Origin of the sequence: Bacillus massilinigeriensis (genome assembly GCF_900117315.1) — a bacterium.
Classification (GTDB): Bacteria; Bacillota; Bacilli; order Bacillales; family Cytobacillaceae; genus Bacillus_BE; species Bacillus_BE massilionigeriensis.
The window spans coordinates 57,672-115,342 of the sequence record NZ_LT630337.1 but is presented as its reverse complement, the minus strand read 5'-3'; the positions used below and the strand labels follow the sequence as shown (position 1 = coordinate 115,342).

Below are 57,671 nucleotides of genomic sequence, written 5' to 3'. Positions count from 1 at the left end.
CTATTCCTTGCTTCATTAACCAACCTTTTAATTGCACTGGACTATTTGGATTCTCTAGCCCTGTTAAAAGGATGGCCTCATCGAAAAGCTTATCCTGAAATGCCTTATCTGCCTGAATAGCATTTATGACTAGGCTTTTATCAATAAGAACCCCTTCATCATTGATTTTTTGATCTAACTCCCAAAGCTTTTGTTCAATTTTCGGGATTGGAAATGCATCTAGTTTCTTTCGGATTTGCCTTTCAACTTCAACGTCCTGTTTACAGTACAGCTTAAAGGTGTTCCACCTATCAGGATCATGTTCTGGTAGATTTCGAGTTCTCCCCTCATTCACTTTGGTAGGTTTACATGGAACCGAAAAATAGCGAATTAAGGACTTCCCTTCCTTCAGTTTCTGTTCTTTCAACTTGAGGCATTTGGCCACTCCATCGAGATATCCAGGCAAACCAAGCATTAAAGCATGAACAGATGAACATCGCCATTGATCAGGTGGCATTGGTTTATTAAAGTGCTTGGCTAAACACGTTCGTTCAAAATTTGCATTGTAAGCTGTTTTTAACACTTTTGGATCCGTCATCGCTCTTTCAATGTCATCCGGTATCTTCTCACCAGATGCTAAGTCAACAATTTGCACCTCTTCTTCATCAACCGCATAGGCAAAGAGGAGAATTTCAAAATCTGCTGATTCACTGTAGGCGTAGACCCCGCATTTCACGAGGTCCGCCTCACTGTAAGTTTCAATATCGATTGCTAATAGTTTCATAGATATCAACCTAAAATATCGTCATCATCGTCACTATCATCTGCAAAGTCGGCTTCTGCACTGCTTCGGCCACCAAGTGGATCTCCATCAGTAGTCTTCATAATGTTTTGAAGCCCTGCCGCAATTCCCTTATTTCCATTTACGTTGTAAGCGTAGAAAGTCAAACTAACACGTCCATAGCAGCCCGAGTAAAACTCACTTTGGTCCATGATTGGATTTAAGTCTGCATCTACAATGCCCGGCTTAATCTTGCTATTTGCATTAATGAAGAAGGAATCTGCATAAGCTTCATCATCCTCACGGTCTACATCACCGTCACGCAATGGGCTCTTCAAGTTCGAAGGTGCCTTACCACCGAATTTGTCCTTATTTTCTTGAGTCGCTTTTTGTATCGCATCTGTTACCTTTTTGATGGTCTTTTTATCTGATTTCGGGATAATGATACTGACTGAATACTTCAAGTCACTTCCATTGACACTCACTGCTTGATGTACATTCGCATAGCTGAATCGTACCGGTTCTTCTTTTGTTCCAATCGTAATTTTTACCACGTTTTAGTTCCTCCTCATTATTGAAAATCTGCTTCAGGTGAAGCTTTTATTTCTGGTCGCTTGTCCTCTTCAGGGACGAGCTTCATCTTGCCCGGTGCCTTTGTAACTAAAGGACCAAGCAACTCTTCAAACTCTTTTTTACCGAGTTCTTTCTCAAGGCTGGTGATTGTATTTAGTGATTTCTTGTAAATGACATCTTTGTCATATCCCGCAGCAGTGAGTGTGTCGATTACCGCTTCTTCATTGCTATATTTGCGACTCCCTCTGCCCTCTACGAGTTTCATTCCTGGCCACTGCTTGTTTTCATTCACTGACATTGATAAGGCGAATTCTTGAATGGTTTTCGCCCAACTGATTAATTCATCAAGAGAAGTTAGAACTTCGACCACCTCTTCATCCGTCAGTAGTGGCGGCTTTTGAAAATCCAAACGTGCTAGTTTCATATTTTCTTCTGCCCTAGCCCCGCAGGCTGCTTTCGCCTTACACCACCTGCAATGCGGTCCAACCACAAATGTCCCCTCGCCAGCAAATGCTAGTTCCGCCTGTGGCTTGACTTCACATTCCGCCCATTCCAACAAATCATCTATCTGTATTTCATCAGTGGAAATGTTATCTAATCTAGGTTGTACAATAGTCATCATTACAGTCTGGATGTCATACAACATTCCAAACCCATGAATGGCACCTAATGCATAGAGCCGCATTTGTGGATTATTTTCAGCAGAAACTTTTACGCCTTTACCACCTTTAAGGTCAACTACTTCCAAAATGCCGTCGGAAATAATCACTACATCCCCAGTTCCAAATCCTTCTGGAACCCAAGGACTGAAATCCAACCTTTCCTCAATGAGGATGAGTGGATCTTTGCTTCTTGCCCTAGCTTCAATTATTTTTTCGAAGACAATATCCACATAGCATTGGACAGCTTGTTCAATTTCTGGGTTATAAAATTCATTTTGTTTCATCAGCTTCAGCTTTTTGTTCAACTGAGCTTTTGTCATCTGTTTTAACTCATAAGACAAATAAAGCTCTGACAGTTCATGCATGAATGTACCCTCTTTGGCATAGATACTTGTTTCTTCTTTGAATCGTTCACCCAACCGAATACTTGGTGTGCATTTTAAATACATGCTTGACTTAGAGGCACTTAATACCGCATGAGCCCTTTCTGAATGGTTCATATAATAGTAGAAACCTCCCTTTCTTCTTTATCAAAGCTTGTCCGCCCTTTCTAACAGTTCTGGATACTTTTCAGCTGGGATATCGCTTAACTTTTTTGCATCAAAACCTGTAATAAGTTCTTTCACTTTAACCTGTTTACCATCTTGGGCTAATGCTGCAAGTTTAGCTCTGACATCTTCAAAAACTGGTAGTTTAGCTTTTGGAGACTGTGCTGGTTTCTTTGGTTCCTTGTTTTTCTTAGGTTGTTCTTTTTCAACGGGAACTCCAGAGTCCGTCTCATTGCTTTCTAATGCAAACACCAAGGTTTCAATACTTCCTGCTAGATTCCGCAAGTTCGTCACTACATCAAGAGCGAGTTTTGTTTTACTCATCTACCTTTTCTCCTTCCTTCTCATTTCGTTCATCAAGCTGGCTCAGTCGATTAGCTAGTCTTTTAGAAACAATGCTGATAGCCGTAAGGACCCCAATCATTTCTTCCTGAATGACTTTGTTGCCTTCTTTTGCTTTAACTTGTGTTGTCAATTAAAGTTCACCTCCTCGTGGTTAATAATGTCCTTCACTTATTAGCCAACGGGAAGGCTACTTTGGTAACCAAAAATCATAAAAATTTTTCAATAAAAATTCTTAGTGATGTTCCTTCTATGATTTCCGCTTTGTTTTTAGGGGTTGGCCAACCTCTTGACTTAATAGTAATCTCTCACTCAATGTTTAACCCGGACACGAAATGTCCTATTTTTACGCAAAAAGGCACCCCCAAAGTGATATTTGCTTATCACTTTTGAGAATGCTCTTGATTTTAAACAAAAAAAGAACCGGACATAGAATGTCCAGCACCAATAAATATTTTTATGGCTCTTCGCCATTTAGTGTTGGTAAAGAAGAAAACATCCCTAGAGTCAGAGGATAAGCTCCTTCTCAACTCTAATAGTTTTCCATTTTACCGGATGGCAGTCAAGGAAAGCACTTGACAGCCCTCCGGTAAAATGGAGCTTGGTCTGTAAGTTGAGAAGGACCTACCCTTGCTTATGTGGTTCTACCCGAATCATTAGCTTATTAGCTGTTGCGTAGATCATCGCAATAAAGTTTTTGGTTGTCCTATATCCTCTTGCTTTGCGCTTTGCAGCTTGAACCAGACTGTTAATACCTTCAAGTAGGCCATTAGTCATTTTAGAAACGAACCATCTCAAAATACCCGGCTCATGTCTTTTTAGTGTCTGTGCTACTTTTACCATAGGTTCTAATTGAGATCGAATTGCCCAGTTATACCATTCCTGAAAATAAAATGGCGCAAATAGCTTGGACTTGGTCCATAGGTCTTGAAGGGAAAGTTTCATCCGGTAAGCTCTAGCTGTTTTTAAGTTAGTGTCTTTTAGTTTTAAAACTTTTTCTTGTTGCTCCTGATTTAGGTTTTGCTGATTCTTTAGCCATAAATATCGAGTCGTTTTCAGGCCTGGTTCTCCACTTTGTTCCGTTCGTCTTACTTGGTCCAGAGCCTCATTGACTAGTTTCATCACATGAAATTTATCGAAGGTTATATGGGCCTTAGGAAACTCTGTTTCAACGCCTTTTTTAAAGGCTGGAGACATGTCACTACAGACTTCTTCAATGTTTTCCGGGTCAATCCCATTATCTTTCAAAAAGGTCGAGAACACCTTTAGAACATTGGCATCTTTTCCTTCCGTGGCAAATAAAACACGTTTGGTATCAACATCCACAAACAAGGTAACGTATTCATGACCGCGCCGGCTGGATGTTTCGTCAATGGCAATACGTTTTACGTTAGTTATATCCAATTCTTTCATAGCTTTATCAACATAATAATGAAAGACACGCCATAACCGGGTGTCATGCTCGCCTACTTTTCGAGCTACAGCTGCCACTGGCATTTCTTTCATAAGTTGCATAACTTCAGATTCAAAGAACCATGTAAAACCAGCACCAGGACGAGACCACTCTACATGTACGGTACGGATTTTTTTACAAAGGTCACACTTCGTTCTAGGAAGTCTTGCGTGAAGGATAGTCTGATATTGCCAGAAATCCAAGTGCCTCCATGTACGGTCATCATCTAAAATATCGTGGACTTTGGCATGTGGATGGCCACAGTGAGAACAGACAAATTCTGCACCACGTTTAAAATCTAAATAAATATCGAGAATAAGTTCCTTTGAATTCAATTCATAATCAACAACATACCAAGGATCTTCAATATTTAAAGCCTTTTGAAACACACTATATTCTTGATTAAAATCTTCCATTTGGACCACCCCAGATAATAATATTTCAAACTATTATCCATTATGGTCAGGTCTAGGAATCTTTAAACCAATACTGTTTAGCGAGGAAGCATTTTTATTTTATTAAGCTTCTTTTGCGAGAGTTTTATATTCACATGCAACAAGAATTTCATTACATTCATATATAGAGCTTTGAAACTTTGTCATTAATAACATTTGAAAAATGACATGTTTTTGATCACCTGGTCTGAAAGAATGTCCTGCTTTAGCTACCATATCCAAACTCAGTGGAGGAGGTAACTGAAGTCCAATACAGATCGCAATAACTGTCCCGAGTTTTGAATTATAATCAAAATCATTTCTCATTCTTTGAATCGTCTTTGGACTAACCAATGATTTTTGGGCCAATTCTTCTTCTGTGATATTAAGACGCTTCATATGGGATACAAGAGTGTCTCCAAATGTAGTGGGAAGAGTGCGCTGGATATTGGCTATTTGACTAGCCATACCTCCAAATAACATTAATTCTTTCGCATTCTTTTCTATCGATTTATTATTATCTGAATCTGAAAACTTAACTTCTACTAGCTTATCAGACGCAACATCTCTATATAGAACTGCCTCTTTGTAGTAGTTGACACCATTTTTATTTGGACTTGCTTTCACATCGAAAATCAAACAGCATTCATCAATATGTCGTCTTGCGTAATCTGTTAGATTTGCATATCCGTAATCATCTCGGTATATGTATTTAGGATCGTTTATACAAAAATGAGAATCAACATATAGATATTTCCCCGAATCTAATAGACTTCTAAGGTTCGCATTCGTCGCATATTCAAACAATGCATCCTGAATACTAATAGTGAACGTTTGATTGTTTTTAAGAGCCTTTTTATCAAAAGCATGGCTTGCCACATAGCGGTCATCTACATAGGTGTAAACGCCAACCGCCTCTCTATAACCGAGATCAATCATTCTAATCTTTGCTGCCACTTTAGACACTTCGAAAAACTCAGATAATTCTAGGACTACTGATTCGAAAATCTCATAAGAGTTCTCTCTTGAATATAATCGTTTGTTTTTGGCAATTAACTCTTCTATCTTTACCCTTGTTTGCTTTTCGGGCATTAGTATTCTTGGAGCTAGAGCGTTAGCCTGCCATTCCATCCAATCCAACGGAGTCCTATTCTTTTCCGGCTTAGCACTTTCTATTACTCTACAACTGATTGCTTTTGCTTCACGATTATAAAGTTTCTCAAGTTCAAAGAATTTTTTGTGTAATTCCCAGTGTACACACTCGTGGATTATCGTATTATTCATAGATCCAATGTTGCGCATAAAAAACACATCTGGGTCAATAAACATTGTTCCTCTTTTTACCTTTACTGACTTGTAGGCCCCTGAATTGATGTCATAATATCGAGTTTTAGCATTAGAAAAGTATATCTGTCCAAAAACAGAACCTGTTTTTGTGATGTGTATTTCTCTAATGCCAAGACCCATTCTTTCAGCAATTTTACGAGCTGGTACCTTCATTGGCTTTTCGAGAGCTTCCGGATAATACTTTTCAAGAAATCCTTCTGCAACTTGATCTAGCTGGTCCTTACTAATGACAGGAACCAAGTATTCTGAAAGGCGATTCTCCTTATTCTCTCTTTGTTTCATATAGATAGACACATCTATTACACCAAAATCCTGAAGACCGTCCTCTAATATTGCTGTACAAGAAATTCTGAACCATTGAATTAACCCATCAGTTTCCCTATTGCGTTTTACTGTTTCAGCAATTTGAATTTCAGCAGAAACAATGACATCAAAATTAATTGAGTTATCCTGTGAGCTAGTTATATTAATCCACTTCACTTCGAAGTCTTCTAAGCTCGCCTCATCTGGTTCTTCAACAAAGTATGATTTTGATTCAAGGTGAGAAGGATTTTCTTCTATAAACTCTGATAACTCATCAAAAATTTCGTTATAATACAGTTCCTGAATAACATCTCTAAATGAATGTAATTTACCCATAGGCAAGTCTCCTTGCTTCTGATTTAAAATAGAATCCCACACTACATCTTATTTCTAATAAAATTAATAGCTTGCGAAGCCAACAAGCAAACACAGCGAGTAATTCCTAGTCGCCGTATGCAACTTTTCTACACATTAGTTTTATTCCATATTCTTTTTCAATTGAAAAACCTTCATACATCCTGTCTAGCCTTCGTCTACGTTGTCTACTAAGATGAAAAGGATGGATACCCCCAAAAGTAATCCTTTTATCTCCAAGTATAGTTGATTCACAAAGTAATTTTTTACATCTGTTTTTGTCAGTAAAATAATTACTTTTATTAAATGCGTAATCAAAGGCATCTTCAGTAAAAATATTAGACTGCTGGATATCTTCAATAATATCCATAAAATCTAAAAGCCCTTCATGAGGATAAATTAATCTTCCTTGGTCCATTCGTTCATATATCTCTTTTGATAATTTTTCCGAATGTCGGAATCTTAATTTTTCAAAAGTATAGTCTTCCTGTAGAGGATACTCATCCACCATTCTAATGCCATAACCATGCTGCATATGACATCTCATAAAGGGTTGAAAACCAATAGGCAATACATCATTATTTAGAATTTTTTCTTCATCATTGTTACTTGAGAATTGCCCTGTAATATTAAACGTACTCTTAGCACTAACCTGCCATTGTGGTATATGAAAAATCATCCCATACTTTGTACTATTGGACTTTTCCGTCATTTCTTTCGTTAACGGTTTCCATCGTTTTTCCTTACCATCGTAATAACAGGTCGCAAAAAACAATGCTACATTAAAATCGTTTGTAATATCCAACCAATTTGTCTCCAAGCCGTAATGCTGTGCTAATGCTTCAAATAAGACATCACTATATGAAGTAGCCCAATTCTTCACATAATCAAATTCGAACAGAAACATTCCAAATTCTGCAATCCTCATGTCTGCTACTAGCTTATATAGTTCTTTATCTACCTCATTATCAAACTGATTAAGCTTTCTTGTTATGGAAGGTACACTCCTAGAAAATATTTGATTTTCTCCACGATAATAATTGTTTCTCTCTGCTTGGCGTATCACAACTCCGTGTGGATATTGCATGATAAAACCTGACGTTTTCGGATCTCTATAAAGGACTTCTTTATAAAATTCCAAGCGTGAATTACTTGGGTTATCAGAGTAATAATTTTTTCCTACATAACTATCTTTCGTTACTGCTTCGCACTCTTTTGCATCTCTTTCATTCTCTTGGATCATAGATCTGATATCATCATACGTGATTTCAATTATTCTATTATCGAGTTTATCGGTATATCTCTTTGAAATGTATTCACTCATATACTCACTCCAAAACCAAAGTCCGCATATCAAATCGAACATATATTATTAATATCCCAAAATCCCTTTACTTACTTTATTAGCTCAACTAGTTATGGAAAAGACATTGTTAGATCAACTTTGTTGTTAACGTTCAACACAATCTACTAAGACCATTACAAGAAATTATTTACTCCTCTTTACTACTAAAGATCTCCGAAAACTGATCCTCAACAGAATCTCTACCATACTCAATTTTATATAGTAACTGAGCAATCATTTTTTCCAACTGCTTTACATTAGTAGCAAGATAGCCATCCATTTGCGCTTTTGATAATTCATACACTCTACCATTCTCAAGTTGACTAAGTTTGTTTTTAATTTCTAGTAATTCGTGGCCGTACTTATCGGTTACATTTACAATTTTTTCAGCCATATTAATCCCCCAACTTACAAAATAAGAAATTTATTATAATTTACTTAATGCAACTATCAGATTATCCAATTCTTCTTTTGATAAAGTGACACCTTTCCCCATCTTCTCATGGTTAGGGGCCCAATCACGGACATCATACTTAGGTTCTCGGCCATTCCAACTAATTAAGTTCAATTCTTTTGTCCATCCTTTTGCAGATTCTGAAAGGACAGCTATTTGTGCTGTTATTTCGAATTTGATGTCTGCCACAGTACACTACTCCCCTCGTGAGTTTAATTAAATCTGAATCAAATGTTGTATTCTTCTCCTGCTTCTGCAGCTCGGAATGACTGTAAATCTTCAACCTTCACATTTCCACACATTAATTCCGCCTGTCTCATTACAACTTCTAAAGCATGCTTCACTTGTTTTGGTGGATAGTCATATTTTTTAAGAAGTCGTTTGATGATTCGCCTCATACCAGCTTGAGCGCTTGTTCTTACATGCCAATCGATAGAAATATTACGTTTAATTGCAGCCGTTAATTCATTTGCAATTTTCTTAAGTACATCATCGTCCATTAATTCTTTTACAATTTCATCAGATGTGAGCGCATCATAAAAGGCAATTTCATCTTCATTCAATCCAAGATCTTCTTCTTCCTCACGTGCCTTCTTCATTTCCCTCGCCATTCGGATTAACTCTTCCATTACTTCTGCATTTGTAATCGCTTGATTTCTATACTTATTCAATGCCTTTTTGAGCTTATCAGAGTACCTTTCAGATTTGACAAGGTTTCTCTTTTCCATCATTTTGATGTTGCCTTCTAAGAGTTTCTTCAACATTTCAACCGCTAAGTTTTTATGATTCATCTCTTTTACTTCTTGTAGGAACTCTTCTGATAAAATAGAAACTTCAGGGCGCTTCATACCCATCGCATCAAATACATCAATAACTTCTTCTGAGATAATCGAACGTTCCAGTAATTGGTTAACTCTTGCCTCTACTTCTTTCTTAGACTTCTTTTGTGGATTCTTTACTTCTAACTTTGTTAAGCTAGCTTTTACCGCTTTAAAATAACTCACCTCAAACGCCACATTCTTTCCTTCATCAGTCGCTGCACATAAAGAATGGGCTTTTGCTAATTCTGTAGCAATTTGCTTGAAGTCTTTCTGTTCTTTTTCAGGCTTACCAAGGATAAAGTTCATACCACCGACAATTGCTCGCATTCTGCCAGCTTGTGATGTTCCCATAAATGCTGTGTAATCAAAGCCATGCATCATATCACGGAGAATTTCTAATTTCTCGATCATCACCGCAACAGCTGCAGAAGTGTCAATTCCTATACTCTTTTTATCACTTTCCGTATATTGATTTAGTGCTTTTTTTAAAGCTTCAAGTATTCCTAGATAATCAACCACAACTCCGCCGGCCTTATCTTTAAAGACTCGATTTACTCGTGCGATAGCTTGCATTAAGTTATGACCTTTCATTGGCTTATCAATATACATGGTGTGCATGGATGGAACATCAAAGCCTGTAAGCCACATATCCCTTACGATGACAATCTTTAGTTCATCACTATTATCTTTCATTCGTTTAGCTAAAGTGTCTCTTCGTTGTTTTCCACCAATGTGAGGTTGTAGCTTTTCATCGTCACCAGCGCCTCCGGTCATCACTACTTTAACTTTTCCTTTATTGACATCATCACTATGCCACTCAGGTCTTAATGCAACAATTGCGTTATATAATTCCACACAAATGCGACGGCTCATGCAAACGACCATTGCTTTCCCATCAATTGTTTTGGTCTTTTCTTCATAATGCTCCACGATATCTTTTGCTAATTGCTTAATCCGGTTAGGGGAGCCAACAATTGCTTCTAACCTAGACCATTTTGTTTTATACTTCTCTCGATCATTATCTTCTTGGCCTTCTGTAATTTCTTCAAACTCATCATCAATTTTCTTTAATTCTTCTTCGTCTGTCTCCAGCTTAATAATCCGGTTCTCATAATAAATCTTAACTGTCGCTTCATCTTCTACTGCTCTTGTCATATCATAGATATCGATATAATTTCCAAAGACAGCTGGCGTCGATTTATCTTCTAATTCAATAGGGGTTCCAGTAAACCCGATGAAAGAAGCATTAGGGAGTGCATCTCTTAAATACTTTGCATAGCCAAACTTCACTTCACCAGTCTTTGTGTTTGTTTTAGCTTCTAGCCCATATTGGCTACGATGAGCCTCATCCGCAATAATGATCACATTTCGGCGATCAGTTAATACCGGCATTTCTCCCTCTTCCGGTTTAAACTTTTGGATGGTTGTAAAAATAATCCCACCAGACTCACGATCATTTAATAGGTCATATAGTCCATTCTGTTCTTTTGAATTATCCTTTGCTTGTTGCTTTTTCTGTTCATCTGTTAGCTTTCTTACATGGGCTTGTTTTGGTGTTTGTCTTAATACATCACGAGATTTCCAAAATGTTTGATATAGCTGGTCATCTAAATCATTACGGTCTGTAATGACAACAATAGTTGGATTGTTGAGTTTTTGAACAAGCTGAGCCGTATAAAATACCATAGAAAAACTTTTACCTGAACCTTGTGTATGCCAAATAACACCGATTTTTCTATCACCAGATTCACTAGAGGCTTCTTTCGTATGATCAACTGCCTTTTTTACAGCAAAGTATTGATGATAAGCGGCTAGAATTTTCGCAATGGTTTTCTTGTCTCCAATTTTTTCGCCGTCCTCATCTTTTTCTTCTTCCTTTGTTTCTTGAAATAGAATGAAATTTCGAATGATGTCTAGCACTCGTTCTTTTCCAAGCATTCCTCGTAGCATGACTTCATATTGAGGGACATCTAAAGATTCGATGCTTTCACCGTCAATTGTTCTCCAATTCATAAAACGTTCTTGATTAGCAGTGATTGTTCCGGCTTTTGCATTAATGCCATCTGATAAAATACAAAACGCATTATAGTTAAATAAAGAGGGGATATCTCTCTTATACGTCTGAATTTGCTCATAGGCATTATCTATACCCACATTTTCATCTGTGGCTGACTTCAATTCAATCACAACTAATGGAATACCATTTATAAAAAGGATTAAATCTGGCCGGCGTTCCTCATGTTCGACGATGGTGAACTGATTGACAGCTAAGAAGTCATTCCGTTCTGGATGTTCAAAGTCCACCAAAAAAGCTCTCTTCGTCCGGTTATTCCCATCCTCACGAAAAGACACTTCAATCCCTTCTACTAAAAGCTGATGGAAATATCGATTATTCTCCTCTAAAATCGGACTGTTAAAAGCAATGATCTTACGAAAAGCCTCGTCCAACGCTTCTTGAGGTAGATTTCTATTTATCTGAAACAGCGCATCTTTTATACGCTGTTCCAGTATAACTTCTCGATAATCTTTTCTTTCAGGACGTTCTCCATCGCAACTTATTTCAGGTGCAAAAATATAGTCATATTCTAGTTCTTGCAGAATTTCTATTGCTGCTTCTTCTAATTTATCTTCGGTGAAATTTTCTAAGAGGCTCATTTGTCTCCCCCTCTCAACAACCATTATTTGAATAGCTTTTTTAATAGCTTAAAAATATCAAATGACGTTTTCTGATACACTTTGTTGTAAGCATACTTCTTAGGATTCCGTAACCATCCATACCCTCTTGGCATTTTCATACCAGCCCGATGTACTATCTGCCGTTTGATGCTAGTTCTTGCTGAGATTCTCTTCTTCAAGCTTGGCTTTCGCATTCCAAACTTCATTAGAACATCTCCTTAATTTTCAAATGGCACTCGGATTTCACCGGACATTATTTTCGGAATTAAAGTGTCACGAGTTCTGGATAGATTTAAATTTTCATTTCCATTCATTTGGATTAAATCTATTATAGGGCTTATGAGTGCATCGAACTTTCGAACTTTTTCTAGTCCAGGTGAGATTATTTTAAATCTATCTAAAAATGAGTTTATATCCAAATTCTTTATTCCAGTTGTCCCATTTTCAAATTGGAAGAACACATCCAATTCATATAACATCTTCCAATAAAAATAAAAATAATACATATACAAAGGATCTTCTAATGTGACCGCCCTACAAAAATTCGTACACACAAAATCTTCATCATATTTACTTAGCATCAAATCATTAATATAGGTAATCCGGCCAGTAGATTGTGTGGGCTTCCACCGGAAATCTCAATAACTAAATCACCTGAAGTAAGCTTTTTATTTTTATGGTTTTTTTCAATGATATACCTTTTAGGTAATGAGCCTTTCCTCCCTTCACTTACTTCTGGAATATCAGCTCCTCTAAGACAATATATAGCTTTTTTATAATTACCTTGTTCATTTTCCTTACCCCAGTCTCCACCGAGAACATTACTGGTAAAACTCCTAAATGTAGTTACTTCCCAACCCTTAGGAATCAATCCAAGCTCACTTTCAATCATTTGTCCTCCACTCGATTTATACGGTTTTCCTTCTTCATTAGGAAATTCAAAATCTACAAACCACTGCCTAAAAATCGTTTGTGCTATTTCTTCTAGCTTGCTGTTAATTTGTTTGTTTGTTTCAATTTTTTCATCTAGGGTTGATAGTACATTTACTATAGACTTTTGCTCTTCTATACTCGGCAAGGGAATTTCAAAAGTTTCTATCATTCCTTTTGTTAAAGCAGCACGTGTACCACCTGACTGGGCCCAGGATAACATTAACTCTTGCATATCCGAACTAACCAAGTAATATTTAAGGAAACTAGGAATCAATTGTTCATTATCAGCTCTTATTATTGAGACATGTTGATTTACACGTCCACCAATAAATTGATTAGGAACATTTGTACATCTAGCTACAGAATCACCTGTAATATTTAAGAGAATATCATCTTTTTTCAGTTCAACATTTGATAACTTTTTTGCTTGTTCTTCATCGATGTACACTAGTCCTGATGGATTAAATTCACAATTATATATATTTTGACTTCTAATAAAAGGGAGTCCAAACTCCTTATAGGATTTACTCCCACCCCTAGGAGTAGAACCACTCCCAATTTTCGTAGTAACTTCTATCAACTTTTTTTCTCCCATGTATCAGAACTCATACCCTATTCCCCCTAGATTTTTTCGAACCTTCTCTTGGAGATTTTGGGACTCAATGAATAACTCGCCTAACTCATTTGTCAATTGCTCCAACTTTTCATTATAGGAAACTCCTTCTTCTTTTACTCTTCCGATGCCTACAAATCGCCCAGGTGTTAAAACATAACCATTCTCCCGCACTTCATCAACTTTAACCGATTTACAGAAGCTTTGAACATCTTCATAACTTCCCTCTACATTTCGCCAATTATGATAAGTGTGAGCAATTCTATTAATTTCTTCTTCGCTTAACTCACGATGACGACGATCTACCATTGTCCCTAGATCACGAGCATCAATGAATAAAATTTCATTTTCTCGACCGCAAAATTGCCCGTGCTCTTTTTTATTTCGGCTCAAAATCCATAAAGAAACTGGTATCGGTGTCGAATAAAATAAATTACCTGGTAAAGATACTATTGCGTCAACTAGATCCGCTTCTATGAGATTCTTTCTAATTTCACCTTCATTTGAAGTATTAGAACTTAATGAGCCGTTCGCTAGTACAATACCAGCAGTACCATTGGGGGCAAGATGATAAACCATGTGTTGGAGCCATGCATAGTTTGCATTACTTGCAGGTGGCGTTCCATATTTCCAACGAACATCATCTGAAAGTTGATCGCCACCCCAATCACTAATATTAAAAGGTGGATTTGCTAGAATATAATCAGCTTTTAATGTTTTATGCTGGTCATCATGGAATGTATCTGCATGATGTTCCCCTATATTTCCTTCAAGTCCACGGATCGCTAGATTCATTTTGCATAGCTTCCATGTTGTTGAATTTAGTTCTTGTCCATATATTGAAAGATCACTAATTTCACCTTGGCGCTCTTCTACAAACTTTTCACTTTGTACGAACATTCCTCCACTACCACAACACGGGTCATAGATTCTTCCTTTATATGGCTCGATCATTTCAACTAATGTCTTAACTACGCTTGTAGGTGTGTAGAATTCTCCACCACCTTTGCCCTCAGCGCTTGCAAATTTCCCAAGAAAATATTCATATACACGACCAAGCAAATCCTTTTCACTTTTATCATGTAATCTAATTGTTGAAATCAAATCAATTAACTCTCCAAGGCGACGTTTATCTAATTCAGGTCTTGCGTATCGTTTATCTAAAACCCCTTTTAAACTCGGGTTCTCTTTTTCAATTTCAATCATTGCATCATCGATGTATTGTCCAATTTTTGAATCCTTAGCGTTATCTTTGATAAAACCCCATCTTGCATTTTTAGGAACCCAGAATATATTCTCGTATGTATATTCATCACGATCCTCCTCGAAGCCGTCCCCTTCTTCAAGAAGTTCATTATATTTTGTTTCAAATTTATCAGAAATGTACTTTAAGAATAGAAGCCCAAGAACAACGTGTTTATATTCCCCAGAGTCCATACTCCCTCTTAATTTATCTGCTGCTTTCCATAGTGTTTCTTCAAAGCCAATGTTCGCTGTTGCCATATACTTCGTCTCCTTCTCTAAAAGTTATTGTCATCAAGAACTTCAAAAAGCTCACTTTCAAACTCATCTTGTTCTGGTCCAGTTGAAACCCAGTCAGGTAAAACTTCAAAATAATGGGCCAAAGCCTCAATAGTTTTATGCAGGATGGCTTCGTGCTGCGATTTTTCAAGTAATTCAATAATCAATTTAAATGTATCTAAATTGGGGTGGTCATCTACTATCTCCATTGCCTGTTTAAATCTTGACACCAATTTTGCTTTTTCAATGTTTCTCTCGATGGTATTCATTTCTTCTTTGTCATAAACAGGTACTTCAACAATATCATTCACATCGCCAATTAAAAATTGCTGTTCATGATTTTTGATGACTGGTTTTAAATCTTGCTTTAATTTTTCTTTTTGAATCTCAAGCTTCTCTACATCTGATAATTCCTTTATGAAATATTCTTCCTCAACTCCAAAAATTTCTTTTAATGTTGGAAGATATTTTTTAGGAACGTTTTGTTTCCCTTTAATCCATAAGTTGATGTTTTGTTTTCGTATTCCTAGCCTTTCTGCCAGTTCCATGTGTTGCATATTGTGTAAGTTTAGAATATATTCCAGTCCAATCAATGAACCACATCCCTATACTGATAAATCTTTTACTATTTTAGTGTATTTCATTTTATTGTCTGAGTCAATAAAAATTCCCTTTCTTTTGGAAATAACTTTTTCGCAAAACTAGCTAACCAACTTAATCTTCATTTTATTCCGCGTAAAAGTAAGACCCCGGGGGTCAAAAAATCCCCCGAACGATTAGTCCGAGGGAACATAAAACACACTTCTATATTTACCTAAAATCCACTAAACCTATTAATACCAAGCTATTTCAACTCTATCAACACCACGCACTCCACATGTGTCGTACAAGGAAACATATCCACCGGCTGCACTTCCACCGTTTTATATCCGCCGTCCTCCAATATCCTTAAATCACGCGCTAATGTGGCTGGATTACATGACACATATACAACCTTCTTCGGCTTCATTTCAATGATTGTATTTAATAAGGCTTCATCGCAGCCTTTTCGTGGCGGATCCACCACTAATACTTCTGCTTGATTTCCTTCTTCATACCATTTAGGGATGACGACCTCCGCTTCACCTACCGCAAAATCAGCATTGGTAATCCCATTCAATTCAGCATTTCGCTTGGCATCCTCAATCGCTTCTGGAACGACCTCAACTCCAAATACCTTCTTCGCCTTTTGGGCCAAAAATAAAGAAATGGTTCCAATTCCACAATAAGCATCAATAACAGACTCTTCACCACTCAATTTGGCATATTCCAAGGCCTTATCATAAAGGACTTTCGTTTGAACCGGATTGACCTGGTAAAAGGATAACGCTGAAATCGCAAATCTCACGTCTCCTATAAAGTCATATATGACCTCATTCCCCCAAAGAACCTTTGTTTTATCACCTAAAATAACATTTGTTCGTTTTGAATTAATGTTATGGATAATGGATTTGATGTGTGGCAGACGTGCTGTTATTTTTTCAATGATTTGATTTTTATGAGGAAGATCTGTTGTTCTTGTAATGATGACAACCATGAGCTCCCCTGTGTTATTGCCGTAACGAGCCATGATATGGCGCAATACACCTGTATGTGATTCCTCATTATATGCAGGAACACCTAAGTCATCACAGATTTCCTTTACCGCTTGAATCGCCTCATTGATTTCTGGCAGATGAATGAGGCTTTCATCCGTATCAACAATCTCATGACTCCTTGGTTTAAAAAATCCTGAGATTAACTTCCCATCCCTTTCACCTACCGGAACCTGTGCCTTATTGCGATAATGCCATGGATTTTCCATCCCGATAATTGGATGAACCTTTACATCCCCAAGCTTTCCGATCCGCTTCAGCACCTGTTCCACTTGATTTTGTTTATAGGCCAACTGTCCCTCGTAGCTTATATGCTGAAGCTGGCAGCCTCCGTATTTATGTGCCTCTGAGGGATTCACTTCCACTCTATATGGACTCTTTTCATAGATTTCAATTAATTTGCCAAATCCATAGCCCTTATTCACCTTAATGACCTTAATATTTGCCTTTTCTCCTGGCAGTCCCCCAGGTACAAAAAGCGGATATCCTTCTATTTTCGTCACACCGGCTCCATCATGGGTCAAATCTTCAAAATTCACATCTATGTATTGATTTTTTTGAACGGGTAATGTTCTACTCATCATTAACTTCCTTTTCTTCATAATTCCAATCCCTTAACTAGCAAGATTGTATCATACTATCACCGGGAAAAGAAAATGCCTATTTATAGATATCCGCGATAGATTTCATATATCCGCGATTTTTGGAATATATCCGCGATTTTTACGATTTATCCGCGATTTTTACGATTTATCCGCGATGGGCTACTACTCTGAAGGGGAAACCAGGATAAGCTCAAAGCAAAAAAACCACCAAAGTATCAACACGAAAATAATAGGTGTCAATCAGGCAGGAATAATAATCCGTCCCAATGCTCCTACAAAGAAACTAGGGGAAACTTGGAAGCAGAGAACCGTCCCCTTGCTTCGACAAAATAAAAAGGCCCACCCTCCAACCAGTTGCCTAATGCTTGGAAAGGTAGGCTTTTCTTATTGTTCAGCTGCTGCATTCTGAACCCATTCTTCCGGTAAATCTTCCTTACGAATTTTATCTAAGGGAACAAACACCTCTAAATGACGATATAAATTCACAAATTCTGCTGGTAATAATCCCCCGAATTCTCCGTCCAGATTTAACTGAACTTTTTCTTCTGAGGTAACCTTAATTCGATTCGCCTGAGTGTATATGACATTTGAATCATTGACATGTTCCCCACGAAGAGCTAGTGTTGCTACACGAATAAATTCAGCTAGATTCACCTTTTTTAAAATTAATAAGGAAAATAAACCATCATTAACTGATGAATCTGGGGCAAGCTTCTCGAAACCTCCAACTGAGTTGGTTAATCCCACTAGAAACATCATAGCTTCGCCTTCAAAAAGCTTCCCATCATACTCGATTTTCAGGTCGGATGCACGAATTGACGGAAGCATTTCAATTCCTTTTAAATAATAAGCTAGTTGACCAATCATTGTTTTTAACTTGCTTGGTACTTCATATGTAAGCTCTGTTAGGCGTCCTCCACCAGCTATATTAATGAAATATTTATCGTTGATTCTACCAATATCGACAGGAATTGTTTCCCCATTGGCAATCACATCTGCAGCCTTTAATATATCCCGTGGTATGTGTAATGCCCTTGCAAAATCATTTGTTGTACCGACTGGAATAACCCCTAGCTTCGGGCGAAATTCCTGTTCCGCTAATCCATTGACCACTTCATTGATTGTTCCGTCTCCACCAGCAGCTACTACAAGATCATATCTTCGTTCTACAGCTATTCTTGCAGCTTCGGTTGCATCTCCTGCGCCTGTCGTTGCATGGCAAGATGTTTCATACCCGGCAATCTCCAGCTTTTCCAACACATCAGGAAGATTCTTTTTAAAGATTTCCCGACCAGAAGTTGGATTATAAATTATTCTTGCTCTTTTCATTCCCATCCATCCTATTAAAAAGATAAATTTTTCCCATTACGCAAACAAGCTTCATCTGTATATCACCTTTTCCATAATAACTCAAAAGATGAAGACAAAGCAATTTTTGACATATTTCTTTCTTATTAGTATATGATTCTTTGAACCTCTTCCACTAATTCCTTCATTAGGTTTTTCACTGACGATTCCTTGGCCAAACGCAATCCTTGACCAGCCCACAATGACATAAATTCATTATTATTTAGATTCGCTGCCTGCCTCCTTAGCCTGTTTGTTAATTGATTCTGAATAGGGTAAGGCAGAATATGCTTATGCTCCTGGTCCATATCTGATATAAACTGATTATTAATCCCCCTTGCAAGTTTTCCAGAAAAAGCTTTTGTTAATCTTGTTTGATCCTCCGTTGCTTGCAAAATAGTTTCTTTATAAACAGGATGCGCCCCACTTTCATTACAGCATAAAAATGCAGTCCCTAGCTGAACGGCTTCTGCTCCGAGCACAAGAGAGGCAGCAATCCCTCTTGCGTCCATGATTCCTCCGGCAGCTATGATTGGTACTCTGATATGATCTGCTATTTGTGGAAGCAAAGCCATTAATCCAACAAATCCACTCTCTTCAGAATGAAATGTCCCCCTGTGCCCACCAGCCTCTACCCCTTGGACTACTATAAGATCCATACCAACAGCCTCTAATTCGACTGCCTCCTCAACATTTGTGGCAGTCCCTATTACGGTGCAGCCATTGTTCTTCAATTCCTTAATAATGCCTGGATCTGGGATTCCAAAGGTAAAGCTACAGATAGGAACCCTCCCCCGTAACACTTCCTCAATTTGTTGATAAAATAACTCCTCCGTTTCTTGGTCGCTGTATATGAAATCACTTTTCTGATCTTCTAGCTGGAGTACATTATGAAATCGAGAAAGAATCTCTTCCATCTTTTCTACTTGTCCTGGATGTATTGAAAGCTCTCTTTCAGGAACAAAGAGATTTATTCCAAAGGGCTTATTTGTCATCCCTTTTATCTTTTCAATTTCTTTTCTAATTTCCTTTGGGTTTAAATATCCTGCCCCTAAATTACCTAGTCCCCCACAATTGGAGGTTTCACTGACCAATTCTGCAGTAGTAATTCCACCTGCCATTGGCGCCTGAAAGATAGGAAATTCTATACCAAGTTTCGTTGTCACCTTATTTTGATTCCAGCTCACTAGCCAACACCTACTCCTTCAATCATTTCATGACCTTTTCCCCTATATCTTTCTTTTTTCATTAGGAAAACCCCTCTATTTTTTTCATTTTTTATATGATAAACAGAACCAAACTTTACCTCCCTATATAAACCATAAATCCTAAAATATACCAATAAAATAAATTATTATTCTAAAAATTCTAAATTTAACTCTGATTAGCTATCGTCAATTGATTATATAAATGTTAGAATATTCAATATATATAATTAAAGCTATATTTGATAGTTTTTTAAAATAACAAAGGAGGAAAGAAGATGTCGAATGAGTTTTACCAGCTCCTTGCAATAGGCATTTATATTGCTGGTATGCTCCTCATTGGTTGGTATGCCTATAAAAAAACAAGTAATCTATCCGACTTCATGCTAGGTGGCCGTGCATTAGGTCCTGCTGTAACTGCATTAAGTGCCGGAGCTGCAGACATGAGCGGCTGGCTCTTAATGGGACTACCGGGTGGGGTTTATGTAAGTGGTTTAGCCGATGCCTGGATCGCCATTGGTTTAACCCTTGGCGCATATGCAAACTGGTTATTTGTTGCACCGCGTTTACGTTCCTATACACAGGTAGCCAATGACTCAATTACCATCCCAGCATACCTAGAAAACCGGTTTAAGGATCATACAAAACTATTAAGAATGGTTTCAGGAATGGTCATTTTAGTATTTTTCACTTTTTATGTTTCTTCAGGAATGGTTTCAGGGGCAGTGTTCTTTGAAAGTTCCTTCGATTTAAACTATCACACAGGATTATTGATTGTGGCTAGTGTTGTCGTTCTGTATACACTCTTCGGAGGATTTTTAGCCGTAAGCTATACGGATTTCATCCAGGGGTTGATGATGGTCATCGCCCTCCTTTTAGTTCCAATCATCGGTATTTTTCACACTGGTGGCCCAAAGGAAACTTTTGATACCGTTAGATTAGTGAATCCTGACTTCCTCGACTTCTTTAAAGGGACAACGGCTATTGGGATTATCTCTGCATTGGCTTGGGGACTTGGATATTTTGGTCAACCTCATATTATTGTTCGCTTCATGGCCATTACTTCTGTAAAAGAGACTAAAAATGCCCGCCGTATTGGGATGAGCTGGATGATTTTCTCACTTCTCGGTACTGTTTTTACTGCATTAATTGGGATTGCCTTTTTCAAAAAGAATACAGAGTTTACTCTCTCCAATCCGGAGGCTGTATTTATTGAACTTGGGCAAATATTATTCCATCCGTTATTTGCTGGTTTTCTACTTGCGGCCGTTCTTGCAGCAATCATGAGCACCATTTCTTCACAGCTAATCGTTACCTCAAGTGCATTAACGGAGGATATTTACAAAATGTTGTTCCGTAAAAATGCTACAGACAAGGAATACGTCCTCTTTGGGCGAATGGCTGTTTTAGTCGTCTCTATCATCGCCGCTGTCCTTGCTTGGGAACAAAATAGCACCATTCTTGATTTAGTGGCGTATGCGTGGGCAGGTTTCGGTGCCTCATTCGGTCCAATCATTCTACTCAGCCTTTATTGGAGAAAAATGACAAACTGGGGTGCTGTTTCAGGTATGATTGCCGGTGCAGTAACTGTTATTGTTTGGAGTAATCTAACGAAGGCTGGTACAATTCCTTTCGAATTGTATGAAATTGTTCCTGGTTTCATCGTGAATTTTATCATCTCAGTCATCATTAGTTTATTAACCTTCAGACATAATGATGATGTTGAAAATGAGTTCAATGAAAGTATCCGATTAATAAAGGAAGGGAATTAGTTTTCAAACATTGGTTTTTCACATCATCTTTCAAAGTTTTATTCCACTCGACAAACAACAAGTTTATCATTGAAAAATATTGTCTTTTCCTGAAAAGATATTTATCCTTTCCTGGGAAATATTGAATATTTCTGTCGAAAAAAAGGGCAATATCAGATTAATCCCTTTTGGATTTTCTGATATTGCCCTTCATTTTTTTATTATCTTTTTGCAATTTCCTGTTGAAGCAATTTATTTACTAATGGTGGGTTAGCTTGTCCCTTAGTAGCCTTCATAATTTGTCCCACTAAAAATCCAATAGCCTTCTGTTTACCGTTCTTGAAATCTTCAATGGATTGAGGATTTTGATCAAGAACTTGATCAATGATTGCTAATAAAGCACCTTCATCAGAAATTTGAACTAATCCTTTTTCTTTAACGATTTGTTCAGGATCTCCGCCATTTTCGATTAATTCCTTGAATACTTGCTTAGCTATTTTTGAAGAGATGGTTCCGTTCTCGATAAGTTTAATCATTCCTGCGAGACCTTGAGCAGTCAACGCAACATCTTCTAAAGTTTTTTGTTCAGCATTTAAATATGCTGATATATCCCCCATGACCCAGTTTGATGCAAGTTTAGCATCTGCTCCCGCCTGAACAGTATCTTCAAAGAAATCAGCCATTTCTCTTGTTACCGTTAAGACATTGGCATCATATTCTGGTAAACCCCATTCCTCAATATAACGTTTTTTCCTCTCATCAGGAAGTTCAGGGATTTCCGCTTTAATGCGTGCTTTCCAGGCTTCGTCTATGTAAATATCCAATAAGTCCGGCTCTGGGAAATAGCGATAATCATCAGATCCCTCTTTGACACGCATTAAAATCGTTGTATTCGTTGCTTCGTCATAGCGTCTTGTCTCCTGCTCAATTACTCCTCCTGAGCTTAATACTTCTCGCTGACGTTTTTCTTCATATTCAAGCCCTTTACGAACAAAGTTAAAGGAGTTTAAGTTTTTCAATTCCGTTTTTGTTCCAAACTCCTCTTGTCCAACTGGTCGAATGGAGATATTGGCATCACACCGAAGAGATCCTTCCTCCATTTTACAATCAGAGACTCCCGTATATTGGATGATAGATTTTAGCTTTTCTAAATACGCATATGCCTCATTAGGAGTTCGAATATCTGGCTCTGAAACGATTTCAATTAATGGTGTTCCTTGGCGATTATAATCACATAATGAATATCCATTTTCGTGATTTAATTTCCCGGCATCCTCTTCAAGATGGATTCTCGTAATCCCAATTCTTTTCTTATAGCCATCTACTTCAATATCAATCCATCCGTGCTCACCAATAGGCTTGTCAAATTGAGAAATTTGATAGGCCTTCGGATTATCCGGGTAAAAATAATTTTTACGATCAAATTTGGTAATTTCAGCAATCTGGCAATTCAATGCCATACATGCCTTCATTCCATAATCAACTACTTTTTTATTCAGTACTGGCAATACACCAGGGTATCCTAAATCAATCACACTTGTATTGGTATTTGGCTCTGCACCAAAGTGGTTTGGACTGGCAGAGAATATTTTAGAATCTGTTTTTAGCTCCACATGGACCTCAAGTCCAATAACCGTTTCATAGTTCATTTTTCCTCACCCCTTACAATTCTGGTTTTTGATTATGAAAGTCTGTTGCTTGTTCGAATGCATGTGCAACGCGATAAACTGTGCTTTCATCAAAATGCTTACCAATAATTTGTAATCCAAGTGGAAGTCCATTGGAGTAGCCACAAGGGATTGAAATTCCTGGGACACCTGCAAGGTTTACAGGGATTGTTAATATATCATTTGCGTACATGGTCAATGGATCATCAATATTTTCGCCAATTTTAAAGGCAGGTGTTGGTGTGGTTGGTCCCACAATGACATCATATTGGGCAAATACATCCTCAAAATCCTTTTTGATTAATGTCCGTACCTTTTGAGCCTTTTTGTAATAAGCATCATAATAACCTGAGCTTAAAGCAAATGTACCCAACATAATCCTTCTTTTTACTTCATCTCCAAACCCTTCAGCTCTTGAGTTCTTATATAGATCCATCAAGCTATTAGAATTTGGTGAACGATAACCATAACGAACTCCATCGAATCTTGAAAGGTTCGCTGAAGCCTCTGAAGAAGAAAGTAAATAATAAGTTGCCAACGCATATTTTGAATGGGGAAGAGAAACCTCCTCATAGGTTGCGCCTAGTTTTTCTAAAACGTTTAAAGCAGTATGAACGGATTGTCGTACTTCTTCTGCTACACCTTCACCTAAATATTCCTTTGGTACGGCAATACGCAGTCCCTTAATGTCACCTGTTAATGCACCGACAAAGCTTGGAACATCAATAGAAGCTGAAGTAGAATCCATTGGATCCAGTCCAGAAATAGCTTGTAGTAGGTAGGCATTATCTTCTACATTACGAGTAATTGGCCCGATTTGGTCTAAAGACGATGCAAATGCCACTAATCCAAAACGAGATACTCGTCCATATGTTGGCTTTAATCCAACCACACCACAGAAAGAAGCTGGTTGCCGAATGGATCCACCTGTATCAGAGCCCAAGGAAAAAGGAACTTCCCCTGCTGCAACCGATGCTGCGGAACCACCTGAAGATCCTCCCGGAACGGTTTCTAGGTTCCAAGGATTTTTCGTAAGCTGGAACCCTGAGTTCTCTGTAGAGGAGCCCATAGCAAATTCATCCATATTTAATTTCCCAATAGTAATAGTTTCTGCCTCCTGAAGCTTTTGCATCACCGTCGCATCGTAAATAGGATCAAAGTTTCCTAGAATCTTACTCGCACAGGTTGTACGTAAGCCTTTCGTTACAATATTGTCTTTTATCCCGATTGGCATTCCGAATAAAAGACCCTTAGATTCATCTGTTCCAAGCTTTTTATCTAATTCTTTTGCTGCATGACGTGCCTTTTCTTCATCCAATGTTAAGAATGCTTGTACTTTATCTTCTACCTCATTGATTCTTTTGTAGGATTCATCAACAAGGTCGGATACTGAAATCTCTTTCTTATGTAGAAGTTCATGTAATTCCGCCACTTTATGATCAAACAAACTCATTTTTTTCCCTCCTTATTCAATAATAGCCGGAACTTTAATTTGTCCATCTTTTTGATCAGGCGCATTCTTTAATACTTCTTCACGTGGCAATCCACTACCTGGAATATCCTCTCTCATGACATTTTTCATATCCAACACGTGGGATGTAGGTTCAACGTTGTCAGTGTCCACCTCATTAAGTAATTCAGCAAATGAGATAATTGCGTCTAATTGAGTAGTAAACTTTTGCGCTTCTTCTTCTGTAATCGCAAGCCTTGCTAAGTTTGCGACATGCTTCACCTGGTCGATTGAAATTCTTGACATTTCTCTCACCTCCAAAATATTCGAACAATCACACAATAATATTGATAATATCAAACTTTCACGCATTAAAGCAATATTATCAAAGGATAACTTGGACTAAAAATCCCTATTTCTTAAAATGTTATTTTTTTACTCAAAAAAATAGGACACATCGGATTTCCAGTGCCCTTCCTTCGAACTTGAGCAGATTATTTTTTGAACATCTTTGTAAATACGGAAAAAAGTCCGTTCCCCTCTTTTTGCTGACCGATGGAGCTTTCCTCCTTGTTTGATTGAGTCTCAGCGGTTTCTTTTACAAAAATATCTTCCTTATCAATCGCATAGTCATAGGCTAAAACTAGACCTAGCTCAGAATTATGCTCTTTATTATTGACCATCGTGTATTCCATGTTCCATTTACTTGCCAATTTTATATACTTTGAATGATAGCTGTAATCAATATTTCCATTTAATAAGAGTTGAGCTTTCTGATTTTCCTTCATGGCATTCTCCACCTCAGGGTATACCTTCTTGTCGCGAACCTGAGAGTTTGTTAACGCAATAACAACCCGTTCCCTAATGGTGCCAAGAAATTTCCTTCTCTCATCTGGTTTTGTTTCCTTCACCCCATGAATTCCCTGCTGTATATAATCATCTATGTTTGCTCTTTCCAAGCCAACTCCTCCTTGTCCTCAAAGTAATGATGCACCTGACTACTATTATGTATGTAGCATTATCTATAATAGTGCAATTTAACCTATTTTTGAAGGTGAAAAGATGGACATTCTGTTATAGATGATCCTATTAACGAAGGAATCCTAGCTTTATTCAATTATTGGTCAAAAAAATCCCCTCTCTTCACAAGGAAGAGAAGGGCTATTTAGGAGAAATATAGGGTGAAAAATCACGGTTTAATACAATTATTACTTATTAGCTGTAAACTGTGCTTCTTCAGTTGAACCTTTTAAAGCTGTAGTGGAAGAAGTTCCACCTGTGATAACCATTGAAACTTGATCGAAATATCCAGTACCCACCTCCCTTTGGTGACGAGTAGCTGTATAGCCATCTTTTTCACTTGCAAATTCTGCTTGTTGTAATTCAGAATAAGCTGCCATTCCACGATCTTTATATCCAAGAGCAAGATTGAACATGCTGTGGTTCAATGCATGGAATCCAGCAAGAGTAACGAATTGGAATTTGTATCCCATTTTTCCAAGTTCTTTTTGGAAGTTAGCGATTGTTTCATCATCAAGTTTAGCTTTCCAGTTAAATGATGGTGAGCAGTTGTATGCTAACAATTTGCCAGGGAATTTAGCATGGATTGCTTCTGCGAATTGTCTTGCTTCTTCAATATTTGGTTCTGAAGTTTCGCACCAAATCAAATCTGCATATGGAGCATATGCTAATCCACGAGCAATTGCTTGATCGATTCCTGCTTTCGTACGGAAGAATCCTTCTGGAGTACGTTCTCCTGTAATAAATGGAGCATCATACTCGTCAACATCACTTGTAATTAGATCTGCAGCGTTAGCATCAGTACGAGCAACTAGTACAGTTGGTGTTCCCATAACGTCAGCAGCAAGACGAGCAGCAATTAAGTTACGTACTGCAGTTTGAGTAGGAAGTAATACTTTACCACCTAAATGTCCACATTTCTTTTCTGAAGAAAGTTGGTCTTCGAAGTGAACACCTGAAGCACCAGCTTCAATCATGCCTTTCATTAATTCGAAACAGTTTAATTGTCCACCAAATCCAGCTTCAGCATCAGCAACGATTGGAGCGAACCAGTCGATAGAGTTATCTCCTTCACCATGTGAAATTTGGTCAGCACGTTGTAATGCTTGGTTAATACGTTTTACAACAGCTGGAACGCTGTTTGCAGGGTACAAGCTTTGGTCTGGATACATATTTCCTGAAAGGTTAGCATCCGCCGCAACTTGCCATCCGCTTAAGTAAATTGCTTTAAGACCAGCTTTAACTTGTTGTACAGCTTGGTTACCAGTTAACGCACCTAATGCATTAACGAAGTCTTCTTCATTTACAAGCTTCCAAAGCTTTTCTGCTCCACGACGAGCAAGAGTATATTCAATATCAATAGATCCACGAAGTTTGATAACATCCTCAGCAGTGTAAGGTCTTGTTACACCTTTCCAACGTTCATCCATTTCCCAGCTTTCTTGCAATTGTTGAATTCTTTCATCTGCCATTTAATAAAACTCCCTTCCCTTTTTCCTATTAAAATAGAAATCTATAAAAATATTAAAAACACACAAACCCCATTAAAGAAAAATAATCCATAAAAAAAGCTTTTCTCTGTTTAGTTTTGTTTTTTGAGCCGGCTCGTTTGTTATAATACACATTTAAAACTCCCATTTGTATTGTATAACAGAAAAAATAAAAAGAAAAGCCCTTTTTTAAATTTTTCTGAAATTTTATTTTTAAAAGTGTAGCATCATTATTTTTGTAATGAAAAAGCTTGTTTTGGAAGCGTTTTCAATTATTGTTTAATTTTGACCTCTCCTGTTATTACTGGAAATTTATTCCCTTAATATAATAATGTGACCTTCCCTTTTCTTAATGATGAAGGGATTTTACCATGATATCAGAAGTTCATTTTTAATACTTTTTATTGATAGTTTGTATTTAACTTCAGCTTATTTATTTTTTCTCTATAGTAATGCTGAATCTTTGTAGTATTGGCATTTTTTCGGTCAAAATAAAAAGTGGATGGCCTGAATATCGAAGCCATCCTCCATTTCTATTTAATACATTTCTGATGTAGTTTTTGCTTGCATATGGAGAAGTAAATAATCTGGGCCGCCTGCTTTAGAGTCTGTTCCAGACATATTAAAGCCGCCAAATGGCTGGTAGCCTACAATTGCACCAGTACATCCACGATTAAAGTAGAGATTACCAACATGGAAATCCTCACGAGCCTGTTCCATATGGCTGCGGTTGCTTGTTATCACTGCACCAGTTAAACCATACTCTGTGTTATTGGCAATTTCTAAGGCATGATCAAAATCCTTTGCCTTCGTAAATCCAACAACTGGTCCGAAAATTTCTTCCTGCATAATACGAGCATCAGGAGAGAGATCCGCAATAATGGTTGGCTGAATAAAGAAGCCTTTAGAGCTGTCTCCTTCACCACCAGCAACAATTCTTCCCTCTTGTTTGCCTATTTCTATATAACTCATAATCTTATCAAATGCCGCTTTGTCATTTACTGGACCGACTGAGATATTTTGTTCTTCTGGATCTCCTACAATTAGTCCTTTAGTTAATTCAACAGCACGATTTAGTACTTGATCATATACATCCTCTACAATAACTGCACGAGAGCAAGCAGAACATTTTTGACCAGAGAATCCAAAGGCAGATGCAACAATAGATTGGGCTGCCAATTCAAGGTCAGCTTCCTTATCTACAACAATTGTATCCTTGCCACCCATTTCGGCAATGACCCGTTTAATCCAAATCTGTCCATCATTTAGTTTGGACGCACGTTCATTAATTCTTAAGCCAACGTCGCGTGATCCAGTGAAGGAAATAAAACGTGTATCTTTATGATCTACTAAGTAGTCTCCAACTTCTGCCCCGCTACCTGGGACAAAATTCAAGACACCCGCTGGGAGGCCAGCTTCTTCCATTATTTCAACAAATTTTGCCGCAACCACCGGTGTAGTGGATGCTGGTTTTAATAGAACAGTGTTTCCAGCAACAATAGCTGCTACAGTTGTGCCTGCCATAATAGCAAGTGGGAAATTCCATGGAGAAATAATAATTCCTACCCCCAATGGAATGTAATCATATCGGTTAAATTCATTTGGGCGGCTTTGTACAGGCACCCCATCTTTTAATCTTAACATTTGACGTCCGTAATACTCTAAAAAATCAATTGCTTCAGCTGTGTCGGCATCCGCTTCACGCCATGACTTTCCTGCTTCCTTTGTCATTAAAGCAGAAAACTCATGCTTACGGCGACGAAGAATGGCTGCCGCCTTAAATAACACATCTGCACGCATTTCTGGTTTTGCTTTTTTCCATGTTTTGAACGCTTCCACAGCGACTTTCATTGCTTTTTCAGCTAAGTCACGATTTGCCTTTGAAACACGTCCAATCACTTCTTCTTTGTTTGAGGGATTGATAGAGACGATTTTTTCCTCTGTGGAGATATGCTCTCCACCGATGACCAAATCATAATCCTTACCTAAATAGCTCTTTACAGTTTTTAGGCCTAAAAGATAGCCTTGACGTTCATTTTCATTTGAAAAGTCTGTTAATGGCTCATGCTTGTATGGTTGGACCATTTTACCGCCTCCTATGTATAGTTGTACACATAAATAATTTTATCATGATTTCTTAAGTCCCTACAATTGTAAGACCAACAATTTCATATATTTGTATGATTATTAATTTTCTGTAAAAATAAGCTGCTCACAGCTTTTTGGAAATTCCTTACTATATGGTGTGGTGCCTATGGTTGTGCATAGCACAATGCGAGAGTTCCAGTATCAAGAAGTACTTTTGTCTCGGGAAGCATCGGTGTTAGGAGGAAGCACCTGTGAAGAATGAATTATGTGACAGGCACCATTTAATAAGGCACTGGTGACATGTACTTTGCGAAAAAAAGCTTATCGCGGATAAAATGTCGGTTTCCGCGGATATATCGGAAAAATCGCGGATATATCGGAAAAATCGCGGATATTTTTAAAAAATCGCGGATTTATCAAAATAATCGCGGATATCTGTTTTTATGAGGGGGTGCAAAGAAAAAAGCTCGCCAATCGGCGAGCCTTCATACAAGGACAGGACCTGTTCCATACGGTAACGGCCACTTTTTATTGATAAATGTGAACAAATGGTTCATCTTGTTTAGCTTTTCTAACAATTAATGCCTCTGGGCCATTAACTGAAGTAATGCTTACTTGGACCGTGATATAGTTTGGAAAATACTCCATGACTAGTCCAGCAATATATTGGGTAAAGCCGACCGCCTCTGTTTTTCCATAAAATTGAATGGGAATATCTATGTTCAGTTGTTGAAGCTGGTTATCTACATAGAATCCCTTCCCAATAATCCCATTGAAATTTGGAAAATAATTCTCTACGTCTTGTTTAAAATTCTTAAAGGCTGTGTCGTTTTCACGATACTTCTCTTTTGAAGTGTCGGACGGGAATAGTACATATTGCTCCTTTACCTTTTCCCAATCATCAATGCTTGAGCTGCCTTTAGGTACATGTGCATAGGCAAAGAAATTACCTGGCACAACGGATGATCTCTCTTGCTGTTCAAAAAGCGCAATGGTAATCGGAACATTTCTTAATCTCTTCATCCCTCTTAATCGCTTAATTACTTCAGAAGCAATTTTCTTACCTTCTTTTTCAACCTTATTATGATCAATTTCCTTCTCGTACGTTGGACCATACTTTTCTGTTTGATAATAGTAAACAGAATTTAAGGCAAGGCCTATCACAACACCGCCTAAGCTGACAGTTCCCTTTTTATTCTTTACGAGATAATTATGTTCTAAGATATGAGCTAAATAGATTGGGTATTTTTCATTGCTTGCCTTTGAACTGCTTTTACCTGGATTTAGTGGGTTTAACCCAATATTTTCAGATGACTTTAATCCCTCATCCTTTAATTGTGACGCTGTAAACTTACGGTTTAACCATAAGCTTACTGTATTTTTATCAAGATATTGTCCCTCTTGAAATAGATACGTATCCGGGTCAAAGTTGTTTTGCGCGAGCCGCATTAGACCAGTTTCAAATTCACTTAAGTCATATCTCGAATCAATATTGTTGACGACTAACCCTCTGGCTTCTGAGGGCTCAAACGGCAATATGGTTTGATAGTATTTATCTGATACCTTATATTTTGGAATAATCGCTTTCTTCTGGGTATTGTTTTCTTCTTGAACTACCTCATCCTGTTTTTGAAAGTTAGGAGCACAGGCAGTCAAGAGGAGTACAAGCGCAATAGCGATCATTGAGAGCTTTCTCACTACGTTCACACCTCTAACCTTTTTAATTCTTCAAGCAGTTTCTCCTCAGACCATACTTCAATTCCTAAATCGTTGGCTTTTTTCAGTTTTGATCCTGCCTCTTCCCCTGCAATGACCAGATGTGTTTTCTTACTAACACTACCAGAAACATTTCCTCCTAATGCCTCGATTCTTTCCTTCGCTTCATTTCTTGTAAGGTTTTCTAGTTTTCCTGTCAAAACGATTGTTTTACCAGAAAAAATTGAATCATTTTCTTCAGGAGATAAAGGCTTAGGCCCTTTGTAATTCATATTTACTCCAACTGATTTAAGCTCAAATATCAGCTCTTGAACCTCATCCTGTTCAAAAAAGGTGACGATAGAATCGGCCATTTTCTCACCAATTTCATTGATATTCGTCAGTTCCTCTCTACTCGCCTTTGCTAATTGATCCATCGTTTCAAAGTAAATGGCTAATGTTTTGGCTGCCTTCGCTCCGACATGGCGTATTCCTAGTCCAAATATGAGCTTTTCTAAAGAGTTCTCCTTTGAAGCCTTAATTGCGTTTAATAAATTTGTGACTGATTTCTCTCCCATTCGTTCTAATTCTATTAATTGCTCATAGGTCAAATGGTAAATGTCGGCTACATCATGAATGAACTCCGCTTCGAATAACTGGCTAACAACCTTTTCTCCAAGCCCTTCAATATTCATGGCATCCCTTGATACAAAATGAATTAAACCTTCTCGAATCTGGGCATCACATTTTGGATTAATGCAGCGTAAGGCTACTTCTCCATCCAACCTCACTAGCTCACTGCCACATGTAGGGCAATTCTTTGGCATAGAAAATTCCTTTTCCTCACCATTCCGCTTTTCAGTTAAAACCTTGATTACCTCAGGGATAATATCTCCAGCTTTAATGACGACTACCTGGTCTCCGATTCGAATATCCCTTTCACGAATCAAATCTTCATTATGGAGAGAGGCTCTTTGAACAGTAGACCCTGCGACACGTACTGGTTCTAAAATTGCAGTTGGCGTAACCACCCCTGTACGGCCAACGCTTAATTCAATATCCTTTAAGGTTGTTACTACTTCTTCCGCCGGGAATTTATAGGCAATCGCCCAGCGGGGACTTTTTGCAGTAGTACCCAGTCTCTCTTGCTGTTCGAGAGAGTCCACTTTTATAACAATCCCATCGATTTCATATGGTAAAGATGGTCTTTTCTCCGTCCAATTTTCAATAAATAAAAGTACTTCCTCTATATTTGCACATTTCCTCCGCTCTTGATTCACTTTTAAACCAAGTGTTTCTAAATATGACAAGCCATCACTATGGGAGTTAATGCTAGATTCTCTTATTCCAGCTAATGCATACAAGAAAATATCTAAATTTCTGGAGGCTGCAATTCTTGGATCTAATTGTCTCAGGGAGCCTGCTGCTGCATTTCTCGGATTGGCAAATGGCTCTTCACCATTTTCCTCCTTCTTTTGATTCAAGGCTTCAAATGAGCGCTTTGGCATATAGGCTTCCCCACGAACCTCAAGCGATATATTCTCCTTTAGCCTTAACGGTATAGAGCGAATGGTTTTTAAGTTGGCTGTAATGTCTTCACCAATCGTACCATCCCCACGAGTTGCTCCTTGAACAAAAAGGCCATCCTCATAATGGAGCGATACTGCTAGTCCATCAATTTTCAGTTCGCAAACATAAGAAAAATCGTCACCTACCGCTTGCCGAATCTTACGGTCAAAATCTCTTAAGTCACTTTCATTAAACGCATTTGCAAGACTCAACATCGGTGATTGATGCTGTACCTTCGCAAAGCTATCTAATGCTACTCCTCCCACACGCTGAGTAGGAGAATCCGATGTTTTTAGCTGAGGAAATTGCTCCTCTAAATCATTTAATTCCTTCATTAATTGATCATACTCTGAATCCTGTACCGATGGTTGATCAAGAACATAATATTCGTAATTATATTGATTTAATTGCTGCTGTAATTGTTTTATTCGATTTTCTGCTGCTTGAAGGTCCATAAATCAGGTCCTTTCTACAAATTTTTGCTCATTACAAAGAATTTCGGCATGATATTAAACCTTTTTGATTGGGGCGTATTTAGCAAGGAGTCGCTTAATCCCAGTTGGACTTGGAAAGGCTATATCAAGCTCCATTCCTTCACCATTTCCTTTTACACTAACAACTGTTCCAATACCCCATTTGCCATGCTCAGCTTTATCTCCAACTCCCCAACCAATTTCATCGCCACCTGTTGTGTTCATCACAGGACGTGTAACTGGCTTCCTCATTGGTCTTCTCTCCATACGAGGTTCGCCAAAAGGTGAGGCTTCCCGATGTACAGGCTGCATTCCTTCTATTAAATCATCAGGAATTTCATCGATAAAACGGGAAGGTCGATTCATGCTTGTTCGTCCATATAACGTTCTCATTTGTGCATTTGAAATAAAAAGCTCTTCCTCAGCACGAGTGATACCAACATAAGCAAGGCGTCGCTCTTCCTCCATTTCAGCTTCTTCCATAAGAGAACGACTATGTGGAAAGACACCTTCCTCCAATCCCATTAAAAAGACAACAGGGAATTCTAATCCTTTTGCTGAATGCAATGTCATTAATACCACTGTATCTGTCTTTTTATTTCCATCATCATCAAGCTTATCAATATCGGCAACCAATGCTAAATCAGTTAAGAAGGCTACTAAGGTTTTATCCTCACTGCTCTCTTCAAAGTTTTGTGTAACAGAAAGGAATTCATCAATATTTTCCAATCTACTTTGAGCTTCAAGAGACTTTTCTGCTTTCAGCATGTCGCGATATCCTGTTTTCTCTAAAAGCTCTTCCACTAATTCAGTGACAGACAGATATTCTTGCATCTGAGTATACCCGCTAATTATCTGACGAAACTCAGCGGCTGCCTTTGTTATTTTCGGGCTTAATCCAATGAGTTCAATAGATTCAAGGGCTTGAAACATAGATATATCGTGCATATTCGCAAAATCTGCAATTTTATCAAGGGAGCTTGAACCAATTCCTCGTTTCGGAACATTAATCACGCGCTGTAAGCTAATATCATCATCTGGATTAGCGATTAAGCGTAGATAAGCCAAAAGGTCTTTGATCTCTTTTCGATCATAGAACTTTATTCCCCCAACAATGGAGTATTCAATATTGGATTTAAGTAATACTTCCTCCATTACACGGGATTGAGCATTCGTTCGATAAAGAATGGCAATATCTGAGTATTTTCTTTTCCCACTATCAACCATTTCTTTTATTTTACCTGTTACAAATTGCGCTTCACCCTGCTCGCTATCTGCACGATAATAGACTATCTTATTGCCCTCTGCATTTTCCGTCCAAAGATTTTTCGGCTTTCGATTTAAATTGTTTTTAATAACTTCATTAGCCGCTAGGAGGATCTTTTTCGTTGATCGATAGTTTTGCTCGAGCATAATCACCTTCGCGTTGGAGTAATCCTTTTCAAAGGAAAGGATATTTCCAATATCCGCTCCCCGCCAACGATAGATAGATTGGTCCGAATCCCCTACTACACATAGATTTTTAAAACGAAAAGCAAGTAGCTTTACAAGCATATATTGCGACCTATTCGTATCCTGATACTCATCAACGTGAATGTATTGGAATTTGCGTTGATAGTATTCAAGAACTTCTGGGACCCTTTGAAATAATTGAATGGTTTTCATAATTAAATCATCAAAATCAAGAGCTTGGTTTTTTCTTAATCTTTTTTGGTACTCGGTGTAAACATCGCTCACTACTTGGTCAAAGTAGTCCCCAGTTTTTTTTGCGAATTCTTCCTCGTTTACAAGTTCATTCTTAGCTGAGCTGATAGTACTGAGGATAGCACGTGGGTCAAACTTCTTTGGATCAATGTTTTTATCCTTTAATATTCCTTTAATCACCGATTGTTGGTCCGTTGTATCTAAAATTGTAAAGTTTCTATTAAAGCCAATCCGATCAATATCTCTACGTAAAATTCTTACACACATGGAGTGAAAGGTTGAAATCCAAATCTCCTCAGCAGCTCCGCCTAGAATTCTCTGAATCCGTTCTTTCATTTCGCGCGCAGCCTTATTTGTGAAGGTTATGGCGAGGATGTTATACGGATTAACATGTTTTTCCACCATTAAATACGCAATTCTATGTGTTAGTACTCTTGTTTTTCCACTACCTGCTCCAGCCATTAATAGTAGTGGACCTTCTGTTGCTTTTACTGCCTTTTGTTGTTGCGGATTCAATCCATCCAACAATTTTTCCGATAAATAATGCATATTTCCGATTCACCACCATACAAACATATGTTCTCTATTCTATTATAGACGATAAAACGCTTTTTATCTATGATTGCTTTTGACCTTTACTGTTTTCAATGCTTCCTCAAGGTTTTCATATAAGGCATTCCCTACCACAACAACATCAGCATGGTTCATCATCTCTTTAGCATCGTCTAGAGTATGAATTCCACCGCCATAGAATAATGTTGTATTCTCTAGGTTATTTTTAACCTTTTCTACTAGCTTGGGATCTCCATATGTACCACTATATTCTAAATAAAATATTGGAAGGTGAAACATCCTTTCAGCCATCATTGCATAAGAAACGACATCATCTGAATCAAGATTCGTCAGAGCATTAGTCAATTTTGCTGCTTTACAATCAGGATTTAGTATACAATATCCAGATACTAAAATATCTTCCCAATTCATAATTTCTCCGTATTCCTTCACCGCCTGCTGGTGAAGTCCTGTAATCCATTTAGGATCCGTGCTATTTAAAACTGTTGGAATAAAATATAAATCAAACCCTGGTGTAACAGATTCAATATTTGATACCTCTTGTATACATGGAACTGTGTATCTGCGGACCTTTGCCATTAAATTCAAGACATTTTCTAGTGTAACCCCATCACTGCCCCCAATAATAATGGCATCCGTTCCAGATTCACAAATTTTTTCTAAGTCAATATCAGACAACTCTTTATTTGGATCGAGTTTAAAAGCATGACGCCACTCTCGAATATCATACATGCACATAACCCTCCATTCAGGATATTCATTACACCATTATAGCACTTGAGGAATTGAATAAAAAATATATTAAGGCATGTTTCAACTTAACATTCGTTAAAAAGCCGGGGCCCTCAAAAAGGTTCCCCGGCTTTACATTAAATCTTATTCATTCTCATTACTTGCTTCTATATTCTTCAATCTCTCTAGTACAATACCATAAGAATCATTTCCATAATTTAAGCTTCTTTTTACACGGGAAATGGTTGCTGTACTTGCCCCTGTTTCCGTCTCAATCTTATGGTAAGTTTTCCCCTCGCGCAGCATTCTAGCAACTTCTAAACGTTGAGCTAATGATTGAATCTCATTCACGGTGCATAAGTCATCAAAGAAGCGATAGCATTCCTCTAAATCGGTAAGAGATAGAATAGATTGAAATAATTGGTCTAGTTCTCTTCCTCTTAACTTATCTATTTGCATAATAACTCTCCTTAACCCAAATTACCTACTGTTCTTTTATTGATACCATTGAATCTATACCTGGACTTGATGGAACAATGTTAATCCATGTTTTCCCTGGAACAAAACCCGCTACTTCTCCATTAATAAATGGTAATATTCTACCGTCTACATTTTTCCACTGTACTTCATTCCATAAGCCACGCTGTAATAAATATCCCTTTCCACCAGAGGTTAAGTTAATTTCTCTGCGGCCATAATTATCGATGTACCTGTGCTCTGCCTCTACAATAAAAATATTATCAAGTAAGACAGGTTCTTCTGTATCATAATCAGCCGTTAATTCTCCATTGGAAAAGCGTTGATATTTCTTTTTACTTGTATCATATTTGTACTCAACATAAAATAATGAGCTTCCCGAGTAAGAAATACTAGCATTTAATGCCTGATTTCCCGCTAAGCCTTCCACTTCCTCATCTGATAGGAAGGTTAATGAAGATGGTGCCTTGTTCATTTTAGCATCCACCTTCTCTGCCCCTTTTAAAATATTGTCATAGCTAATATAAGAATTATGAGGGGCCTTTCGAAAGTTAGCCCTTTTAAATAACGAACCATCATATTCTATTCCATTAATGTTGTCAATATAATTGGATTTAAGCATCTGCTTCGCCTCAGGGCTCCAACCATGAGCCACATAAAAGCTATCGTATCCTTTTGCCAACTCAATAAAATAGTCACGAGCACTTCTTACTGGACCGATTGTTTTAGGCTTTTCACTTTGAAAGATAGCTAAAAATCGGGTGATATCTCCCTCAGCCAATACTTCATAAACAATATCCGCCTTTTGTAGACCTGACTGTGGTCTTGCACTCGGGTGATTATTCACCATAACTGCAACCGATCTCTCATTAGGCTCTTCCTTCTGTCCCATTCCAGTTAATGGTGATTGATATGGAAAGTTCTCTACATCAGGAGCTTGTTTCCCAATATTTTCGGTTTCTTTCTCTTTAAGTTCTTTTACAGCCTCTTTTTTAGCGCAACCCGTTGCTAGAAGCAAGACAGCCACTGAAAATATAAACCACTTTTTTAGCATAATACACCTCGACTTTTGCATGTAAAATCAGCAGTTGAAACAAATGATGATAGAACTCTCTTTTCTATTTTAACGCATTATAGAAGGAAAGAGTACCATTTTATTCATTACATCGTACATCCCTTGCTGTGTAATCCGTATATAAGGTAAATGAGTAGATGAAAAGAAAAGTAATGAATAGACAGGATCTTCAAATCGGTAACCCTTTTGTTTTAAATATATTAATAGCTTTTTCTCTTCATTAATTAAGTCTTCAACCCTTTTATCTGACATCACACCGCTGATTGTTAATGGAATTTCTAAAATGATCTCTCCCTGCTCACAGATGACGATACCTCCTCCTATTTCTTTCATGCGGTTAAAGGCCTTCATCATATCTTCTTTTTTCTTTCCAATCAATAGGATATCGCCTGTATTGGAGAAGGAGCTGGCAAGGCCATCTAAGTCTTTTGTAAAGCCCTTTAACAATGTATTGATTCTCCATTTTCCTTCACGGTCAATCAACATAAAGAAGCTTTCATCATGCAGATTAGAAAGCTCACTACATGACATTTCTATTGAAATCGAATATGGTTTTGTAATTACTGCATTTTCCATTTTAATACCAAAAGGCATAGAGAATTGTAAATCATCTAGACTGATCTCCCAATCAATATTTAACGGGGAAAACTCAAACCCATCCCAATTCATTTGCTCATAGGCCTCAACAATTTGGCCGTCCTTTTTCAACCATTCCCCTTTCGATAAAACGGATATTGGGGTTGGATTTCTTTCATCTGTTAAGAAGTTGATATGGGCAATTCTCCCTGTGGCAATCTGACCATGCCAATAATCCATATTATAATATTTTGCAATATTAATTGTTGCCATATTATAAGCATCAATAACAGGGATTCCTTTTTCAATCGCCATTCTAATCATCATATCATTCATCCCATTTTCATAAAACGATGCCGACGAGCCATCCGTATTAAACATAAATGAATCATAATGGTTAATCCCAAGCTTTTGAATTTCATCCAATAGTATAGGCAAATCTGGACGAATAGATGAATGACGTAGGGAAACAGTATAACCTTGCATAAGGCGATTGTAAATCTCTTTTCCATTCATCGCTTCGTGGTCACAATCTGCACCTAGAAGCATCATTTTGGCTAAAGTTTTCTCAGACGCTCCAGGAAAATGCCCCTCAATCTTTTTCCTCAGCCTTTTTGCTTCTTGCATCCAAAGGAGCATCATATCATCACCATCTAGCAATTTTGGCCAGCCAGTAAGCTCACCACCTTGAAGGACACAGTCATGTTCGAGCCATGCCTTTACATTACTATGAGAAAAGGTGATTTCCTCTTGTTCAATTTCTGTTTGCGCATCAAAACGACACCACCAATACATGGATGCTGGAACATTTTTTAACGCCTCAATGAGGGAAAACGCTTTCTCTTTTTCTAATTGTAAAACCAGTACCATATTATCATTAATAAATGTTGTAGTTCCAAATTGAGATGCATACCTTGCCAAGGAGTGGGGATTATATAACTGAAATGGATGTGCATGAGGCTCAATATAACCAGGTACAAGCAGCAATCCTGTGCAATCAACGATTTCACAATCATCTAATTTCTGAGGTAACATATCACCAACATAAATAATTCGATCCTCGTAAATCCAAATATGGGCTTCCATCCATTTGCGAAAAGTCTGGTTTAAATATGTGGCATTTTTCAAAAGCTTGGTTGGGGACCTTTTCCCATCAAGTATAGAAACGTGTTTACGCAGCTGTTTATTTTTCCACCGATAGCGCTGTTCAAGCACAAACTTCTCCTCCCTTTCTTTTGTGCAACTCCCTTTTATCTGTATTTGGGAGTTCTTTCTAAATAGTTATATTAATAAATGACATAAATATCTGTTTTTTTATTTTCAATGTCAAAATAGGTAAATATAATTAGAAATATCCAGAGCAGAGCAAAAAGAAAGCCCTTACATGTTATGTATTTATTATACTAACATATTTCACTATTTAACGCATTAAAGAAAAAGTAAAAATATTAATTTTTATGATGAAGGAGTGAAAATAATGAAGGTAAAACAAAATATTGGGATTTTGAATGCCCTTATTCGTATAACCATCGGGTTGACTGTCCTCGCATGCTGCACAGCGAAAATGGTTAAAAAACCTTGGAAAGAATCCTATATATTGCTCGCAATGATGGGTGCCATGAAGGTGGCAGAAGGAATTGTTCGATTCTGTCCAGTTACTGCATTGTTTGAGCAGGGTCAGGAAGCATGGAATGAGAAGAATAATCAGGGGCAGGTTGAGCCAGATTTGTTTCCGAATAATCCAACGTAAACAAAAAGGATCGGCTAACTGAATGAATGCCGATCCTTTTTCCAATTGACTGAATGTCTAAAAAATACCAAATTTCAATAATGAAAGGGAGATTGCCCTATGTTTTTAGAATACGTGACTGATATGTCCTTCGTCTTAATCTCATTAATCGGAAGCATTATCGCAATCTTATTCGTTTATGTCAAAAAAGTTAATAAACGGCGTGTGCGATAGCCTTATATCCGATATCTTTACGATAAAAGACACCTTCTGATTGTAGCTTTTCAAGTTCCAAATAAACCTTTTTCTGTGCTTCTTGCAGACTCTTGGCTTTCGTTCCAACAAGGATGACACGTCCACCATCTGTTACGAAATCACCATTTTCATTTTTCTTTGTTCCCGCATGAAAAACATATAGCTCTTTTGCCACTTCCTCAATGCCAGAAAGAACAGCACCCTTTTCATATTTTTCAGGATACCCCTTTGATGCGACAACCACACCTATGCAGGCATCTGAATCCCATTCAATCTCTGGCTTTTCCCCTTTTAAAATAGACTGAATAGTTGTAACAAGATCAGATTTCATTCTTGGAAGAATGACCTGTGTTTCAGGGTCGCCTAATCTTGCATTAAATTCAATCACCTTTGGTCCTTTTTCCGTTGCAATTAAACCCGCATATAGAATTCCACAGAAATGTCTATCCTCTTTCACCATGGCATTAGCAGTTGGCTTAAGTATCGTTTCAATGGCCTCAGCGACCATTTCTTCTCCAATATGTGGGACAGGTGAATAGGCCCCCATTCCACCAGTATTCGGACCTTGGTCACCATCATATGCCCGTTTATGGTCTTGAGCAATTTCAAGAGGAATGACTGTTTCTCCATTGACAAAAGCCATTAAAGAAAATTCCTCTCCCTCTAGAAATTCCTCCACAACAACCGTTGAGGAAGCATCGCCAAACTTCGAATGCACCATCATCTCCTCCAGGCTTGATAGAGCATCCTCCAATGTCATGGCGACAGTAACACCTTTCCCAGCAGCCAGCCCATCTGCCTTGATTACAATCGGAGCGCCTTTTTCTTCTATATATGCTTTTGCCTTTTCATATTCATGAAAAACCTCATACTCTGCAGTGGGGATATTATACTTTTTCATGAGGTCCTTAGCGAAGGATTTACTTCCTTCAATGACTGCCGCTCTTCTATTCGGACCAAATACTGCTAATCCAGCCTCTTTAAAACAGTCAGCTAATCCCTCTAATAAAGGAACCTCTGGACCGATAATAGTCAGGTCAACTTGTTCTTCAATTGCAAAGCTCACCAATTGGTTTTGTTCATTCTCTTCAATTTCCACCTGTTTAGCTACATCCGCCATTCCTGCGTTTCCTGGTGCAACAAATACTGTTTCTACTAACGGACTTTCGCTCACTTTACGACAAATGGCATGTTCACGGCCACCTCTGCCTACTACTAAAACCTTCATCATGTGCACCTCCACAGATTAATGCTTAAAGTGTCTCACTCCTGTAAATACCATGGCAATTCCATATTCATCTGCCTTTTTAATGGAATCTGCATCGCGAATAGAGCCTCCAGGTTGGATGATGGCAGTGATTCCGGCTTTGGCTGCCTCTTCTACTGTATCATCCATAGGGAAGAAGGCATCTGATGCAAGAGCTGCGCCTTTTGCTTTTTCTCCAGCTTGTTCAAGAGCGATTTTGGCTGAGCCTACCCGGTTCATTTGTCCAGCTCCAACCCCTAGAGTCATGTTTGCATTCGTCACAACAATCGCATTAGACTTTACATGCTTGACGATTTTCCATCCTAATTTAAGAGCTTCCCACTCTTCTTCAGTAGGCTCTCTCTTTGTTGGTACAGAAATGGTTGCCTCATCTAATGAATAGCGATCCTGATCTTGAACGAGCAGTCCACCTTCAATAGAGGTCAATTTATTTTCCACTTGATCCTGTTCATCAAATGGAATAGTTAATAGACGAATATTCTTTTTGCTTGTTAAAATATCCAACGCATCTTGTGTAAAGGATGGAGCAATGACAATTTCCAAAAAGATTTCATGAAGCTTTTCAGCCGTTTGTTTATCAACTTCACGGTTAAAGGCGACAATCCCTCCAAAAATGGAGACTGGATCAGATTCAAATGCCTTTGTGAATGCGTCAAACACATTTTCCCCTACCCCTACACCACAAGGGTTCATATGCTTAACTGCTACAGCAGCCGGTTCAGTAAATTCCTTCACAATTTGAAGGGCCGCGTCTGCATCATTAATATTATTATAAGATAGCTCTTTACCATGCAATTGTGTTGCATTTGCAATTGAAAATGCTGATCCTAAAGGTTTACGATAAAAGGATGCCTTTTGGTGAGGGTTTTCCCCATAACGAAGTGTTTGCTTTAATTCAAAGGTCAAGGTCAATTTCTCAGGATTTTCTTCATTCGCCAATTTTGTCATATAGTCAGCAATGATAGCATCATAGGCTGCTGTGTGGCGGAATACCTTTGCAGCAAGCTTTCTCTTTGTTTCCTTAGTGACATTGCCTTCATTATTTAATTCTTCCAAGACCGTATTATAATCAGCTGGGTCCACGACTACAGCAACATACTCATGATTTTTTGCAGCAGACCGAAGCATCGTTGGACCGCCGATATCAATATTTTCAATAGCATCTTCAACCGAAACGTCCGGTTTAGCAATGGTTTGTTGGAAAGGATAAAGATTCACACATACAATTTGAATAGGCTCGATATTGTGGTCTGCCATTTGTTCTTGATGGCTAGGTTGATCAAATTTTGCCAATAATCCTCCATGAATTAATGGATTCAATGTCTTTACACGACCATCTAAGATTTCTGGAAACCCTGTTACCTCATTTACGCCAATCACAGGAATCCCATTTTGCTCAAGGGTTTTCTTCGTTCCACCTGTTGAAATGACTTCAAATCCAAGCTCTACTAATCCTTTTGCAAACTCCGTGATTCCATTCTTATCTGAGACACTAATAAGTGCACGTTTTTTCACTTTCATTATCTCCTTTGTAAAAGTTTTTGCAGTGTAGCTGGGTATAGTTCATGCTCAATCTTGTGTATTTTCATTTGTAAGGTTTCTGATGTTTCATTTTCATCAATTTGCACTTCCCTTTGAGCAATAACTGGCCCTGTGTCCATGCCTTCATCAACAAAATGAATGGTTACTCCACTTTTCTCTGCACCAGCAGCTAAGGCTTGACCAATTGCATCCTTCCCTGGAAAGGCTGGAAGAAGTGAGGGATGAATATTGACTATTTTCCCCTCGTATTCTTTTAAAAGAGTTGGACCTATTAATCTCATATATCCCGCTAATACAATCCATTCTACCTCATTCTCTTTCAAATGCCGTAAAATAACCTCTTCGTATTCCTGTTTGCTAGAATAGTTCTTTGCACTAAAGGTGAATTGAGGAATCCGTTCATTTTCAGCTCTTTCAAGTACATATGCCCCTGGTTTATCACAAACAAGGAGTTTTATAGTAGCCTCTAATTTGTTTTCCTTGATTGCATCGATAATCGCTTGAAAATTGCTCCCACTTCCCGAAGCAAATACGGCGATATTTTTCATGGCTTGCCTCCGTTAATCTACTCATCTCTTAAAGTGAATAGTTTATTTTTATTCCTTCTTGATTGGTGACTACACCTATTTGATAGGCCTTTTCTCCGATTTGATTAAAATATTGGATGATCTCTTGAGCTAATTCTTCTTCAACCGCTACTACCATTCCTGTACCCATATTAAAAATATTGTACATTTCCTTTCTATCAAGGTTTCCAATAGATTCCATCAGCTTAAAGATTTCCGGAACCTCCCATTGGCTTTCAAAAAGTTCAACCCCGATACCACTTGGAAGCATTCTTGGAATATTTTCAATAAATCCTCCGCCAGTAATATGTGCCATTCCTTTAATCTCATAATTTTTCAAAGCAGATAGGATTGGTTTGACATAGATTTTCGTTGGACGAAGTAATTCGTCTCCGAGCGTACAGCCTAATTCCTCCACATATTCATCAAGTGACATTTGAGATTGCTCGAGGAATACTTTTCTTACAAGGGAGTAGCCGTTGCTATGAATACCACTTGATGCTAGGCCAATTAACACATCTCCAGGTTTAATGTTCTCCCCGGTAATGAGAGCAGACTTTTCACAAGCGCCTACAGCAAAACCAGCCAAATCATATTCCTCATCACTATACATTCCTGGCATTTCTGCTGTTTCTCCACCAACTAAAGCACAACCAGCTAGCTCACAGCCAGCACTTACCCCTTTTACAATGGCTTCAATTTTACTTGGTTCAGCCTTCCCACAAGCTATGTAATCAAGGAAATAAATTGGTTCAGCTCCTTGAACAACAATATCATTCACACACATGGCTACGGCATCAATTCCAATAGTATCGTGACGGTCCATCATAAAGGCAAGCATCAGCTTCGTACCAACCCCATCGGTTCCAGATACTAGAACAGGCTCTTTTAACCCAAGAACGGACAAATCGAACATGCCACCAAACCCACCTAGACCACCCATTACACCGGTACGAAGGGTCTTTTGAACATGCTTTTTCATTCTCGTTACTGCTTCATAGCCCGCTTCAATATTAACGCCTGCTTGCTTGTATGCGTTACTCATTACTAAAATCCTCCTTAATAAGGGGTGTATTTTTTTATAGAAAGGCTTTGTTTTATATGGAATTTTGATAAAAATAATATGGAATTTTGATAAAAATATCAACTTTTTCCTATGAATCTATGACTATTGCTAAGTCGTTGGTTTCCTTTTATTAAAATGACTGACTTTGTACTGTTAAATTTAGGCTTATTCGCGAAATCTTGGGGTTTATTCGCGAAAATCTGGGTTTTATTCGCGAAATTCCAGGTTTTATTCGCGAAATTCTCGTTTTATTCGCGAAATTCCCGTTTTATTCGCGAATTTCCTGATTTACTCGCGAAATTCTCGTTTTACTCGCGAAATTCTCGTTTTACTCGCGAAATTCTCGTTTTACTCGCGAATTTCCAGATTTACCCTCGAAATTCCCCGTTTTACGGCGAAATTCCCCGTTTTATTCGCGAAATTCCCCGTTTTATTCGCGAAATTCCCGTTTTATTCGCGAAATTCCCGTTTTACTCGCGAATCACCGATTTCCCCACAACAATCTAGATTTACTCCCAGAACCATCACCAACAAAGCCCGCTGAAAAGAAAAGCGACATGACATATGTCGCATTATTTTTTTAAATTAAAAATCATACTTTTTCATATAATCCAGATGCGTTTGGATAAATTTCAGTTGGGTATTTTCCAGTGAAGCAAGCTAAGCATTGTCCACAGGTTTCACTGCCATCATGGTTTCCAATTGAATCAAGCAATCCTTCTATACTTAAGAAGGTTAGAGTATCCGCTCCGATAATCTGTCTGATTTCCTCAACAGAATAAGAAGAAGCTATTAATTCTTCCTTTGTCGATGTATCAATCCCGTAAAAGCAAGGATTTTGAATGGGTGGGGAACTAATCACAACATGAACCTCTGTTGCCCCTGCTTCCTTTAACATCGTTACGATTCTTCTACTTGTTGTACCTCTTACGATTGAATCATCTACCATGATGACCCTTTTACCCTCCACAACACCACGAACAGGAGAAAGCTTCATTTTAACTCCTTGCTCCCTCAATGATTGGGATGGTTGAATAAAGGTTCTGCCTACATAACGATTCTTAATCAATCCCATTTCATAAGGAATTCCAGATGCTTCAGCATAGCCAATGGCTGCCGAGATACTAGAATCTGGGACACCAGTTACTACATCTGCCTCAATTGGGGCTTCCAATGCAAGCTGTTTCCCTAGCATTTTTCTTGCAGTATGCACATTTAGTCCATTGATATTGCTATCAGGTCTTGAAAAATAAACATATTCCATCGCACACATCGCTTTATGAGAGGCCACGGAGTATATTTCTGATTGTATTCCATCATCACTAATGATGACTAATTCACCAGCTTCTACATCACGAATAAACTTTGCACCTACAACATCAAAGGCACAGGTTTCAGAAGCTACCACATAGGCATCACCAAGCTTTGCAATGGATAAAGGGCGCATCCCATTTGGATCAAGTGCTACCATAAGCTTTGTTTCAGTCATAATTAAAAAGGCATATGCTCCTTTTAGCATCGTTAATGAATTTTTCACTTGATCCTTTAAAGAGGAAAAACCACTTCTTCTTATTAAATGGGCTAATACCTCTGTATCAGAGCTTGTTTGAAAAATACTTCCCTGCCCTTCAAGCTGACATTTTAAAGCATCAGCATTAACGAGGTTTCCATTATGAGCCAATGCTAAACTACCTGTTTGAGAATGAAACAGGAGGGGTTGAACATTATCATATCCTCCCCCGCCAGCTGTAGCATAACGAACATGGCCTATGGCAGCCTTCCCTTTTAGACCTGCCATTGCTTCCTCTGTGAAAATCTCAGTAACGAGGCCTTCACCCTTTACACCTTTTAACTTTTCCCCATCAGTTACAACCATCCCAGTTCCTTCCTGACCACGATGCTGTAAACTATGGAGTCCATAGTACGTAATTTGGGCTGCATTAGAATGCCCCCAAACTCCAAAAATCCCACACTCTTCATTTAAACCTTTTATTTCAGCAAGCATGGAATTGCCCCTTTCCAAGCCTTCTCTAATTCAGTCACCTGTTCAACAAGTATAGTCCCTTCATCAGATAGAATTTGTAAAACTGGCATATCGGTTACTTCCCCAATCAAACTGCAGTCTACTATACTTTCAAATTCTTTCTGATTTTCCTTTTTCACTGTTACTAAAAAGCGTGATTGAGTTTCACTAAATAACGCAGAAACCTTATTACCTGATACTTTCACATTTGCCCCAAGTTCTGGTGAGTCTATTAAGCTTTCAGCCAGGGCGACTGCTAGACCACCTTCAGCCAAATCATGTGCTGAGGTCACTAGGCCAGAACGAATAGCATTTAACAGCTGTGTTTGAACCTTTTCCTCTTTTTCAAGATCAATCTCAGGAGCCTTTCCAAAGATCTTTCCAAAGATGAGTTTTTGTAGTTCACTACCTCCAAATTCGTCCTTTGTTTCCCCTAATAGATAAATGAGATCACCGGCATTTTTGAAGCTTTGTGTTGTTATATGGTCTATGTTTTCGATTAAACCAACCATTCCAACAACAGGTGTCGGATAAACGGCTGTACCATTCGTTTCATTATATAGAGAGACATTTCCACCAATTACAGGAGTCTTTAAAGCCGTACAAGCAGCGCTCATTCCGTCTGCCGCCTTTTCAATCTGCCAGAATATTTCAGGCTTTTCTGGATTCCCAAAGTTTAAGCAATCGGTAATAGCTAGCGGCTCTCCTCCTGAAGCAACGATATTTCTTGCTGCTTCAGCCACGGCAATCTTTCCACCAGTTTCGGGATCAAGATAGAGATAACGAGAATTACAGTCTGTTGTCATGGCTAATGCTTTTTTCGTTCCTCTTATACGAACAACTGCGGCATCTGATCCTGGTGCAACAACTGTATTCGTCCGTACCATGTAATCATACTGATCATAAATCCATTCCTTGCTCGCAATGGTTGGCTGCTGTAATAGCTTCAATAAAGTCTCTTTATAATCCTTCACAACAGGTATTTCATTTTCCATCCTTTGAAACTCACGATAATATTCTGGTTCAAGTGATGGTTTATGGTAAACTGGAGCATCCTCTGCTAAGGCATCAGCAGGGACATTCGCAACAATTTCTCCCTTGTGTATTAAGCGGAGCATTTTATCATCAGTAACCGTTCCAATAGCTACACATTCTAAATCATATTTCAAGAATAAATCTTGAATTTCTTTCTCTCTTCCCTTTTTCACTACTATCAGCATTCGCTCTTGTGATTCTGATAACATCATTTCATAAGGAGTCATTCCTGTCTCACGTTGAGGAACAAGGTCTAAATTCATTTCAATTCCATAGCCTGCTTTACTTGCCATTTCAGCTGAGGAGCTCGTCAATCCTGCAGCCCCCATATCTTGAATTCCTACTAAGGCATCGGATTGTACTAGCTCTAAACAAGCCTCAAGTAAAAGCTTCTCCATAAATGGATCTCCCACTTGAACAGCAGGTCGTTTTTCATCAGAGGCTTCAGTTAATTCTTCTGACGCAAAGGTCGCACCATGAATACCATCACGCCCTGTTTTGGCTCCAACGTACATGACCGTATTTCCCGTTCCACGTGCTTGCCCTTTTTGGATGTCCTTGTGGTCAATAAGCCCTACACACATGGCATTAACTAATGGATTTCCTTCATAAGACGCATCAAATTGGACTTCCCCTCCAACTGTAGGAATTCCAATGCAGTTTCCATAACCGGCTATCCCTGCGACCACTTCTTTAAATAAGTACTTCACTCGAGAAGAATCTAATTCTCCAAAGCGTAAGGAGTCCAAAATAGCGATTGGCCTTGCACCCATTGAAAAAACATCACGGATGATTCCACCCACTCCAGTTGCAGCACCTTGATAAGGTTCAATGGCGGACGGATGATTATGGCTTTCTATTTTAAAAACTACTGCTTGTTCATCCCCAATATCAACAATTCCTGCTCCTTCACCCGGGCCTTGAAGAACGCGACTTCCCGAAGTTGGGAACTTTCTTAAAACAGGCTTGGAATTTTTATAACTACAATGCTCTGACCACATAACAGAGAATAGGCCGGTTTCCGTATAATTAGGAGTTCTTCCAAGAATCTTTTCAACCATCGCAAATTCGTCATCCGATAATCCCATTTGCTGATATACTTTTTCTGCTTTTATTTGTTCCGGACTTGGCTCAAGCTTTAACGACATGTGATTCCCTCCATTGTTTGACAATAGATTGGAACAGCTTTAATCCATCTGCTCCGCCTAATAGTTCATCAACCGCTCTTTCAGGATGTGGCATCATCCCTAGAACATTTCCTTTTTCATTCATGATTCCGGCAATATTATCTAAGCTACCATTGGGATTCTGTTCATAGGTAAAAACAATTTGCTTGTTTTCTTTTAGTCTAGCTAAAGTCTCTTCATCACAATAATAATTACCTTCTCCATGAGCGATTGGAATAGTAATAATTTCTCCCTGTTCATAAGTTGAAGAAAACATTGATTCATTGTTTTCTACTTTCAATTCCACTGGTTTGCAAATAAATTTTAAGCTTTCATTACGGCGCATAGCTCCTGGCAAAAGCCCAGCCTCAAGGAGAATTTGGAACCCATTGCACACTCCCAATATTGGCTTCCCTGCCTCTGCTGCTTTCACAACCTCTTTCATGACATTGCTAAAACGGGCGATTGCACCTGTTCGCAAATAATCCCCATAAGAAAATCCGCCTGGGAGAAGAATGCCATCATACTCATCAAGGTTATCTGAGTCATGCCATACATACTCAACTTCTTCCCCTAATTCGTCTTTCACAGCATGATACATATCTACATCACAGTTAGATCCAGGAAAAACAACTACCGCAAATTTCACTGAGCAACACACTCCTCTATCTCATAGCGATAGTCCTCGATGACTGTATTTGCCAAAACTCGATCACATATTTCATTGACAACCTCTTCAACATCGCGATTGGACTTTTCAATCAGCAACTCCATATACTTTCCAATTCGAACATCAGCAACATTGCTGTAGTTTAGAGTGTGTAATGAGTTTTTCACAGCTGTCCCTTGTGGATCTAGAACGCTCTCCCTTAAAGTAACGTAAACCTTCACTTTGTACATTCGAATTGACCTCCAAGTGTTTTTTCGTTTGAATTTTCCCCTTAAAGAATAAAACTAGATTTATTTTGTGAGACGAGCTAATAGTTTTTCATAGGTGTCTGTCAAATCTCCTAAATCACGGCGGAAAACATCCTTATCGAGCTTTTCATTTGTTTCCTTATCCCATAACCTACAAGTATCTGGAGAAATTTCATCTGCAAGAAGAACTTCTCCTTTTGAATCCTTCCCAAATTCAAGTTTAAAGTCGATTAGGCGAATACCAAGTTCACCAAAGAATTCAGTTAGAACAACATCTACATTTAGAGCCTTTTCCTTTAATTGTGCTACTTCTAATGGTGTTGCTATTTGCATTTCATAAATATGATCTTCCGTAATCAACGGGTCACCTAAATCATCATCTTTAAAATAAAACTCAACTATCGGTTTAGAAAGTGGTTTGCCTTCTTCAATACCTAATTTCTTTGAAAAGCTTCCAGCTGCTACATTTCTTACGACCACCTCTAATGGAATGATAGAAACCCTTTTTACTAATTGCTCAGTTTCTGATATTTTCTCTACAAAATGAGTTGGAATTCCTTGGTCGTGAAGCTTTAAAAATAGTAAACTTGTAATCTCATTATTCAAACGGCCTTTTCCTGTAATTTGCGCTTTTTTCTCCCCATTAAAAGCCGTTGCAGAATCCTTATACTCAATCCACACTAGGTTTTCATCGTTTGTTGCATATACCTTTTTGGCTTTTCCTTCATAAATCATTTCCCTTTTTTCCATGATTGGAGAGCCTCCTTTTATTCTCAATAAAGGTATCAGCAGGTAGTGAGTTTAGCTGATCCATTTTATTTCAAAAGATACTTTGTGAATATTGGGAATCTTCAAGCCGTAAAAGGGGTGAGACCTTTCAAAATTCTCACCCGGATAAGACGATTACAAGCCCAATTTTTCAAAAATACTGTCTACTGGTTTCAAATGATAGCGATAATCGAAGCAATCAGCAATTTCTTCTGGTGATAGCTTTGCAGTAATCTTTTCATCAGCTTCAACTAAGCTACGGAATGGAACCTGCTTTTCCCAAGCCTCCATTGCTCTTGGTTGTACAGTGTCGTACGCTTCCTCACGAGTAAGACCTTTATCGATAAGTGCTAAAAGGACCCGTTGTGAGTATATTAGTCCAAGTGTACGACCCATATTTCTCTTCATATTTTCAGGGTATACTGTCAAGTTTTTCAGGATATTACCAAAGCGGTTTAACATATAATTCAATGCAATCGTTGCATCTGGGATGATAATTCTTTCTGCAGATGAATGAGAAATATCCCTTTCATGCCATAATGGAACATTTTCATAGGCTGTTAGCATATAACCACGAATGACACGAGCCATACCAGTCATATTTTCAGAGCCGATAGGGTTACGCTTATGTGGCATGGCAGAAGAGCCCTTTTGACCTTTTGCAAAAAATTCCTCTACCTCACGTGTTTCACTTTTTTGTAAACCACGTACCTCAACTGCAAACTTTTCTATTGATGTTGCAATTAGAGCAAGTGTTGACATGTAGTGTGCATGACGGTCTCTCTGTAGGGTTTGTGTAGAGATTGGTGCCGGTTGTAGTCCAAGTTTTTCACACACATATTTCTCAACGAAAGGATCGATATTTGCATAAGTACCAACTGCCCCTGAAATCTTTCCAAACTCAATTCCTGCAGCGGCTTGTTTAAATCTTTCTAGGTTCCGCTTCATTTCTTCATACCAAAGTGCCATTTTAAGTCCAAAGGTTGTTGGCTCAGCATGAACACCATGGGTACGTCCCATCATGACAGTATACTTATGCTCTTGTGCTTTATTTTTTAAAATCTCTATAAAGTTTTCTAAATCCTTTAGTAGAATGTTGTTTGCTTGTTTAATTAGATAAGAAAGTGCTGTGTCAACAACGTCTGTAGATGTTAGACCGTAATGCACCCACTTTCTTTCTTCCCCTAAAGTTTCTGAGACAGCACGTGTGAATGCAACTACATCGTGTCTTGTTTCTTCTTCAATTTCCTTAATTCTGTTAATATCAAAAGAAGCATTTTCTCTAATTTTTTGAACGTCTTCCTTTGGTATTTCTCCTAATTCAACCCATGCCTCACATGCAAGTATTTCAACCTCTAACCATGCTTTAAAACGGTTTTCCTCTGTCCAAATGGCTCCCATTTCAGGACGTGTGTAACGATCAATCATTGTCTTATCCTCCGATCTTTTCCTTCACTTCATTCCAAATATCACTCTCTGCAATTTCTTCAAGAGCCTTTTCAACTTGGTCGCGCAATATAGTTACGTGGCCCATTTTCCTTTTGACTTTTGCTTCCTTCTTTCCATATAAATGGACTTTCCAATCATTTAACAGGGGTATTTCCTTCAAAAGTTTTTCTTGATGTTCTCCTAATATATTGACCATTACAGCTGGTTTTAACAATTCCGTACTTCCTAACGGCCAGTTGCATATGGCTCTTATATGTTGTTCAAATTGTGAGGTAATACAAGCTTCAATACTATAATGACCAGAATTATGTGGTCTCGGTGCTAGTTCATTTATGTAAATATCCCCTTCATTAGTTAAGAACATTTCTACAGCAAGAGTTCCAACAAGCTCAAGTCTTTCTGCCAATTTTTCAGCCATAACAATAGCCTTCTTTGCAGAGGAGTCTGAAATTCGAGCAGGTACAATCGTTTCATGTAATATATTTTCCTTATGAATATTTTCACCCACAGGAAAAACAGCGGTTTCTCCACTAACGCTGCGAACGATAATAACTGAAATCTCCTTTTCAAATGGAATCCACTGTTCTAGAACGCAAAGACCGTTTTCTAATAACTTCTCTGCTTCTTTAATATCATCCCTATCATTAATAACTAGCTGTCCTTTTCCGTCATATCCACCGGTTGCTGTTTTTAATACAGCAGGAATGCCAAGTTTCTCTATGTGGACATATATATCATTTAACGTTTTGATTACTGCATATGGTGCAACCTGTACTTCAGCTTGTTCAATGGCCTTCTTTTCTGAGATGCGATTTTGTGTCTTTTCTAGGAGCACCTTACCTTGGGGAACGTGTGCATGATGACAAAGCCAATCTAAACATTCTGCATCAATATTTTCAAATTCATAGGTAATTACGTCACTTATTTCTGCTAGTTTTTTAACAGCATTTAAGTCACTGTACTCACCAACAATTTTATAATCAGAAACTTGACCACATGGGGAATCCTCCACTGGGTCTAATACCGCTATTCGAAAACCCTGCCTTTTTGCTGCAAGAGCCATCATCCTGCCTAATTGTCCTCCACCAATAATTCCTATCGTTTGCGATGGTAAAATTACTTTATTAGACAAGCTCATCACTACTTTCAATGACAGTCCTTTTTGTTTCCTGTCTCATTTTCTCTAATCTCATTGCTACTTCTTGATCAAATGCCCCTAAAATTTGCACTGCGAGCAAGCCTGCATTTGTTGCGCCTGATTTTCCAATTGCAACCGTCGCAACAGGGACCCCTCCAGGCATTTGAACAATTGATAGTAATGAATCAAGTCCATTTAAAGCCCTGGATTGCACGGGTACTCCTATTACAGGTAGCGTTGTTTTAGCCGCAACCATTCCAGGTAAATGGGCAGCTCCTCCAGCCCCTGCAATAATTACCTTCAATCCGCGTTCTCTTGCTTTCTCAGCATAATCAAACATCAAATCGGGAGTTCGATGGGCGGAAACCACCTTTTTTTCATAGGGTATTTCTAGATTCTCCAACACTTCACATGCATGTTTCATTGTCTCCCAATCTGATTTGCTCCCCATAATCACTCCAACTTGTTTGTTCATCATTCTCCTCCAAATGAATAAAGCCCAAAACAAATTGCTCTCGTCTTTAGAGAAAGCAATTTGTCCGGGCTTCAAAGCTTCGTTTCTTTTATGTTGCAAAAACGCAACCAAAAAGACCCAATTACCGGGCATATTCCTTTCCCTCATAGTCCGATAATTTACGGTCATCGGGTAGAGACTTATGGGCCATATTCCCATTATTATACGAGGGTGTTTCTTCCATATTATATCTTAATAACATCTTACCAACTGCGTATCTATTATGTCAATCAAAATATCGAACGTTTCTGACCTAATCATTGTTAATGTTCGCTTTTTACTATTCTTCATTTTTTTCCCTCAAATACAATTTGTCTTCCAACAGGCTCATATCTTTTTTCATTCCCTTGAATAATCTCTTTGAAAATAGGTTTTTCCATTCTTCTTGTAGGAGTGTATCCTTCTTTTTTCATACGCTCTATACATTCATCGATTGTTTCATTTTCATGTACTTCAAATAATTGTTTCTTCCCATTGGCCATTCATTTTTCCTCACTATCATTTTATTGTTGAGATGGCAGTTCATTCATATATAGTTTAACAAAAAGTTTTTTCGATATCCTTTCCTAAATCTATCAACGACTCTTGGTAATTAATCAGTCAGCACAGTCAGCTCTATTAAATGCAAACGGAAATTATTCATGGAACATTTTACTCAAGGGAAACTCACAGGAAAATGGAAGATGAATAGTCAATACACCATCACACTATATAATTTTGGTATTTATCAAGATGAAATTTATGTAATGTCCCGAAACGAATCTGAAGTTCATATCGTCCATGCTCCTGATAGAAGATAGAAGTGGTTTTTATATTGGAAGATGATTGCTTCACTTAATAAAATAGGCTGTCTTTTATGGTACTGGTACCGAAAAAAGACAGCCTATTCTTAAAGACCTCCTTAATGATTGGAAATCTCCTGTTTAGTGATAGAAACAATATTCACTTCTTATATTTCGACATTACCTTTCTTATTTAACATCACTTTTGCATTTATACTATGCCCATTTTCTATTATTTCAATAAAATTTTTTCACTCATGCCGAATACTTCAGTTATTAAAAGGATTCTATCTCTTATCAAGGTTGCATGTATATTTCAACAAATTAAACTTTATGTTTATATATTTTGGGTCTTCGGAATATATAGTGGAATTACTATTTTAATTGCTTGATAAAATTACATCATAAATCGGATTATATAGTGGAATAATGGATTAATTAAACCATACTATAATCAAATTCTTTTAAAAATGAACTTGAAAAACATTTTAAATCGAATTACCTTATCTAAGAAAGGAGGATTAAAATATGAAAATAACTATTGAAGAATTACCTGAATCAAAGATTGCTTATTTCCGAAATGTTGGGGAATATGGTGAAAAGCAAAACAAAGAATTAATGGAGAATTTTAAAAAGTGGGCAAAATCGAATGGTGTATTTGATAATTCTACAATTTTAGGTATACCGCAAGATAACCCAGAGATTACTCCTAAAGAGGAATGTCGTTATGATGTTTGCGTTGTTATAAATAAAGATTTTAATGTGGAAAAACCAGCTCAAGTTGGTGAATTTTCTGGTGGGAAATATGCTGTTTTCTTGCTTGACCATACAAAAGAGGCAGTCAGTGAATTTTGGGGCAATATTTTTTCTGAGATAGAAAGAAATAATCTATCAATAAGAGAACAACCAATTATAGAAAGATATACTTCACCAATGATTGATAATCATTTGTGTGAAATATTAGTTCCTATACAGTAACGAGGCAGGGACATATCCCACCTTCTGTTTAAAGGATGAACAACATGACAGACCTACTATGTCTTTCAGATCTAACTGCAATTGAACCACCACAAGAAAATGACACCGATATGATGTTTAAAGTTGAAGCAGTCGAGCCACCTGAACGTTGTCCTGAATGTGGTTTTGACAAGTTGTACAAACACAGTTCAAGAATGAAACTAATTATGGATTTGCCAATTCGTTTAAAGCGAGTGGGCTTACAATTGAACCGCAGACGATACAAGTGTCATGAATGCGGATCTACCTTCTGGGAACGCCTAATATCCGTTGATGAAAAGCGTAGTATGACCAAAAGGCTTTTAAAGTCCATTCAAGAGCAATCCATGTCTAAGACCTTTGTAGAAGTCGCAGAAAGCGTTGGTGTTGACGAGAAAACCGTTAGGAACGTCTTTAAGGATTATGTGGCACTCAAAGAACGTGAATACCAGTTTGAGACTCCTAAATGGCTTGGGATAGACGAGATACATATTATTCGTAAACCTCGGCTTGTATTGACTAATGTTGAACGCAGGACTATCTATGACATAAAGCCTAACCGTAACAAGGAAACAGTCATCCAACGTCTTTCAGAAATCAGTGACAGGACTTATATTGAGTACGTCACAATGGATATGTGGAAGCCCTACAAAGACGCAGTGAACACTGTCCTTCCACACGCTAAAGTTGTCGTAGATAAGTTCCATGTAGTTAGAATGGCTAATCAAGCCTTAGATAACGTCAGAAAGTCTTTGAAAACCCAAATGAGCCAAAAAGAAAGACGTACCCTTATGCGTGAAAGGTTTATCCTTCTAAAGCGTAAACACGATCTAAATGAACGTGAATTATTCCTCTTAGAGACTTGGTTAGATAATCTTCCTGCTTTGAAAGAAGCCTATGAACTTAAAGAAGAGTTTTACTGGATTTGGGATACTCCTGATCCAGATGAAGGTCTACTTCGTTATAGTCAATGGAGACACAGTTGTATGTCCAGTAACTATAAAGACGCTTATAAAGACCTTGTGAGAGCCGGAGACAACGGGCAAGAAGAAATATTTAACTACTTTGATAAAAGGCTCACTAACGCTTATACGGAGTCAATTAATAGCATTATTAGGCAGGTAGAGCGAATGGGTAGAGGTTACTCTTTTGATGCCTTACGAGCCAAAATCCTGTTCAATGAGAAGCTCCATAAGAAGCGTAAACCACGATTTAATTCGAGTGCTTTTAACAAAGCTATGCTATACGATAATTTCAGTTGGTTTGAAGTGACTGATCACGACATTACAGACAACTTTGGTGTCGATTTTTCCACACTTATTAAGAATTTGGAGAAGGGTGATTTATAAGCCCTTTTCCACCATAAAATCCGAATACCCTATATATTATTTCAAATAAAAAAAGCAGCTAAATAATAGCTACTTTTTTATGCCTGGCAACGTCCTACTCTCACAGGGGGAGAGCCCCCAACTACCATCGGCGCTCTAGAAGCTTAACTTCCGTGTTCGGTATGGGAACGGGTGTGACCTTCTCGCTATCGCCACCAGACTATTTTCAAGACATTCTTTATTATAATGTCTTTTTGATTTTTTTCAAGAGAAAATTTTAATTTATTCTCTCAAAACTAGATAATGTGGAAGAAGAAAGAATTACTTCGTAATCAGTTGTCTAGCTCCGGCTCCTAGCTTCTCGGCCGTTTCGATCCGTCCCTACAAATCCAAAAATCGGGATATGCAGCGCCGGCTCTCCAACGTCTGTCGAAGCTGAACAGTCGCCTCTGCTTTTCTATTTGGTTAAGTCCTCGATCGATTAGTATTTGTCAGCTCCACGTGTCGCCACGCTTCCACCTCAAACCTATCTACCTGATCATCTTTCAGGGATCTTACTAGCTTACGCTATGGGAAATCTCATCTTGAGGGGGGCTTCATGCTTAGATGCTTTCAGCACTTATCCCTTCCGCACATAGCTACCCAGCTATGCCTTTGGCAAGACAACTGGTACACCAGCGGTGCGTCCATCCCGGTCCTCTCGTACTAAGGACAGCTCCTCTCAAATTTCCTACGCCCACGACGGATAGGGACCGAACTGTCTCACGACGTTCTGAACCCAGCTCGCGTACCGCTTTAATGGGCGAACAGCCCAACCCTTGGGACCGACTACAGCCCCAGGATGCGATGAGCCGACATC

51 protein-coding genes, 1 rRNA gene, 1 riboswitch and 1 other annotated feature (2 of these 54 cut by a window edge) are annotated in these 57,671 nt (G+C 38.2%); of the genes, 6 read left to right on the top strand and 46 right to left on the bottom strand.

Translation table 11 applies throughout. The features are described from left to right. From BQ6100_RS00545 to BQ6100_RS00460, 19 genes are all read right to left on the bottom strand, one after another. On the bottom strand, window positions 1–763 hold the 5' end (the start) of the coding sequence (locus tag BQ6100_RS00545) for a DNA polymerase (protein ID WP_075979897.1). 1,187 nt of this gene lie to the left of the window's left edge; 763 of the gene's 1,950 nt are visible here — the first part of the coding sequence; the start codon lies at window positions 761–763; the stop codon falls past the left edge of the window. 5 nt (window positions 764–768) lie between these two features. Continuing rightward, window positions 769–1,314, bottom strand: a complete 546-nt coding sequence (locus tag BQ6100_RS00540) for a DUF2815 family protein (protein WP_084780140.1) — start codon at window positions 1,312–1,314, stop codon at window positions 769–771. Between the two features lie 17 nt (window positions 1,315–1,331). Beyond that, window positions 1,332–2,495, bottom strand: a complete 1,164-nt coding sequence (locus tag BQ6100_RS00535; RefSeq protein WP_075979896.1) for a DUF2800 domain-containing protein — start codon at window positions 2,493–2,495, stop codon at window positions 1,332–1,334. A gap of 30 nt (window positions 2,496–2,525) precedes the next feature. Continuing rightward, window positions 2,526–2,867 (bottom strand): hypothetical protein, encoded by a 342-nt coding sequence (locus BQ6100_RS00530; protein ID WP_075979895.1) that lies wholly within the window; start codon window positions 2,865–2,867, stop codon window positions 2,526–2,528. Continuing rightward, complete coding sequence (locus BQ6100_RS21145) at window positions 2,860–3,018, bottom strand: hypothetical protein (RefSeq protein WP_159433112.1); 159 nt, start codon at window positions 3,016–3,018, stop codon at window positions 2,860–2,862. The genes BQ6100_RS00530 and BQ6100_RS21145 overlap by 8 nt, the downstream gene beginning before the upstream one ends. Before the next feature lie 491 nt (window positions 3,019–3,509). Further along, a complete protein-coding gene (locus BQ6100_RS00525) occupies window positions 3,510–4,754 on the bottom strand; it encodes an ISL3 family transposase (RefSeq protein WP_075979894.1) in 1,245 nt (414 codons plus the stop codon). A 102-nt stretch (window positions 4,755–4,856) separates the two neighbouring features. Further along, window positions 4,857–6,758 (bottom strand): ImmA/IrrE family metallo-endopeptidase, encoded by a 1,902-nt coding sequence (locus BQ6100_RS00520; protein ID WP_075979893.1) that lies wholly within the window; start codon window positions 6,756–6,758, stop codon window positions 4,857–4,859. 106 nt (window positions 6,759–6,864) lie between these two features. Beyond that, window positions 6,865–8,100 carry an FRG domain-containing protein gene (locus BQ6100_RS00515; protein ID WP_075979892.1) on the bottom strand — a complete coding sequence of 412 codons (1,236 nt, stop codon included), beginning with the start codon at window positions 8,098–8,100 and terminating at the stop codon, window positions 6,865–6,867. Between the two features lie 169 nt (window positions 8,101–8,269). Then, a complete protein-coding gene (locus BQ6100_RS00510) occupies window positions 8,270–8,515 on the bottom strand; it encodes a hypothetical protein (RefSeq protein WP_075979891.1) in 246 nt (81 codons plus the stop codon). 33 nt (window positions 8,516–8,548) lie between these two features. Further along, window positions 8,549–8,764: a YdbC family protein gene (locus tag BQ6100_RS00505; protein ID WP_075979890.1), complete on the bottom strand. Its 216-nt coding sequence runs from the start codon at window positions 8,762–8,764 to the stop codon at window positions 8,549–8,551. Window positions 8,765–8,802: 38 nt separating this feature from the next. Beyond that, complete coding sequence (locus BQ6100_RS00500) at window positions 8,803–12,051, bottom strand: type I restriction endonuclease subunit R (RefSeq protein ID WP_075979889.1); 3,249 nt, start codon at window positions 12,049–12,051, stop codon at window positions 8,803–8,805. Between the two features lie 23 nt (window positions 12,052–12,074). Next, window positions 12,075–12,278, bottom strand: coding sequence for a hypothetical protein (locus BQ6100_RS00495; RefSeq protein WP_075979888.1), 204 nt, complete (start codon window positions 12,276–12,278; stop codon window positions 12,075–12,077). A gap of 12 nt (window positions 12,279–12,290) precedes the next feature. After that, window positions 12,291–12,653 carry a restriction endonuclease subunit S domain-containing protein gene (locus BQ6100_RS00490; protein ID WP_159433111.1) on the bottom strand — a complete coding sequence of 121 codons (363 nt, stop codon included), beginning with the start codon at window positions 12,651–12,653 and terminating at the stop codon, window positions 12,291–12,293. Further along, entirely contained in the window at window positions 12,653–13,600 is a 948-nt protein-coding gene (locus BQ6100_RS00485) for a restriction endonuclease subunit S (protein ID WP_075979886.1), read from the bottom strand. Before BQ6100_RS00485 ends, BQ6100_RS00490 begins: the two co-directional genes overlap by 1 nt. 3 nt (window positions 13,601–13,603) lie before the next feature. Then, entirely contained in the window at window positions 13,604–15,121 is a 1,518-nt protein-coding gene (locus BQ6100_RS00480; RefSeq protein WP_075979885.1) for a class I SAM-dependent DNA methyltransferase, read from the bottom strand. 17 nt (window positions 15,122–15,138) lie between these two features. After that, window positions 15,139–15,687 carry a helix-turn-helix domain-containing protein gene (locus tag BQ6100_RS00475; RefSeq protein ID WP_235816460.1) on the bottom strand — a complete coding sequence of 183 codons (549 nt, stop codon included), beginning with the start codon at window positions 15,685–15,687 and terminating at the stop codon, window positions 15,139–15,141. A gap of 296 nt (window positions 15,688–15,983) precedes the next feature. Further along, window positions 15,984–17,354, bottom strand: coding sequence for a 23S rRNA (uracil(1939)-C(5))-methyltransferase RlmD (rlmD, locus tag BQ6100_RS00470; protein WP_075983380.1), 1,371 nt, complete (start codon window positions 17,352–17,354; stop codon window positions 15,984–15,986). A gap of 408 nt (window positions 17,355–17,762) precedes the next feature. Beyond that, on the bottom strand, window positions 17,763–18,707 hold the full coding sequence (locus BQ6100_RS00465; protein WP_075979883.1) for a diacylglycerol kinase: 945 nt from the start codon (window positions 18,705–18,707) through the stop codon (window positions 17,763–17,765). A 125-nt stretch (window positions 18,708–18,832) separates the two neighbouring features. Continuing rightward, on the bottom strand, window positions 18,833–19,912 hold the full coding sequence (locus BQ6100_RS00460; RefSeq protein WP_075979882.1) for a nitronate monooxygenase: 1,080 nt from the start codon (window positions 19,910–19,912) through the stop codon (window positions 18,833–18,835). 296 nt (window positions 19,913–20,208) lie between these two features. Between BQ6100_RS00460 and putP the strand changes: the two genes are divergently transcribed. Then, complete coding sequence (gene putP / locus BQ6100_RS00455) at window positions 20,209–21,702, top strand: sodium/proline symporter PutP (protein WP_075979881.1); 1,494 nt, start codon at window positions 20,209–20,211, stop codon at window positions 21,700–21,702. Window positions 21,703–21,902: 200 nt separating this feature from the next. Here the strand turns inward: putP and gatB are convergent, their stop codons facing one another. The 13 genes from gatB to BQ6100_RS00390 form a co-directional block, all read right to left on the bottom strand. Further along, window positions 21,903–23,330 carry an Asp-tRNA(Asn)/Glu-tRNA(Gln) amidotransferase subunit GatB gene (gatB, locus tag BQ6100_RS00450; protein ID WP_075979880.1) on the bottom strand — a complete coding sequence of 476 codons (1,428 nt, stop codon included), beginning with the start codon at window positions 23,328–23,330 and terminating at the stop codon, window positions 21,903–21,905. A gap of 13 nt (window positions 23,331–23,343) precedes the next feature. Further along, a complete protein-coding gene (gatA, locus tag BQ6100_RS00445; RefSeq protein WP_075979879.1) occupies window positions 23,344–24,801 on the bottom strand; it encodes an Asp-tRNA(Asn)/Glu-tRNA(Gln) amidotransferase subunit GatA in 1,458 nt (485 codons plus the stop codon). 12 nt (window positions 24,802–24,813) lie between these two features. Beyond that, complete coding sequence (gatC, locus tag BQ6100_RS00440; protein WP_075979878.1) at window positions 24,814–25,104, bottom strand: Asp-tRNA(Asn)/Glu-tRNA(Gln) amidotransferase subunit GatC; 291 nt, start codon at window positions 25,102–25,104, stop codon at window positions 24,814–24,816. 188 nt (window positions 25,105–25,292) lie between these two features. Continuing rightward, the gene (locus tag BQ6100_RS00435; protein ID WP_075979877.1) at window positions 25,293–25,757 is read right to left on the bottom strand and encodes a YueI family protein; all 465 of its coding nucleotides are present in this window, start codon (window positions 25,755–25,757) and stop codon (window positions 25,293–25,295) included. Between the two features lie 249 nt (window positions 25,758–26,006). After that, window positions 26,007–27,290 carry an isocitrate lyase gene (aceA, locus tag BQ6100_RS00430; RefSeq protein ID WP_075979876.1) on the bottom strand — a complete coding sequence of 428 codons (1,284 nt, stop codon included), beginning with the start codon at window positions 27,288–27,290 and terminating at the stop codon, window positions 26,007–26,009. Between the two features lie 555 nt (window positions 27,291–27,845). Then, window positions 27,846–29,393, bottom strand: a complete 1,548-nt coding sequence (pruA, locus tag BQ6100_RS00425) for an L-glutamate gamma-semialdehyde dehydrogenase (RefSeq protein ID WP_075979875.1) — start codon at window positions 29,391–29,393, stop codon at window positions 27,846–27,848. Window positions 29,394–29,924: 531 nt separating this feature from the next. Then, window positions 29,925–31,094 (bottom strand): CamS family sex pheromone protein, encoded by a 1,170-nt coding sequence (locus BQ6100_RS00420; RefSeq protein WP_075979874.1) that lies wholly within the window; start codon window positions 31,092–31,094, stop codon window positions 29,925–29,927. 5 nt (window positions 31,095–31,099) lie between these two features. After that, window positions 31,100–33,115: an NAD-dependent DNA ligase LigA gene (gene ligA / locus BQ6100_RS00415; RefSeq protein ID WP_075979873.1), complete on the bottom strand. Its 2,016-nt coding sequence runs from the start codon at window positions 33,113–33,115 to the stop codon at window positions 31,100–31,102. Between the two features lie 54 nt (window positions 33,116–33,169). Further along, entirely contained in the window at window positions 33,170–35,386 is a 2,217-nt protein-coding gene (gene pcrA, locus BQ6100_RS00410; RefSeq protein WP_075979872.1) for a DNA helicase PcrA, read from the bottom strand. Between the two features lie 63 nt (window positions 35,387–35,449). Beyond that, window positions 35,450–36,142, bottom strand: a complete 693-nt coding sequence (gene pcrB / locus BQ6100_RS00405; RefSeq protein ID WP_075979871.1) for a heptaprenylglyceryl phosphate synthase — start codon at window positions 36,140–36,142, stop codon at window positions 35,450–35,452. A gap of 144 nt (window positions 36,143–36,286) precedes the next feature. Next, window positions 36,287–36,601, bottom strand: coding sequence for a YerC/YecD family TrpR-related protein (locus tag BQ6100_RS00400; protein ID WP_075979870.1), 315 nt, complete (start codon window positions 36,599–36,601; stop codon window positions 36,287–36,289). Window positions 36,602–36,626: 25 nt separating this feature from the next. Beyond that, complete coding sequence (locus BQ6100_RS00395; RefSeq protein WP_075979869.1) at window positions 36,627–37,673, bottom strand: DUF3048 domain-containing protein; 1,047 nt, start codon at window positions 37,671–37,673, stop codon at window positions 36,627–36,629. A 69-nt stretch (window positions 37,674–37,742) separates the two neighbouring features. Then, window positions 37,743–39,485, bottom strand: coding sequence for an adenine deaminase C-terminal domain-containing protein (locus BQ6100_RS00390; protein WP_075979868.1), 1,743 nt, complete (start codon window positions 39,483–39,485; stop codon window positions 37,743–37,745). A 262-nt stretch (window positions 39,486–39,747) separates the two neighbouring features. On the opposite strand from BQ6100_RS00390, the gene BQ6100_RS00385 reads away from it, so the two are divergent. Both BQ6100_RS00385 and BQ6100_RS21885 read left to right on the top strand, forming a co-directional pair. After that, window positions 39,748–40,020, top strand: a complete 273-nt coding sequence (locus BQ6100_RS00385) for a YgaP family membrane protein (RefSeq protein WP_075979867.1) — start codon at window positions 39,748–39,750, stop codon at window positions 40,018–40,020. Between the two features lie 99 nt (window positions 40,021–40,119). Then, window positions 40,120–40,233 carry an EYxxD motif small membrane protein gene (locus BQ6100_RS21885; protein WP_328586482.1) on the top strand — a complete coding sequence of 38 codons (114 nt, stop codon included), beginning with the start codon at window positions 40,120–40,122 and terminating at the stop codon, window positions 40,231–40,233. Here BQ6100_RS21885 and purD read toward each other — a convergent pair. The 13 genes from purD to BQ6100_RS00320 all read right to left on the bottom strand — a co-directional run bounded on the left by purD (window position 40,211) and on the right by BQ6100_RS00320 (window position 54,188). Then, the gene (gene purD / locus BQ6100_RS00380) at window positions 40,211–41,482 is read right to left on the bottom strand and encodes a phosphoribosylamine--glycine ligase (RefSeq protein WP_075979866.1); all 1,272 of its coding nucleotides are present in this window, start codon (window positions 41,480–41,482) and stop codon (window positions 40,211–40,213) included. The genes BQ6100_RS21885 and purD overlap by 23 nt on opposite strands. Before the next feature lie 18 nt (window positions 41,483–41,500). After that, entirely contained in the window at window positions 41,501–43,042 is a 1,542-nt protein-coding gene (gene purH, locus BQ6100_RS00375) for a bifunctional phosphoribosylaminoimidazolecarboxamide formyltransferase/IMP cyclohydrolase (protein WP_075979865.1), read from the bottom strand. After that, window positions 43,042–43,611, bottom strand: coding sequence for a phosphoribosylglycinamide formyltransferase (purN, locus tag BQ6100_RS00370; protein WP_075979864.1), 570 nt, complete (start codon window positions 43,609–43,611; stop codon window positions 43,042–43,044). The genes purH and purN overlap by 1 nt, the downstream gene beginning before the upstream one ends. A gap of 28 nt (window positions 43,612–43,639) precedes the next feature. Beyond that, complete coding sequence (purM, locus tag BQ6100_RS00365) at window positions 43,640–44,674, bottom strand: phosphoribosylformylglycinamidine cyclo-ligase (protein ID WP_075979863.1); 1,035 nt, start codon at window positions 44,672–44,674, stop codon at window positions 43,640–43,642. Window positions 44,675–45,287: 613 nt separating this feature from the next. Further along, entirely contained in the window at window positions 45,288–46,700 is a 1,413-nt protein-coding gene (purF, locus tag BQ6100_RS00360; RefSeq protein ID WP_075979862.1) for an amidophosphoribosyltransferase, read from the bottom strand. Continuing rightward, entirely contained in the window at window positions 46,685–48,901 is a 2,217-nt protein-coding gene (purL, locus tag BQ6100_RS00355; protein WP_075979861.1) for a phosphoribosylformylglycinamidine synthase subunit PurL, read from the bottom strand. The genes purF and purL overlap by 16 nt, the downstream gene beginning before the upstream one ends. Next, a complete protein-coding gene (purQ, locus tag BQ6100_RS00350; RefSeq protein WP_075979860.1) occupies window positions 48,885–49,568 on the bottom strand; it encodes a phosphoribosylformylglycinamidine synthase subunit PurQ in 684 nt (227 codons plus the stop codon). The genes purL and purQ overlap by 17 nt, the downstream gene beginning before the upstream one ends. Beyond that, window positions 49,565–49,819 carry a phosphoribosylformylglycinamidine synthase subunit PurS gene (gene purS, locus BQ6100_RS00345; RefSeq protein WP_075979859.1) on the bottom strand — a complete coding sequence of 85 codons (255 nt, stop codon included), beginning with the start codon at window positions 49,817–49,819 and terminating at the stop codon, window positions 49,565–49,567. The genes purQ and purS overlap by 4 nt, the downstream gene beginning before the upstream one ends. 60 nt (window positions 49,820–49,879) lie before the next feature. Next, window positions 49,880–50,587 (bottom strand): phosphoribosylaminoimidazolesuccinocarboxamide synthase, encoded by a 708-nt coding sequence (gene purC, locus BQ6100_RS00340; protein ID WP_075979858.1) that lies wholly within the window; start codon window positions 50,585–50,587, stop codon window positions 49,880–49,882. Between the two features lie 153 nt (window positions 50,588–50,740). Further along, the gene (gene purB, locus BQ6100_RS00335; protein ID WP_075979857.1) at window positions 50,741–52,033 is read right to left on the bottom strand and encodes an adenylosuccinate lyase; all 1,293 of its coding nucleotides are present in this window, start codon (window positions 52,031–52,033) and stop codon (window positions 50,741–50,743) included. Window positions 52,034–52,037: 4 nt separating this feature from the next. Further along, window positions 52,038–53,192, bottom strand: coding sequence for a 5-(carboxyamino)imidazole ribonucleotide synthase (purK, locus tag BQ6100_RS00330; protein ID WP_173719875.1), 1,155 nt, complete (start codon window positions 53,190–53,192; stop codon window positions 52,038–52,040). Next, the gene (purE, locus tag BQ6100_RS00325) at window positions 53,179–53,667 is read right to left on the bottom strand and encodes a 5-(carboxyamino)imidazole ribonucleotide mutase (protein WP_075979856.1); all 489 of its coding nucleotides are present in this window, start codon (window positions 53,665–53,667) and stop codon (window positions 53,179–53,181) included. The genes purK and purE overlap by 14 nt, the downstream gene beginning before the upstream one ends. 126 nt (window positions 53,668–53,793) lie before the next feature. After that, a riboswitch (purine riboswitch) is annotated at window positions 53,794–53,895 on the bottom strand. Between the two features lie 98 nt (window positions 53,896–53,993). Next, window positions 53,994–54,188, bottom strand: coding sequence for an NETI motif-containing protein (locus tag BQ6100_RS00320; RefSeq protein WP_075979855.1), 195 nt, complete (start codon window positions 54,186–54,188; stop codon window positions 53,994–53,996). A 159-nt stretch (window positions 54,189–54,347) separates the two neighbouring features. On the opposite strand from BQ6100_RS00320, the gene BQ6100_RS21140 reads away from it, so the two are divergent. The 3 genes from BQ6100_RS21140 (at window position 54,348) to BQ6100_RS00310 (ending at window position 56,833) form a co-directional block, all read left to right on the top strand. After that, window positions 54,348–54,506: a hypothetical protein gene (locus tag BQ6100_RS21140; RefSeq protein ID WP_159433109.1), complete on the top strand. Its 159-nt coding sequence runs from the start codon at window positions 54,348–54,350 to the stop codon at window positions 54,504–54,506. A gap of 510 nt (window positions 54,507–55,016) precedes the next feature. Beyond that, window positions 55,017–55,466, top strand: coding sequence for an AraC family transcriptional regulator (locus BQ6100_RS00315; protein ID WP_075979854.1), 450 nt, complete (start codon window positions 55,017–55,019; stop codon window positions 55,464–55,466). Window positions 55,467–55,510: 44 nt separating this feature from the next. Continuing rightward, the gene (locus tag BQ6100_RS00310; RefSeq protein WP_075979853.1) at window positions 55,511–56,833 is read left to right on the top strand and encodes an ISL3 family transposase; all 1,323 of its coding nucleotides are present in this window, start codon (window positions 55,511–55,513) and stop codon (window positions 56,831–56,833) included. An 81-nt stretch (window positions 56,834–56,914) separates the two neighbouring features. On the opposite strand, the gene rrf is transcribed toward BQ6100_RS00310, so the two are convergent. Beyond that, window positions 56,915–57,032, bottom strand: a 5S ribosomal RNA gene (gene rrf / locus BQ6100_RS00305). 253 nt (window positions 57,033–57,285) lie between these two features. Further along, window positions 57,286–57,671, bottom strand: a sequence feature (23S ribosomal RNA rRNA prediction is too short) (it continues 483 nt past the right edge of the window).

Excerpts from the sequence above, each read along its gene's own strand:
- BQ6100_RS00535 (WP_075979896.1), bottom strand. The coding sequence starts at position 2,495 with ATGAACCATTCAGAAAGGGCTCATGCGGTATTAAGTGCCTCTAAGTCA.
- BQ6100_RS00530 (WP_075979895.1), bottom strand. The coding sequence starts at position 2,867 with ATGAGTAAAACAAAACTCGCTCTTGATGTAGTGACGAACTTGCGGAAT.
- BQ6100_RS00525 (WP_075979894.1), bottom strand. The coding sequence starts at position 4,754 with ATGGAAGATTTTAATCAAGAATATAGTGTGTTTCAAAAGGCTTTAAAT.
- BQ6100_RS00520 (WP_075979893.1), bottom strand. The coding sequence starts at position 6,758 with ATGGGTAAATTACATTCATTTAGAGATGTTATTCAGGAACTGTATTAT.
- BQ6100_RS00515 (WP_075979892.1), bottom strand. The coding sequence starts at position 8,100 with ATGAGTGAATACATTTCAAAGAGATATACCGATAAACTCGATAATAGA.
- BQ6100_RS00510 (WP_075979891.1), bottom strand. The coding sequence starts at position 8,515 with ATGGCTGAAAAAATTGTAAATGTAACCGATAAGTACGGCCACGAATTA.
- BQ6100_RS00500 (WP_075979889.1), bottom strand. The coding sequence starts at position 12,051 with ATGAGCCTCTTAGAAAATTTCACCGAAGATAAATTAGAAGAAGCAGCA.
- BQ6100_RS00495 (WP_075979888.1), bottom strand. The coding sequence starts at position 12,278 with ATGAAGTTTGGAATGCGAAAGCCAAGCTTGAAGAAGAGAATCTCAGCA.
- BQ6100_RS00490 (WP_159433111.1), bottom strand. The coding sequence starts at position 12,653 with ATGCTAAGTAAATATGATGAAGATTTTGTGTGTACGAATTTTTGTAGG.
- BQ6100_RS00485 (WP_075979886.1), bottom strand. The coding sequence starts at position 13,600 with ATGGGAGAAAAAAAGTTGATAGAAGTTACTACGAAAATTGGGAGTGGT.
- BQ6100_RS00480 (WP_075979885.1), bottom strand. The coding sequence starts at position 15,121 with ATGGCAACAGCGAACATTGGCTTTGAAGAAACACTATGGAAAGCAGCA.
- BQ6100_RS00475 (WP_235816460.1), bottom strand. The coding sequence starts at position 15,687 with ATGGAACTGGCAGAAAGGCTAGGAATACGAAAACAAAACATCAACTTA.
- rlmD (WP_075983380.1), bottom strand. The coding sequence starts at position 17,354 with ATGAGTAGAACATTACCCGTTCAAAAAAATCAATACATAGATGTGAAT.
- BQ6100_RS00465 (WP_075979883.1), bottom strand. The coding sequence starts at position 18,707 with ATGAAAAGAGCAAGAATAATTTATAATCCAACTTCTGGTCGGGAAATC.
- putP (WP_075979881.1), top strand. The coding sequence starts at position 20,209 with ATGTCGAATGAGTTTTACCAGCTCCTTGCAATAGGCATTTATATTGCT.
- gatB (WP_075979880.1), bottom strand. The coding sequence starts at position 23,330 with ATGAACTATGAAACGGTTATTGGACTTGAGGTCCATGTGGAGCTAAAA.
- gatA (WP_075979879.1), bottom strand. The coding sequence starts at position 24,801 with ATGAGTTTGTTTGATCATAAAGTGGCGGAATTACATGAACTTCTACAT.
- gatC (WP_075979878.1), bottom strand. The coding sequence starts at position 25,104 with ATGTCAAGAATTTCAATCGACCAGGTGAAGCATGTCGCAAACTTAGCA.
- aceA (WP_075979876.1), bottom strand. The coding sequence starts at position 27,290 with ATGGCAGATGAAAGAATTCAACAATTGCAAGAAAGCTGGGAAATGGAT.
- pruA (WP_075979875.1), bottom strand. The coding sequence starts at position 29,393 with ATGGTCCAACCATACAAGCATGAGCCATTAACAGACTTTTCAAATGAA.
- ligA (WP_075979873.1), bottom strand. The coding sequence starts at position 33,115 with ATGGACCTTCAAGCAGCAGAAAATCGAATAAAACAATTACAGCAGCAA.
- pcrA (WP_075979872.1), bottom strand. The coding sequence starts at position 35,386 with ATGCATTATTTATCGGAAAAATTGTTGGATGGATTGAATCCGCAACAA.
- pcrB (WP_075979871.1), bottom strand. The coding sequence starts at position 36,142 with ATGTATGATATTCGAGAGTGGCGTCATGCTTTTAAACTCGATCCAAAT.
- BQ6100_RS00400 (WP_075979870.1), bottom strand. The coding sequence starts at position 36,601 with ATGCAAATAGATAAGTTAAGAGGAAGAGAACTAGACCAATTATTTCAA.
- BQ6100_RS00395 (WP_075979869.1), bottom strand. The coding sequence starts at position 37,673 with ATGCTAAAAAAGTGGTTTATATTTTCAGTGGCTGTCTTGCTTCTAGCA.
- BQ6100_RS00385 (WP_075979867.1), top strand. The coding sequence starts at position 39,748 with ATGAAGGTAAAACAAAATATTGGGATTTTGAATGCCCTTATTCGTATA.
- BQ6100_RS21885 (WP_328586482.1), top strand. The coding sequence starts at position 40,120 with ATGTTTTTAGAATACGTGACTGATATGTCCTTCGTCTTAATCTCATTA.
- purD (WP_075979866.1), bottom strand. The coding sequence starts at position 41,482 with ATGAAGGTTTTAGTAGTAGGCAGAGGTGGCCGTGAACATGCCATTTGT.
- purH (WP_075979865.1), bottom strand. The coding sequence starts at position 43,042 with ATGAAAGTGAAAAAACGTGCACTTATTAGTGTCTCAGATAAGAATGGA.
- purN (WP_075979864.1), bottom strand. The coding sequence starts at position 43,611 with ATGAAAAATATCGCCGTATTTGCTTCGGGAAGTGGGAGCAATTTTCAA.
- purM (WP_075979863.1), bottom strand. The coding sequence starts at position 44,674 with ATGAGTAACGCATACAAGCAAGCAGGCGTTAATATTGAAGCGGGCTAT.
- purF (WP_075979862.1), bottom strand. The coding sequence starts at position 46,700 with ATGCTTGCTGAAATAAAAGGTTTAAATGAAGAGTGTGGGATTTTTGGA.
- purL (WP_075979861.1), bottom strand. The coding sequence starts at position 48,901 with ATGTCGTTAAAGCTTGAGCCAAGTCCGGAACAAATAAAAGCAGAAAAA.
- purS (WP_075979859.1), bottom strand. The coding sequence starts at position 49,819 with ATGTACAAAGTGAAGGTTTACGTTACTTTAAGGGAGAGCGTTCTAGAT.
- purC (WP_075979858.1), bottom strand. The coding sequence starts at position 50,587 with ATGGAAAAAAGGGAAATGATTTATGAAGGAAAAGCCAAAAAGGTATAT.
- purB (WP_075979857.1), bottom strand. The coding sequence starts at position 52,033 with ATGATTGATCGTTACACACGTCCTGAAATGGGAGCCATTTGGACAGAG.
- purK (WP_173719875.1), bottom strand. The coding sequence starts at position 53,192 with ATGAGCTTGTCTAATAAAGTAATTTTACCATCGCAAACGATAGGAATT.
- purE (WP_075979856.1), bottom strand. The coding sequence starts at position 53,667 with ATGAACAAACAAGTTGGAGTGATTATGGGGAGCAAATCAGATTGGGAG.
- BQ6100_RS00320 (WP_075979855.1), bottom strand. The coding sequence starts at position 54,188 with ATGGCCAATGGGAAGAAACAATTATTTGAAGTACATGAAAATGAAACA.
- BQ6100_RS21140 (WP_159433109.1), top strand. The coding sequence starts at position 54,348 with ATGGAACATTTTACTCAAGGGAAACTCACAGGAAAATGGAAGATGAAT.
- BQ6100_RS00315 (WP_075979854.1), top strand. The coding sequence starts at position 55,017 with ATGAAAATAACTATTGAAGAATTACCTGAATCAAAGATTGCTTATTTC.
- BQ6100_RS00310 (WP_075979853.1), top strand. The coding sequence starts at position 55,511 with ATGACAGACCTACTATGTCTTTCAGATCTAACTGCAATTGAACCACCA.